This window comes from Bacillus sp. BHET2 (assembly GCF_005938125.1).
GTDB lineage: Bacteria > Bacillota > Bacilli > Bacillales > Bacillaceae_B > Rossellomorea.
Map to the genome: position 1 here is coordinate 57,672 of NZ_VCQN01000006.1, position 43,114 is coordinate 100,785.

Here is a 43,114-nt window from a genome sequence, read left to right on the forward strand (position 1 = left end):
TACCCAGTTTAATTTTCTCTTTACGAAGTGCCGATCTTTCCTCATCTGTCAGTGGTAATTTAGGGCTCTTTCTACTCATTCTCGCATCTCCTCATCCTTTAAAGGTGTGCTGGTGTATTAACTTGAAGTCTTCAACCGCTGGACTGTACGTTTTTTTCTTTATTAATGAATGTTTCTTCTTTATTGGCTTATTGCTAACAAGGACCCCTACTTTCGTTTGTTGTATTTCCTTCACACCTTGAACGATAAGCTGCATGGCAATGATTGAGATCATAAAGGCCACTAAAGGGGCAATGACGATCCAATACTTACCGGTCATAAGGGAATCCTTCGTGGAGCTAATCAACCCCGACCATTCAAATGTACCAGATTTCGGAGGATCGGGTAGTAACCCACCCTTGATAATGGTACCTCCCAAAAAGAGGTGAAATAATCCCAGATGGACAAGGACTAGAAGGGTTTGGATAAATTGCTGTCCCCATATAATGAATAATCTTGGAGCGAGATGAGGGAATAGATGAGTCCAGAGCAGGTGCTTATTACTCCCACCTAGGAGCTTCGCAGAAAGGACGAAATCCTGTTTTCCCAATAGCTTAAGCTCATTTCCGATTAATACTGTCGTTAATGGAAGTACCAGGATTGTTAACACGACTGCTTCAAACACTAAGCGTTCAAACATGGAATGATCCCATCCAAGAACCGGGAATCCCCATAGTACAGGCCTTAATAGAAGATACGCAATCAGACTTAAGGGCAGAAAATGAATAGAATCAACCAAGCGGTCAAGCCAGTTCTTCCTTGTCTCTTTCAGGTGAAAATGGTACACAATACCAAGATAGAATCCACCGATTACCCTCATTGACGCCACGACTAAAGCGAACAAAAGGGTATACTTCGCCCCAACGATAAGTTGGTCGAGGATGCTATAACCAAAGAAATCCGACCCCAAGATCATTTCTCCAAAGGGTTTATGCGGAGGTGCACTAATGATTCGCCCCTCATCATTTTTCATGAAATTGATATGTTTAACCGGCTCTTCCTTCACCCATGAATAGAGGAAACTAGTCACAATCAAGATGAAGATCACGCTAAAGCCGATGGCAAACTTCCCATTGTGCATATGCTGCCACCATAACCGTTTAATAGTAGAGAGCCAACCCCAAATTTTCCACTCATTCCACTTTGTTTTATCTTTCTTGTATTTGGAGTGATCTTCGCTACTTTCGTGATTAATCCAAAGGTATACACCTTGATATACCACGAAAAAAGGCGTGTAGATCATAATTAATGAAATGGCAATCACCATAGGTCGGAAATCATGAACAATATAATAAGTGATCCCTTTCATATTAAAAATCGTTTCAATGATAAATAGACTTGATAACATTCCCCATATGATCAACTTGCCATGAGAAAAAAGGCTCGGAGAAATATTTTTCATGACATGGGAAAAGAGAATTCTGCCTTTAGACATTCCCTTACTTTGGGCAAATTCAATATGAGGCTTCAGCAACTCTTCCTCCATGATGAAAAGCATAATACGGAAGAATGAGATCATGGGGATGATGGATAGAGTGATCATTGGAGCAAGAAATACCTTTTCCTCCCCAAACTCGGTAAAGTTCATGAGTTCTACACCGAAATATTTAAACACATAGACAATCAGAAGCTGGAGCATGAAAGCAACCATTAAATCTGGGACTGTCTCAAAGAGATTTAATACTTTCTTAAGAGCGGATGTCAGCGGGCGTGGTAAAAATACGGTGAAAATGGTAAGGATAAAGGCGATTCCAAGCCCAATGCCCAAAGCTCCACCTATGATCTGAAGTGAATACAAATATGGTCCCCAAAGGATGTCCAGAAAATCGACAGTAACTCCCTTATAAGAGTAACTCCAACTTTCCCCATCCATAAACACAAAGATAAACTTGATAAATCCCTCAATGTACCCTACAAAATTGTATAACCCCTTTTCTCTGAATACTTCCGGCGCGATACTCACGGCTAAGATCCCAATCAGACCAAGAATATAGTAGAAAATAAATTTGATCGGAAACACGAAAAACTTCATTGATTCCTTCCCCCTTTTTTTCCCTTTTCCACAGTTTAATGGAAATGTTAAAATTTTTCAATTTTATTTCAAATCTGACAATTACATGACAAAAAAGAGTGACTCACTATGTTTCTGAGTCACTCTTCCCCATTTACGCCAATAACTGACTTGGCCTGCCTAAATAAAAGCCTTGGCCGATGGTAATGCCGATGTCCTTTGCCACTTGCATATCCTGTTCAGTCTCAATTCCTTCTAAGACAATCACGGTATCACTGCCATAAAATTTACTAAAAAAGGAAAGGAATCGTTGTTTCTTTGTATCTTGGGCTAAATTCATCGCAAAATAGCGGTCAAGTTTAATGATTTCAGGTTCATACTCAATGGATTTCTTGATAGAGGATGTTCCTTGCCCGAAATCATCGATCGCATACCACACACCAAACTGTTTGAGCTCTGAAAGGGAACTTTTCAACAATGGATTCTGCCACAATTCTTCAGCACTTGATTCATTGATTTCCAATACAAGGCGTCCCTCTATGTCAGGATGCTTCTTCATGAGGTTATAGAAATAAGTGTGAAAACTGGGGTGCAGAATTGTCGTAATATAAATGTTCAGGAATAATTTACAGTCCTTGAGACCATTCTTCGAAAAGTTTTCCAGAGCTTTTGATATGGATAAGGTATCAAGCTTATAGAGAATATTTGCTTTCATGGCCGATTGAAATACACTTTCTGGATTTTCGTTATACTTGTTTCGTAACAAACCTTCATAAGCATAGAGGGTTCGATGTTCACCCATCTGATATAAAGGCTGAAAATCATGATAGATTAAGTCATTTTGAAAAATAGTAAAGATGTTCATAGGACCCCTATACTCTCTCTTTATTTTTTGACATTTTCTATAAAAAAACCACACAAAAACGCATTATGTGCGTTCGTATGTGGTCGGTTGCGCTACTAGCTCCCCTAAGTGTAAGCGCCCAACTATCATTTAGGTTCAAAGCTCCCATTCGAATTGTCATTTTCTGAAGATATTTGTCTTATAAGAAAAATATACCACATATATAGTACTTATGGTGTGTATTTTATCCAACTTATTAGAAAATTCTCAAATAATAGCTTTATTTCGATACATATGGGCTGTCTTTTATCCAAAATCTCCATGGATAATCCTTTGCTTCTCCCGTATTATCAATCCCTACCCGTTTTCCAGTTGCAATCTTTTCTGGTTTATAACCCTTGGTGATCATTAAGGGTGGCTCTAAGAAGCTTCCCCCATAATCCTCCATGGTAATCCCTAACGCTTTCGTCAGTTTCCCAGGGCCACTTGTCCAATTTCTCTTTACATGTCCCGATCTTCTGTTTGCCATAAGCTCCAATCCCTCAAGAGGTTCAACCGCTCTAATGAGGATTGCTTCAGGTTTCTCCTGTTCTCCACTCACTACGTTCACCAAACAGTGGGTATGCATGACATATGTATAAATTCGTCCGGCTTCATGAAACATCACTTCCGTCCGTTTTGTTCTTCTATTTCCATAGCTGTGGGCCGCTCTGTCTTCTGGCCCTAAGTAAGCTTCGGTCTCTACAATATAACCAGAAGCAACTCCCTCTTTCGTTTCTTTCACCAACACACAGCCTAACAATTCCTTAGCGAGCTCCAATGTAGGCTGTTCGTAAAAGCCTGGGGGCATAGGGGTATGGTTCATTAAATTCACTCCTTGAATGTTGTTTTTAGTTAATCTCCACCTCTCATGTACGGTATACCCAATCCGAACCAAAATAAATCGATTCCCTTCAGCTTGGAAGGAAGAAAACCTTTATTCCCAAGTCCTCACCCTATTTTTAACAGGATAAAGAACTCTTCATGAGTACATATTAAAGACTGATAAAAGCCTTCTCTCATTATGCAATCAACAATATTGGAGTAGGAACTGCGAAGGATTCAAGCCAAGGGATTTATTGGACTCAAATGTTTATTGGAAAGTAAAGTTTGGACCGGACCCAACACTATTGGGCCGGTCTATTTATATTTCCCTCCTACTGTAAACCCATCGATTTCTTTATTTTTCTTTGTACCAGTCATTCCTATTCCTTCTAAGGCTTACCATACTACGCCTCTGGTCTGACTGTAAAATAATCCTATGGCTCATTGCGGGGACCCTTCGCCTGAATTACAATAATACTATAAAATGGAAAAATCCAAAGTGAGGGATTAAAATGAAAAATGCCTTTGCCGTCATCATTGCTCTCTTGGCATTAGGGACACTCTACTTTATTCTGAATGACAATACGTCTTTATTTGCGGAAGAAAGTCGGTCAGGAGATCGGATCGAAGTGACCAAGAAGATCGACCATATCGATTTAAATATGGAAAGCAGCAACACTGAAGTGATCCCCACGGACCAAAATGAAGTCAAGGTTGAAATGAAAGGAAAGGGAACTCTGACTTTAACGCAACAAGGGGAAACGATTGAAGTAGCGGTCAAGCATAAATGGTATGAATGGGTGGGATTCAATCGTACCTCAAACGTAACCGTGTACATCCCTAAAGAGTATGAACGGAGCATGGGAATCGACATTGGATCTGGCAACCTGGTCATGGCGGGAGAATCGAAAGCAATGAGAATGAAGCTTGATAAATTAGTGGTGGAAATGGGTTCCGGGGACATGGAACTTGCAAACCTTGAGACAAATGTGTTCTCGCATGATGGTTCTTCCGGGAACATGATCGTAAATGCTCTCTCAACAAAAGAAGGGAACGTGGAAATCAGCTCTGGAGATGTGAAATTAACGAATTATGAAGGTCCATTGAAAGGGGACTTATCCTCAGGGGAATTGACGGTCTCTATGACTGCCCTAAAGGGGGATCTGAACTTTGATGTCAGCTCCGGGGGAGTGAACCTGGATTTACCGGAAGATGCAAGCTTCAAACTGAATGGGAATGCAAGCAGCGGAGACATTTCCTGCAATCTTCCTTTACAGAATCAGAAGATAGACAATGGGGACATATGGGGAGTGGCCGGGTCTGGTAAATATACTATCAATGTTTCCGTTTCAAGTGGGAATGTGGATATTTATTAAGTTAGAGGGTGTCAGGCACTGCCTGACACCCTCTTATTTATGATGAAATGGACATTTCCCCTCAATCGGTTCCACATCATCCCCGATAAAGTATTGTTTCCATTCCCGGTGGTCAGGGTCTCCATAATGACTGATATTCGGGTGCTTAGGCAGACCATCCCACTTCTCTACCCGTTCCCTTACTTTTTCCCTGGACATGATGCCACCCTTTGACGTTCCTTCCAATCCTTCAAAAATCCTTCTTGGCTGAAATCCAAGTACCAGGCTATTCCCAAGATCCCTCGTCTTTCTCTGTTTATACGCAGGGGCATTTCCAAATACAAAAAACGGCTCTTCGGCAAAGGAAAATGCCCATAGATGATGATCCGGATCTTCAGGGTAATCGTCTGGCCAAGGCAACTCATCTTCATGATGAAGATACTGCAGTATCCGCCAAAAATATTCTCTGTAGTGAGGGATCGACCTCTCCTCTTCTTCCGGCTCTACAAATAAGAAAAAACCGTGGCGAATCAACCGCTCCCCATCTTTTATATCAAACAAATCGATAAACGCTTGAATCGTTTGAGGCAGATGCTCCCAATTATCATGACTGATATAGGAATAACGGAGTTCCCCTTTTTTCTCTCCGGTCATCCCGAAGTAACATGGAAACGATCGATCTGTTACAACGTTATGAAAATTCTCATATTCATTGATTACCCATTTGGGAACAATCTCAGGGTCTTTCATTTGTTCTTTTGTCAGTAATAGGCTTTCTGCTGCCACTTCTTCCACCTCGCGATTATGTAGATGGTATGTTTTTCCCAAAATGAAAGCCCATAAAACCATTTCAGCCTGAATAGTAAAAATATGTTAGAAAGCAACAATTTTTGTGAAAAGATTCTTTTCACAAGTACCCAGCCTAAAAAAAGGGTAAAGCGAAATCCGCTTTACCCTTTTTTTACCTCACTTCCTAATTCCTCACCAAGTGCCACAATTGATTGATTGATCTTCCACACATAGTAAAAGTGATGGATGAGATCCACCTGTGATTTACGCCAGCTCGGGGCAAGCGTTTCGATTCTTTCCCGCTCCCCGCTCAAGCTCCACATGAACTGTTTGCCTTCATTTCCTTTTACCAGCTTCCGAAGTGTTTCGATGTTATGGGTGATTTTCTCATCCGTTTCACGAAACGCATGACGCAGTTCTTCCGAAGCCTTAACTGGGGCCTTTCGATGAGAAGACGCCAGTAGATGTTTTGCATAATAATTTATGGCAGTTACGACGGTGATCCACCGACCGATCCCCGATCTCGTCAGGGAGCCGGGTCTTTGCAGAAGTGACTGGGCCTCATCCTTCATTGCCTGCATCTTCTGATCTAATTCGAATGCCTGATCAGTCAATGGCTTATCTTTTAATACGATAAAGGTACCAATATAAGAAGAAACGTAGCCTTTAAGGTCAGCAAAGAAGTCATCAAAGCTATCCGCCACCTTGTCTTTCGTTTTCTTAGGAAACACGAATGCCGAGACCGTCAATGCAATCACAGCACCTGCAATTGTATCAATGACACGTGCCCCCATTAACTGCATGCTGATCCCACCCAGCAGGAGGTCATACATGAATGCAATCAACATTGTAATGAACAAACTCATTAGCGTATAGGAGACTGTAAAGAGATAAAAAGCCAAGAACAAAACGACAAATAAAAGGATGACTTCCAGCTGAGAATGGCCGGATACGAGATCGGCTGCACCGAATCCTAGTATCGCACCAATCACAGTCCCAATCGACCGTTGGAAAGCCTTAATATACGTTCTCCCTACAGTTTCTGTTCCAATTTGGATAATAAAGGTCGTTAATAATACCCAGTAAGGTTGTGCGGGAGCAATTAACTCTCCAACAATAATCGCCAATGTCCCTGCTACCAATGCCTGAATCGCTTTACGGGTAGCGGGTTTTAAACTCTTGGTTTCTTCCTGAGTATCCTCTTTTTCCTCATCCTCCGACTCGTTCGGGCTCTCTACTGGTATCTCTTTGTATTCTGAAACCTTCAGTGATTCTTGAATCGTGATGGCTGCCTCCAGCACATGATTCGCAATCGACTCGATTCGTCTTAGAAGATATACCCATCCTTGAGGCTTCTCTTCCTGATTGAGTACTTCTGATAATAGCAAGCGAAGAGCTTGAATTGCTGTTTCAGCTTCTTCAAGGGAACGAGGATCATAATCCTGTGCCAATACTTCGGCATCTCGTAGGGAATGGAGAACCCAAACTAACAAGCGCCGGAGCTCCATTACCTCTAACGCTTCCAAGTCCTTCAGCCTCTTCAAAGAATCCGTCAACGTCTGAATAAGCATTTCTGTGTCAAAGACATATAGTCGCAGCTGGGAAGCCTCGATACCTGGCCATAGCTTCTTTAAATCATTTTCATTGATATCACCAGCTACACTTCTTGCATACTCATTCAACCTTCTTACATTCCGGTCCAACAGCTTCCTTCGCTTATTGCTCGTTTCTGGGTCTTCAATCATTTTCATCAAGATGGTAAACGTCAGGTTAGATTGAATGTGAAACGATCGCATACTTCGTCTTAACATATGGACCGAATCCTTAAAGATAATAAAGTTATAAAGGAACGCATATACAACACCAATGACGATCCCAAGGTAGAACCATTCCAAGTGTGCTACATCAAGCTGTAGAATCGAAGATATATATATGGACATAAACCCTGCCATTCCCATGGAAAAATAGCGGATGGCAAAGCGAGAGAAGTAAAATGCACTAAAAATCATCCCTACAAGTAACCCATTCACTACGAGACTGTATTGAGCAAAGGCAGATCCTAATGTTATCCCGATTGCTACTGTGACACCAATCAACGGTGTCGTAACCTTCTTTTTAGCGGTAGTATCATCCATGACCACGAAAATTCCAAGCATACCCACCATACCCGACACAATGGCAGGTGTAATGGAGGGATGATGAAAATACTTCAAAAAGAAAAGCATTGTAAACACAGCTGATACTAAACTAATCGTTGCCTTACCCGCTTGCTGAAATCTTTTTCTGCCGGGATCAGACGCAAGTAGCCTCCCCAGCCATATATGCTGTCTATGTAAATGCTTCATAACTTATCATACCCTTACTTTTTTCGCCGTATTTCATTCTCTTTTATCGTACCCTTTCCAATAAAAAAGTAACCTGGACTGCCGGAGCAGCAGGTTACTCTTATTCGCTGGTGCACGAAGAGAACTGAATCTATTTGTATGATTATAAGGGTTTTGCTTGATTGGGTAAAGGAAAGTGCTCGGACAAGCTCTCCCTTTATGGGCCATTTCACACATTTCTTCCATTCGGCACCCTGCTTCCTTTTCCAATAATTGAGAAAATAGTATCAAGGGATACCTACCCTCCTCCCCGAATCCTTTAAGTAGCACAGAAGTTCCAGTAAATGTCTATTGGGTTTGTGAAACTTATAGGAGGGATTGGATGAATAGTAAACGTATAACCAAACGAATCATGATGGGGGCAGCTGCAGCAATCATTACCCTGGGGGTTGCTTTCCCCGTTTCTGCAAGTGGTAAAGATCTCTCAAAGCCAGACCATAAAGGAGCTTATATCCCATCTGAAATACCAGATTTGTCAGAGCTCCCATCTCAGCCATTCACGATGAAGGCTCAGAAGAAAAACGAACACGCCCTTGGACCTGCGAAACCGGCCTACACCATTGATGTGGACTATAATGCCACCACCCATAAAGCGGTCGGTACGTTGGAAGTTTCGTTCAAAAATAACATAAAGAATAACCTGAGCGAATTGTACTTCAACCTATGGGGTAATGCCGATGTCTTCAAGGAAAATGGCGGCGGAATGGAAGTATCCGATGTCAGAGTAAATGGAGAAGACTCACCTTTTGAAGTGAATGACACAGCGCTACATATCATGGAGATAGCACTTGCTAAGAATAAAAAAGCAACAGTCAGCATGGATTTTGAAGTGAGCTTACCCGAACAGCAGGATCGATTCGGCTGGTATGGGGATACGGTCTCTATGGGAAACTGGTTTCCTATCCTGGCAGTTTACGATGATGAGGGCTGGAATGTGGACCCTTACTACCCTTACGGTGAATCTTTCTATTCACTATCAGGGAAATATGATGTGACGATTACAACCGATAAAAATCAAGTAATTGCCGCTACCGGTGAAGAAATCGTAAAGCCGAAGATTTCAGGTGAGAAGGCGACCCATCGTTATAAAGCCACGAATGTACGTGATTTTGCCTTGGAAATGAATCCAAACTATCGGACCATTTCCTCTAAAATCAATAACATCAAAATCAACGTCTATTATTCAGAAAAACACTCCAAATATGCTGCGGCCTTACTCGAATCCGGAGAAGAAAGCATCAAGCTCTTCAGCGAGAAATTCGGGAAGTACCCTTGGCCGGAATTGGATATCGTGACAATGGAAGGCTGGTTCGGAGGGATGGAATATCCTCAGCTTGTCATGATCAGTCTTGCAGGAGATCGCCCCCTCGATTGGGCTAAATCAGTCAATGCACATGAAATCGGCCACCAATGGTTCTATGGCATCATAGGGAATAACGAATATGATGAACCATGGCTCGACGAATCCTTTGCAAGCTTCGCTGCTGCTTTATACGACGGGGAATTGGATTCTCTGGAAGTGGATCCAATTGAAGATTCCTATTACCATCTATCAAGCCAGATTGCTGATTTTACATCAAGAGCCGATGATGGTGGAATTGGCGCTTATTATTATATGATTTACAATTATGGCTCCAGTACCTTGAACGATTTGCGGGAGCTGCTTGGAGATGACGCATTTTACTCCGCGATGCAAACTTATTTCAAACAACAGAAATTCGGCATTTCTACCACCCATACGTTTATTTCATCTATGGAGAAATCAACAGGTAGAGATTTGATGCCGTTCTTTAGGGACCATAGAGTTTTGCTTTCTGATCAGGAATAAAAAATGAATAGAGAATTCCGGGTTAGACCATCAATGGTCTAACCCGGTTTAGGGTAAAAACAATAATTGGGATGAACTCATTCTAATTAAAAGAATAATGATAGACGTTTCAATACTAGGAGGACAAAATTGTAAGGAAGTGTAAGGCATAATGTATGCCCAATTACAAAAAAACCTTGATATAGTTGATTTACAACTATATCAAGGAATGTTCACTTACAAAAAAGTCCTTTACTTATTAGTTAGTAAAACAAACAAAACACCGTTCTGTAAAGAACGGTGTTTAAAAAAAAGTTATATACTTATTATCCATATTTTTCAATCCCACGATAAATAAGTGACAAAAATGTTCTATACTCATTTACTACCATGTTTGAATTTTAAGCTTTTCTTTAATAACTCAATTGCACTTTCTACTTTAGCAGAATTGATTGCATCAGATTTTCTATTTGTAAAATTTGATTTACATATTTATATATTTTTTTATCTCTTTCTACAAATGACTCAATTTCATTTTTTTTCATAAATTCTCTTTGTTTGGAAATGGAAGTAGGTGGGGATTTTAGTTTTTCTTGTCCAATACTATTCACTGTTGTCCCTGACTTAGAGTATTTATTAAAAGTTTATTATGGGCAACCACATACCAAAGGAAATATATAGTAAATCCCGGAAATTGTTCTTTAATCTATTTCTTATTTAACATCATTTAGCAAGGAAAGGTTTTCTACTCTGGATTCTGTGGAAACATTCTCGGCGATACTAGAGGTCTCACGATTCCCCTATAAATTTTGATCTTATAAAAAGTTTGATCATTTCAGTTTGTGATTCTTATTTCATTAAAGCTCCCGATCATAGTAAATCGGTTAGAAATGAATTGTTGGATCTACCCTTGCTGCCCTAAATATACCAATCCCCTCAAATTGTAAATTTATCATAGATTTGTTCTTTTCGAGTGTAAAGGAAAATGGTTGTTTTAACCCTAATGAAAATGGTATGTCCTCATAAATTGTTTCATCATCAAATTTGTGTACTTCTTGAATTGTACAGTCAGCCTCTATAATCAATTCACCTGAAACAATAATTTCCTCTGCTATAATTTTTATGTTAAAGTCCTGAATTCCCCTTATATCTATGCTGTCAAGATTTGGTTCACCATTATAGTTCATACCATCTAAGTTAATACGATTCAATGAAGATATGTAGTCAGAACTTAGTGAGTATATTTGGGTAAACAGTCCATTGAAACTGGATTCTTTAAAATATCCAAGAACAAAGTTCTCATCAATATTATTTTCGTCAATCCACTCTTGTATTTTTAGTTCTTTCTCTTGTTTTTCTTTTATATATAGTTGTATTTTCCGGTCTTCTTGTGCAAGTTTCATTAACGTGAAAAAAGGCTTAAACTTGGTTGAATCCTTGAGTAAATCTGTGTGTATATTTTCTTTTTTATCATCGAAAAAATCTGATACATTCTCAGTAATAAAATAACAATCAGACAAATCATTTTGTTCGGTGTAGTTCGCATAAGTTAACCATGTTGCTGCATCTCGGAACTCAGATTTATTCTCCTTAAACGGCATTATTCGATTTACAGCTCTATCTATTAGGTCAGGTAAAATGCTATCAGGACAAGATAAGATATGTAATATGCCTTCTTCTTGTAGTTCTGAATAAAACGATTCGAAGTCCTTCAATAAGCTCTTCACATTTTGTTCTATCTCTGCTCTAGCATCCACACCTGTTTCAAAATATCCCCTTTTATAATTTTGTAATTTGCTTTGTGCTTTATTTAGGTTTTCTAAATTTTCTTTAACATTTTTTGTGAAATGTCTTTTGGTTTCTTTATAGACAATTTCAGACATATAAAAGTTTAACTCTTTATAATCTCTAGCTAACTTTAATAAATTCCGGTTGTAATTCCTTTTGAAAAATGGGTCTGAAAAGGTAACAGTAGTATCTAAAAATATATTCATGGTTATCCTCACTTAATAAAAAGGTTCTTTAATTGATCATAAACTAATCTTTATTTATATAAATAGTATCATAATTAAAAGGAGCAATAATAATATTTCTTATTCAACAATTTGGCTCGATAACGAAAGAAAGAAAATATCCGGAAATGCTACCTGATCTTGAGCACATGCTACGTTATCAGGGATAAGGATTAAGTATTACTCCTCATACAACCAATCTATTGCAAGTAGAAGATTATTTGCTATGTATTCTATTTTTACACCTTATAGTTTATCGGATTTTTCAGAAAGAGCAGATTCGCCAGCTCCAGTTCTAACTAAGATATTTATGCTTCCGACTCTTGCTGCAGCAACCATATCACTTCAAAGATCTCCTATCACTACACAGTTCTCCAGATCTAACTCATTTTCTTTCTGTGCTTCAGTTAGCATACCCGTATTAGGTTTCCTACACGAGCACCCCTCATCATGTTCATGTGGATACAAGTAGACACCATCAAACCCAAATGCCAGTAACTCCTCTTCAAAGTCTTTTTTTAGCTAACCCTCAAGAAATTCCCGGGTGATTTGTAAAAGAAAAGACTCTTATTCCTAACAGGTTCTGTTTTGGAGTACAAACTTCTAATTAACAAACGAAATTGTCGAGCTATTTGCAGCTGAAAAATAATCATATTTGCTTAAAAAAATGGTCAGAGGTGTGCCCCCTGACCCGTTTTTTTATAGTCGTTATTCAATTAACGCCCCCTATAATTGAAGAAAGGCTTGATTAAATATTTACAAATTTAATACTTCATTTACTGCCCAATAATGATGCTCGTGAACAAGGAGGTATTTCACACTTTTTATATCAATCCATTCGATGTAATGTTCATTTTCATATGGTTCTTGCACTTTCTCGGATAAATCTGCTAAATAAAAATATCCATCACTCAGCAATGGTTCGCTTTTAGTTGATTGAAAGTATCTCATTGCATTACCAATGTAAGAAACAATAATTGCCCTGTAACCTGTTTCTTCTAGCATTTCTCTCTCAATGCAATTGAGATGGCTTTCATCATTTTCAATTCCGCCTCCAGGTAAAAAGTGATGACCTTTCCCATTGTGGACAGTCATAACTTTGTCTCTTTTAGTATTGAAAATGACTGCATAAACTCCTTTTCTCATTTCATAGTTAATATTATTTATTTTTTCTCCAAATACTTTATTCAGCTTTTCACCTTCATTCAAAATAAATCCCTTCTTCAATTAGCCTGCCCTTTAATTGAGCAAAGGGTGCCAGTTGTTCAGTGAACACTCCTAAAAAGGAACGCATAAAAAAGCTTATTTTTCATTCAAATCCAGCCATCCTTCAAAATCTTTATTATTCTCTAAGTTGAAATAATGCTTAGTAAACCTTACAAACTCGTTGGTGTTAATTTCTTTGTACCTGTACTCTTCAACGTAGGTTTTAAGGAATTTCTTAGCTGTTCCTTCTCCCCCATACTTCTCAAAAAGCATCCCTAGTCCCAAAGATGCTTTTCCATAAATATAAGAACTTTGAGTTTCGTTAGGGTATCGGTTTAAAGGAAGATTAACGGGGAGACTAAGTTCTTCTCTAAATTGATCCCCAAAATCAAAAGTAACGTCTTCCTCTTTATCATCAACGTAATACAAAAGCGTAGCAATCTCTGCTAGACCCTCATCTAGCCAAGCATCGTTATAGGGGTCATTGCTAACCATCCCATAGAACCACTGATGTGCTACCTCGTGAACAATCATACGTCTTAATGCGGCTGAGTCTAGTGGTTTAGAGTTGTAAATAGAACCCACAGTTACTATATTTGGGTACTCCATCCCAAGCCCACCAAGTATTACATCGAACTCCTTAGCAGTATAAGATCCGAATTCTTTCTGAAAATAGTCCAAAGCTTTTACCGCAGTTTCTAGCACTTCATTTGCTTGATCAGCTCTTTCTTTATCACTGAATACACGCACATTCACGTTATTTATAGTCGTTGTCTTATCAAAAACCAAGTTATCTTTTAGTAAAGCAAGGAAAATCTCTTTTTCATTTTTCACTTTGATTTTTGTGCCTTGGTTATTAAGTAAATCATCTTCTTCACTTGATGAAACTATGGTATAAGAAGGTGGGACTTCTACATCCAATTGAAAATCACTAAAGGGAGTATGATAGGTTTCACCTCTTGATAGATACTCTTGTTTATTCCACCCGTTTCGATATGTTGGTACCATAGGATACCATTGAGCCAGGTGAAGGCTTTCTCCGACTTTTGTAAATCTTAATCCCTCTGATGGCATTGTAAAATCATAGTCTATTTGAACATTGACATTGTGATTCGGAGACAGTTGTGTTTTTAAGGGGAGGGTTAGGGTGTCTTTTTCTAAGGAGTAATTTGAACTTGTTCCATTTACTTTGATATCTTTAATATTTACAGCTGCTGGATGATCTAATGAGGGTGAATTTTCTTCTGTAAATATATTCGGAATGAGATATAAAACAAGACGATCCCATTTTTCTTCAGAAATATTGGTAATAGCAATTTTTGCTTCTACACTAACCTTTTCATCTTTATCCATCTTCAATAAAAGATTATAGGAACTCTTACTACCTGGTGATACCTCTTTAGCAACAAAAGGTTGTTCTTCATTATTGCTCGATATGGTTAAGTCTCTATTGAAAATCAAACAAAATGCAATCACACAAACTAAAATAGAAAATATTACAAGGAAAGATCTATTCTTCAAATCATAACCCCCATATGATCCTCTTTCATCAAATAAATAAATTGAAATACTTTACTTTTATTCTTATTCAGAGAAGATACTATTTATGAAAATGTTCTATTCTATCAAAAGGTCCGTTGAAGTTAAGCTTTCTTCAGTAATATCCAGAAGCAGCACTATGTTTAGTATACTAATTGAAAAAATGTTCCTTTAACGAAGGATATGCACTTTCCTCTAATAAATTGCTAAAACTATGAAAGAGACAGGAGGTGAAAAAAGTGAAAAGGCTTTTAACATTATTATTGTTCTCTCTATGCTTGTTTTCTTTATCAATGCCGACTTCTGCTCGGCAGTTTGAATATCCTGCCGAAAGCAGTTTGAACATCTACGATAATTAAAGCTTTTTGCTTGTCCATCATAAAATTTCTCTTAGCATTTAATTTTCCACGTTATTAATATATTTTAATTTACTTTTGCTCACTTAACTCAATTCCAATTATTTCAAAATTGCACTTCTTACTCAAGCAAAACCTTTCCTAAAAAGAAGTTCATCCTGTTCTGGACAAACCCCTGTTGAATAAGAATATTTATCCTTTCACTTGAACGACCTAATTACTTCAATATATGAGAAAGAACAAAGACCTATTGTTACGCTAACGAATTAGTAACGAAACATCGGTTCTATTTACAAAAGTTAAATTGAAAAAATAGAAGTTATTGTTATTGAAATGACTCATAAATATTTTTCTAAATTCCACACCTTTTTTAAATCAAATTAACAAAATAGCCTACAGACTTCATTTGAATTAACCAAACAATAAAAAAATGACTCCTTCTCCATCAGAACAATAATTACTTTTTCTTTACTTTTTCAACTATTGATTCAAACGTTATCCCTTCTGTGGTTTTCACGATAAGTGGTTCCTTGATTTCATCGATTCCTATCATAATATATGGAGTTTCATTTGGGTTTTCTCCTTCCCCTATATGGACAGTTCTTTCAGTTCGATCATTTTGCCTAACCTTTTCTACATCAATGTCTTTTCCCATATATTTTTCACCAAGAGTTAAGGTTACTTGTTTACTACCTTCAGAAATTGTGGTGACTCGATAGTAATTTTCATACTCATGGTCAGCTGATTGAACAAATTTCGTACTCCCTTCATCAATGATCCAATAATTATCACTACTATATATAAGGATTAAAAGTGATGTGATGAAGATTATAGGCATTGCAATGAGAGTTAGTTTGTCTCTCTTTACCAAAGGTTTTCTTTCATCTTTACCCGCCAGGAATCGTAAACTGATGGTTCCCAATATCGCCGTTATCAAGAAGCCTAATCCTAGGAAGCCATAGGCCATTCCTTCAAACCTCTGAATATAAACAAATCCATAAGCCGTAATTATAAAGGCTGCAAGAAAGTTAATAAGCGGGGGGATAGAATATGCACCAAATTTCTTTGACACTGTATAAGTAAATGTAAATAATAGAAGACCCCAAAAAACACCCACAAAAATTAAAGTAAACATGTAATATTCTCCCTCTCTACATTAATATCCATTTCAAAATAGGAGTCGTAAGGGTGATGAGAAGCACATCCACCCCCAGTGAAATAAAACTCCACTTCTTATTGAAGAAAGTAAAGGTAAAGACAGTTAGAAAGATTGATGTTGGAAAATAAAAAAGGAACATCCCTGCGTCAATTCGATTAATCTCTCTTAACGTGAGGGACGCACCGTGTGTGAAGTCGAGGCTAGAAAAGACTAAATAAAATAAGATGACAGACCTTATTGCAATTAAAATAATCTTAAGACCAGTATTAAATTGTACTAATCTTTTTAGTGGAGGTATTTCCGCTTCTTCTTTTGGTGAGGCAGGTGATAACACCTCATAAAAGTCATGAATGGTTGAAAAAGAATCTGTACAAACTTTGCATTTCTTCATATGATCCAAAAGAATTTCTTTCGTTTCAGGATCTACTTCATCTATTATCGGTATTAGCTCATTACATAAATGATGGATTTTCTCCTTGTCATTCATTTTTCGCACCTCCCATTCACTATCTTCTTTTTTATTCTAAACACCTTAGACTTGAGCGTGGAAACTGGAATACTTAATAGGTCACTAATTTCCTGGTAATTGTAGCCGTGATATTCTTTTGCTAAAATGATGGCCCTTTCTGTAGGAGACAAAGAGTTCAAAGTATGTTCCAATTCATTTCGGATCATAATTTTGATTTCAGGTGATTCATCCTTGATTAACAATGACTCAATAATTTTTTCATCAGTCAATAGTGCTGGTTTTTTCTTCTTGTAATGGTCCAGAAGTGTATTTCTCGCTCCTTTGATAAGCCAACTCTTCATATAACTAACTTCTAAAATCCTCGATGGGTTCAAAAGAATTTTCGCAAATAATTCTTGGATGATATCATCTGCTAACTGACCATCCCTGGTTAGCCCCATCAGAAAATTTCTTAAATATAAGTAATGCTCATTGTAAGCATTCTCAATTGTTTTTAAAGGTTTTCTCAATACCATAATTAAACATCCCATCATTTAGCCGCTAATAAACAGACGATTCAGTTTTGATAAAGTTGCATTGAACACTGAATTTTTATAAAAAGCTGCTATTTTTCATTTTTTCAGAAATACTTATGTTCAATTATATGGACAAAAAAAAGAGCTTCACATCCAAAAAGGATGAAACTCTATACCTTAATAATATTTCCCATAGAAATCCTTGCCCAACTTTCCATTAAGCTGAGCATTGAACTTTGTCGTCTCACTTTTTTTCATATCCCCAAAGGCTTTAGACTACTTCCATATTAGGTGAGTGGCATAGCTAAGTCTTAATTGATGATGGTGTATGCTCTTCTTTACACTACCTCGTTTAGAAACCCTTTTTATGTATCGAATCATATAATACTCATTCAGTGATTGGGTTTTCTTTTAGTTATGAACAGGCACTCCACTTGATCGACGACCAAATACTGTTTCAACAAACGGGAGCAGCAAATGTAAAATACAATTCCCTCGCTTTGTCACCTTTCCCATGAACAATAACAGAGTTAACCGAGAAGTTTATGTCTCCTCGTTTAAGCTTTACAATTCCCCCTACCCGGCAACCTGTGAAATCCGAATTCAAACAATGCATTTTCAAGGAGCTCTCGCAAGCTTTCCTTAAGTGTTCAATTTAAAGATTCGTAAGGAACTTAGGAATTCATTTTCCGTTCTTCAGTTTCTTTAATTTAGCAGAGTGTAACACTTTCAATAGCTTCTTGAGTGAATTTTATAAACTTCACCTTTGCGTGCTTTAGAACGCTTTATAAAGTGAGAAGGTGGGCCATTCACGTACTCCCCTTCTTACTTATTAAACAATATTTCACTTTCACACCAGACTTCTGGTCTACTTACATTTCCACAAATTCTTAGAGAAGCGGCCGCTCACTAATTAAGATTTTAAATTCACTCATTAGTTTCACCTTTTTCCAGTTCATATTCTTCGGAGGAGGTCACTTTAGCTAAATATATAAACAGTAGTTATAAATGCGAATGTATTACCTTTTAGTAAGTAAATTAATCCAACCAAGGGTAGAAGCCTCGTCTGCTTTTCTATAAGTAGCTATTTGTAACTCTTGCATTACTTTGATTTCATTCATTTGCTCATCGTATCTTTTTTCTTCTTCAAATAGATTTAATGCCTCTTTCAAGTCATCCGCTCTACCGTTAATGAAGTACCTTTCAAGCTTATCCAGTGTATAAATATTTCTGTAATCCTCAGGAACCACCGATTCGTTTTCTATTTCGAAAAGGAGTTTTTTGTTCTCAATAGGTATTTCTAAAATTCTATCTGCATATTGAGTTAACTTTTTTTTCATTTTCTTCCTGTTGATTCTAACATATGTATTAATATAAGTAACAGTATATAAACAAACAATAACCCAAAAGGCAAAATCGCTTAGTTCTCCACGCCCAAAAATATATGCTAAAGGTAAGGTTATAAAGTCTATTGCATATGAAACCACAAACAACATGATTAACCAAACAATAATATGTTGAAGCCAATTAAAATTTAAGGGTTTTTTATGAATCAAGTAATAATCATCATAGTTATTTTTTAGTTTCTTTATCCTTTCCTTTGTTAATCTTATGTTTGATAAAATACTTTCTTTGTCTGTTAAGTATGAGTTCTCCAACTGTTGTCTCCTCCAATCTTTACTCTATAAACAGCACCACAATTTTATGCTATTATAAGCTTACAAAAACCACTTGAAATCCAGTTCCTATTAATATCCCTTGAGTTCCAGAAGTACAAAGTGAAAAATCTACCTAAAGGAAGGATTCAGGACTAAAACTTTCTCTAAAGTTCTATTTCCTCAACTGATTTATCATTGGCACCTACTTTAAAAAAGCTTTCCTTGTTTGCTTCCTTATCAATTGCCTTGATGATAAAGTAATCACCTTCATCGCCAACTTCATATATTTCTAAAGATGCACTACGTAGACCCTGACCTACAAGGGCTAAAGCTTGGCTTTCTGTTAGTTTCTCCTCCTGAACAGGTTGGTCAACTACTTCTTCTTCATGCACAATTGATTGGCTTGTTAAATCACTAAATAACCATTCATTGTTTTGAAGGGAGAAAGTAAATTCCAAATCTACAGTTCCCGCAATATCCGAGGTAATCCGTTGCATCAGTGTATGTGTGTTTTTATCAATCTTAAACCCAGAGTCTATATTAAAGAGAAGAGGCGCATCAATTTCTCGAGGGTAAAGACCTCCATCCTTTTCTATGAAATACATGTCCAAAAACACCTTGTTTAAATCTTGGGTAGCAATCCCCTCAAACTCCTTAAACAAATCCTCTTTAGTATGAAACTCCTTTATTGGTCCTCCGCTATATCCGTCGAGCAACGAATAAAACACATTATTAAATTCAATTAATATGTTTGCGGCCACACCTTCAGTAAATTCTGGTACTTCTTCAGTCTTCTTCTCAACTGCTACCTTCTTGATGTCATTTTGTTTCATTTCATTGTTTAATTCTTCTGGTGCTTTTTCTGAAAGTTTCTCTTTAGATAAGGTTTCTTTAGAAGAACACCCCATCAATAAAACAATACTCATAACTAAGAATACAGGAATTATAAGAACTTTTTTCATATGTCCTCCAATTGTATTAATATCTCTGGTATTTTATATATACCTTTTATTTCGGCTGTTTGGATAATATTTTAAGTTTTATTGCTAATCACCTAGTAGAATTATACTATTCAACGGAAGAAAGTGACTTATCTGATTTTGGTAGAATGTGTCTTTACTATAAGAAATCATTCTTTATTGACATACCTGTGTGATGTTTTCGCCCTATTAGGTGAATTATATTTATTATACAAGTCTCAATTAGTAAGGGGTTCAGTTACGGGAGGGAAAAGCAAATAACAATTTTCCAAACAGAAAAACCAGGCCTAAAGCTCTGGTTTCTTTAGATCTATGTCCTCTTCTTGTTCCGCAATAATCCCCGCTACTTGAATATCACTTTATTCTTAACCGGACCATAAAGGGGGTTTTACTCAATATCGGTTAAAATCGGGTAATTCGCTAATTTGTCGGCAAAGATTAACTTTACTTGTTTTACAATTTTTTCATCTTCCCTTTTTTCGTTTATAATTTTCATCAATCAACTCATTTATTGTTTCTATTAGTTCTGAATTAAGCGCATGATATAGGTTTAACATATTAATTACTTTAGAAAGTGATACTTCTTCATAGGCTTTTTCAAGTTGTTTTATCGCCCATTTAGCTTTTCTTATTTGAAAATCCTGGGTTGGTTCAATAACAATTTCCAGGTACTTCTTAATTTGAGGTAGATTTTCTAAATTCCTGCTAATAAAGTATAAGCCTGACTCGGTTTCTATTCTATTTATAGTGACTCTTATTGGTTTTCCAGGTGAGTTTTTAATATTCCTAACAGTTGTCTTCACTAAGTCAAAATATTGTTGGTCTCTTTCTACCCATTTTACACGTTTATTCCCAATGCTAAACGGGACAAATTTTGGTGAATTCTCCTTTAGCCACTCTTTATCGTATTGAAATAACAGTGAATATAATCCTTTATCCTGATTTCTTATTTGATCTTGGGAATAGCCAGGATTTTCATTCACTAACGTTAACCATCTCTCCTTTAAAGTATCAATTTTACTAAGTGTAGGAGGTTGTTTTTTAGGTTGTTTTTTAAAGTTATTAATATACCTTCTTACGGTTTCATGGCTTACTTGCAGTTCTGCAGCAGCGGCCTTATAGGTTAATTTTTGATTTAATACTAAGTAAAAAAGTCTTTCCTTCCATACTGAACCATACTCATATACTCTATTGTATCTATAGATATCATCTAAACCTTTATCAGGGCCAATACGTACATATTCATAACCGCACTCACAAGTGAATAGACCTCTAGGGTTTCCAGTATTATGATCTCTTTTTATTTGCACATCGTTTATTAGTAATTCTTTATAGTGGTTAGCCGCCGGATTCAAACATGGAAATGGTCCGGTTCCAAAATGAGAGTATTTTTTGTTTTCAACCTTGTTCAAATCACTAACAGATATATTTAGGAAACATTGGAGTAACAAATGGTAAACTGGGTGAAAAACACTTCTATGTTTACTTGTAATGAGTCTAACCCAGCTAAAATTTTCACCGGGGTTAAAACTACAATTAAAAATACTTAACAAGTCTTCCCCATAGAAATTTAGTAAGTCTTCAGCTAGTTCTATTTGGTTTACTGTGCCATTAACTGATAAATAGCCTTTTAGGCCTAAGAAATACCTATAAGCTATATGAAGGTGTTCGGATTTTACACTGATTTTTTCCTTTAATAATTCAATTCCTGCTTTTGTTAAAGCTTTGATGATAGGATAGTGGTTTATTATTACTCGAAGAGTAGACTCGTCTATATTATCACCACAGCTCTTATAACTTATAGATATAAATTCTGTTTTATTACTCCTAACTGGCACGTTACTCTCGAGTAATACTTCGTCATGTTCTAAACAAATAAAAGAGCTTGGCAATTGATGGTTCACATGCCAATACCCTTCTCCAAGTCGCCTTTTATCACTTTCTAAGCACCTCTTGCAATACATTAGAAAAGAAGGTTTCCTTACACTTGAACCTTGCAAACCAAGTTTCAGATAAAGTTTCTGGATATCTTCTCCCTTCAATAATTTTTGTTTTAACTCTTCTCTTAAACAAGGGTCAATAGAGAAGGTGAAATAAGGAAAAAAAGTGTGACTCTCTATAATCTCATCTGATGAAATGTAATTAAACAAATCAAGTTTAGGTTTTAACTCATTCAGTCTTGACACAAATTCAACATTTGTTTTCACTCCTGATACATTATAGATATCCATCTTTGTTTGTGAGAAGCTATTATTACTTGAGTGACAGTGGTATCTAGCGATAGCACTATAAAACAATTCATTTTCATATAATGGTGGAAAATAACCTAACATGTATAATACTTTCCCCCTTTTTAATTTATTAACTGGGATATAGCTTCTTCGACCGAACCGCCTAAGTTATTTTTTAAACCAGCCAACCTTCTTATTTTCCAGTCAGCCAAACTTTCTTCATTATTTTTTAGTTCATTACTGATATATTGAACTCTTCGTATTTGAAATTCTTCAATTGTCTCTGTCCTTTGAAGTATTAATTCCTGTGTTCTGGGTAGCTTGCTTAGATTTTTTTGCAGCAAACTTCTGATACCTAAATTTGCTCCTATTCTTGAAATAGTAACTCTTACTGGAGGCTCTAATCTCAGTAATTCTTTAATCTTCTCTTTTACTAATTGCAAATAAAATATATCTCTCTCTTCCCAATCCACACGAGGTTTAGCCTCCTTCCGCGCATGAGCATTCTTTGGATAATTTGCTTTAAGCCAATCTTTATCATTTCGGTAAAGATACATATAAACAGACTGATTAAGCCCTCTCAATTCCGTAATACTACTAGAATTATTTTTTAGCAATTCCAACCAAACTTGTTTCCTCTCATTTAACAAATCATTTTTTTTAACACTTATTGCTTCAAATACTATTTCATTCTTCACCAGATTTGTGTACTTAATTACTGTTTTTGTATCGACACCGAGTATTCTTGCAATTTCCCTATAGCTATGTTTACGGGTACTTATTAGTTCACCTAATTTACCCTTCCAAACTGGTCCAAAATCTTTTATCTTACTTATTATAGGTAAGGAGTCAATACCTTGTTTAACCTCTTTAGAATAATATTCAAAACCACACCCACATTTAAATAAACCTATTTGTTTATTGGTCCGGGCACATATTATAAATTCCACCTTATTTATTACAGGCTGTTTATAATGTGAAGAAGCCTTGTTCAGGCAAGGATAAGGTCCAGAACCAAAGGGATCCTTATCCTTGTAACCATTCATATTACTTGTTTCTTCCAAGAAAGTTGATATTAGTACATGCCTAATTGGATGAAACGTTTTTCTATGTTTTCTAGTGATTGCCTTTAACCAACAGGATTCATCATAATAATCTACGTTGGATTGTAATTTTTGTAGGATACCTTCGCTGTAAAACGCCCTAAACCTTTCAAAGAGTAACCTCTGGTCAACTCTCCCACTATCCTTCAAAAAACCTTTTTCAGCTAACTGGCTCTTATAATTAGTTAGGTGAACAGAATTTTCTGATAATAGAAGTTCTAATTTTTTTGCGATCTTCAATAAAACAGAACGTTCTGCTGGGATGAAATTTTCCTTAAAGGCTTTATCTATACAATTATCATTTCTAGCCGCAACAAATTCATGGCGGTTTATCGGTCTAAAGGACACATTACTTTTTTGAAGTTCACATTCATGTATTGTACAAACTAAAACTCCAGGTAGCTGATGTTGGATCTTCCAGTATGGTTCTCCCAGTGTCTTAGAATAATCACATAGACACTGAGGACAGAAATAAAAGAAATCTTTTTCTTTTATCTCACTAGACATTCCCCCAATCAGATGTATGGCCCCAAGTTCTTCGCTAGTTTTCATTAATTCAAGAACTCTTACTTGAAACTCCATACTAGTAAACCTAGTATAATAATAGTAAAAGGTATGTTTCTCAATTAACTCGTCTAATTTAATTGTAATAAAGGGTGAGACCTTCTGGTAAAAGGCAGCCAAGTTAGAAGGTAAATCTGGAACAGCCAATTGGCTTTCCTTATCAAATAAGTCCCTCATGGTTTCTTTTATACTCTCATTAGGTGAATGAACATGGTACCTTGCAAACCAACTATAAAGTAGTTCGTCATTATAAAGTCTTGGTATAAACCCGAGTTGGGGAATCACATGGAAAACTCCTTCATTGGATCTTTTATATATCCAGCATTATGCAAGGAATCATATGCTCTCAGTTTTTCCTTCTTCCCCTTTTCCACAATCACTTGTAGAACATTTGTCTTGGCAGCTTGTTTCTGTACATCTCGTCTTTGTTGCATTTTATCTTCTTTCTCGTTGATATATTCCATTGACTTCTGTAGTATTATCTGGGGATTATCCTCTTTTGTTTCTTTAATTATCTTTTTAACGGTTTTTTCTGCTTCTTTCGCTGGGATATCTAACGATATTAAAGCGCTTATTACTTTCTCCATTACTGATCCTTCAAATTTTTGTTTTTCTTCCTCCTGAAGCTCCTTTCGCTTTTGCATTGAGGCTCTAAGATCGATCTTTGATTTTCTCTCTTCTAAAAACCTTGATAAATTCATTGGGGCTATATCTTCATATTGCTGAATTTCTGACCATATTCCTCTTTTTAGAGCATTTAGCATAGGTTGAATCAATTTTAAATCTTCTTTAGCGACTACCTTTATTAATTTTGAAGTTATTACCTCGGTACCTGTTTCAATAGCTCTGCTTTGCGCTAAAGAGTATAACTTCACAGCTACGTCCACTATTCCTTGGCTCTCTTCATAAAGCGTTTCTTTTAGCTCAGTAGATAACTCGACCTTCTTCTTCGTCCACTGATATTTCCACATTCCTTCAATTAACATATCCCAATCATCATCTTGTTTCATTTGTTCCCAGACAATGTCACCTTGCCCGCTTCCTCTTCTAGCTTGTCTAAAGTCTTGTTGAAGAATGGATTTGGCTTTCATAGTCCCTATTAACACAATTGGGATCCCTATTTCATTAATCAAAGTAACGAAGAAGTTCATCATTTTTTCTGATCCATTGTCCCTTGTAGCAGAAATAAGATGCTGAATTTCGTCTATAATAAGAGCCCCTACACAATGTAACCTTGCAACCCTCCCCATTTGAATAACTAATTGACTTATTGAATTACTTCTTTTAGCAAACTTACTAAAGTAGTTCGTTCCTATCAATTCATCCACTTTAAAGAAGAAATCAAAACAGAGAGTTTTCAAAGAGCCATCGTGTGGACAATTTAACTTTAACGACACGATCTGTATTCTGTTAATTGGGTAGGTGTGTAAAATAACTTTTGGGTATAAGGATAGAACTTGCTCAATCGCAGTTGTCTTCCCTATCCCGGAGTACCCCATAAATGTAAAACTAGAAGCGGCCGGTACTGAACTAACCTTAAAACCCCTTAAATGTTTCACTTCATCAGCGTTAAGTGGGTTTCTTGTAATGTAGCCTGTTCTAATTAACCTAGAAAAACGCCTCTCTAAATCAAGGTGTTGACTGACTGGCTGAAAGAACTGTTGCAATCTAAATAACATTTGATATCTAATCTCACTTGATAATTCTCGTTCTTTCTCTGAATAAAGTGGCTTAATACGCATGTTTTTATATGCTTCATTTGTTGAATAAATCTCAGGTAGCGCCTCAATTAATGGGTTTCCCTTATATTCTTCAATCACTTGCTCTATATATTCAGCATTTAGATAAGAAAATTCACTAGTCGATTCTTCCATTGATCATTCTCCTTTAATCGTTTTCAGCCAAGTCTTGTTCTTCCAATAGCTCTTTGATTGATGGACGCTTATATTCTTCCTCTCCAGGCTGTTCTTCTATTACATCTGTATTTATATTATTTTCATCCTCTGGACTTAAATCAAATGCCTCTCTTTCCCTGTTTGCATCTTTTTCTTTTTTTCTGTCTGGATTAATAGAGCTTACTTTTGCTGAATTACTTTGGTCAACTATTTTATCCTCACTATTTTTAATTGCATTTTCTATAATAAATTCCGTTTCGCTTATAGAATCTATATCCTTCTGAAGCTGCTCATGCTCATTTTGTTTAGCAATCCACTTCTCATGTTCATGTAAGTAAATTACTTCATGGAGATCTTTGTTTTCATACTTATGTTGATGTTCAAGAAGATAACAAGTGTCAATTGAATCCTCAAATTCATTAACCAGATATATTTTAGAAGTGTTCCTTGGATCATATGCTACATCGACTTTCCATGTACCTTTATTACGTGCAATGGTATGCCAATTCTCACTAGTCGCCTTCTCAGACGTGTACAACATGCTATTCATCTTAATCCCAGTGGCTGTCACAGTAGCTTTACTTCTTGGAAGTAAATTTAATTTTACAATTTCGGGAGAATGATAAGTCAGGCTTCCTGATCGATTCTTTACCCCCCAGTTCCATAATTCAATAGGACATGGTTTCACGTCTTGTTCTATCATCTCTAGATCCCGAGGATAGTTTTGTAAATATTTCTTGGTATTATGACTAATCACTTGGCGAATAATAATTTCAGAAAAATCTTCTATGGTTAGCTTTGCATCCAAACGATAATCTTTCGCTCCCCTTTGTCTAAAGTCAGTATCGATATATCCTGGCAAGAGTGGTTTAACTTTTTGATGTAAAATATCAAAGTGTTTCTCAACAATCCCCTTCCAATCAGCACGATAAGGTGCAGCGTTTTCAACGTATAAATCGAACGCATCAATTAACCTTTCAATATTATATCCTTCTAATTCACCTCTATCAGCCAAAAATAGTTCAGGTAAATGTTCACACGGCCATTGTTCTTTGGTAATAGTAATCCCGTACTCTTTGCAGAACTCCACTTTGTCTGTCACAGTATTAGCAATTGCCATCATTGCACCTAACCATGAGGGTCCTTCTAAACCGATGTATAAGCCTGCTACCATACGGCTGAATACATCAATAACCAAGTACACAACCGGACGACCTATTATCCAATTGGGATTATACCTAGAAACTAAATAGACATCTGCGATTGTTGCGTCAATTTGAAAACGTGAACCCGGGCCAAAGGTTTCATAAGTTGAAGAACCAAGTATAGCTCTGTGATCTTTTTCAAATTTTTTCTTCCCCAATTTTGCTTTTAAGGTCTCCTCAATTTCGTGCTCCTTTTTATACCAATAACGATACTGTCTCATTGTAGGAACAACAGAGCTATCTTTAATAATTACTTTTTCTATCCCGTCTTCACCAATGTATATATCTTCCGCAAAAAAATCTCTTATCATAAAATTATAAGCATCTTGTAAAGTGGTTTTTTTCGCGTTTTTCAAGTAATGTTTGACGAACGAGACCCTTAGAATTTTCTTGGTAGCTTCGTCAATATTTATTAAAGAAGCACCTTCTTTAAACTTCGGTTTCCTTCCTATTCGTCCATTTTTAGCTGTTTTCTCTTTCCCTCTACCTCCTGAATTCTTATAATCCGGTATTAAAGCATTGGGATTCTTACCTCGCTGCCAATACCTCCTCAGATATTTATAAACGGTCATCTTTGTAATACCATGTTCAGTCATTACTTCTTCTATGAGCTTACCTCTCTTTTCTCTTACAAATATGTCAGGCTCATTTCTTGCAATGTCTTTTATAACTTCCCATGCCCTCTCTTTATTCTCTCTCTCAACACTAGAAAGGTTCCCACTATTTATAAGATATGGATCTTTACGATGCTTTACAATTTCTCCGTTAATTATATCCTCGACAATATCGCTAACTCTCCTTACTAGAGGCAATCCCTTTTTACAGTCTACGTCTATGACATAGGCCACAATATTTCCGGGGTCAACCCATAGAACCCTTAAAATACTCTTTGACCGTTTTTCTTCTAATAATTCATTTACATATATATTCATTTTATACCCTCATCTGATCAGTATTTTCTTCCCTAATTTTCAGTTGAGCTATATCAATTTTACTAGGAGTAAACCTAGTGTTCATATCTAATAAAATATCCTTCCTTGCTACAAGATGTTTAAATACGGAAAGTGCTTCCCCTGGTTCACTTAGGTATTCCTCCTCAAATTTATTTAGGAAGTTAATCAACCTGCCGTTTTCCTTCCTAAGCAATTGAGTCATTAATTTTAGAAATGTATTTTCATGGTTAGAAAAATAACTCTTATGAAATTTTTTTAGGTTTTCTACAAATATTACTGGAATGTCTTTATCAGTTACTATTCCAAAATCCACCTGGTTTTCTTCCCAGTATTGTCTTTCAATCTCAAATAAATCAATTTTCCTCTTTTCATCTAAATCCTTTGAATACTTCGTAGTCCTAGCCAGGTATTTTATTTCCCCTCCTTCGCTCTTTGAAATAAGGAAGTCAGTTGTCATAACAATAGGTACTCCATTTTCATTATTAACTGGATGGTTTATACCCTTTTCCTCAGCAATTTTCATAGTATACTCTCTGTCCAGTGGAAACTGCTCCCTGATATCAATCACATCCTCTGCCCAATCCATTAGAAGCAAATAATTCTTTTCCAAGTCAGAGAGCAATTGATGTTGCCTACCTGACTTCCAACCTTTAAAACGATGTGACCTGCCAATAGAAGGTACATCTTGAATGGTTAACCATGGTTTGTAATTGTGAAATTCACCTTTTCCTCGACCTTCCTTATAATATTTAGCGATTTTCTCCTCCGTCCAACCCGTTTTACGCTTAGCCATAACTTCACTTCCTTCGATTTTACTTGTAAGATTTTAAGAGTAGTTCATAATACAATTAAGGTGTATATGCTTATCTGTATAGCCAAGATGAAATATAGGTATACCTATATTTTTTATAAGTATACCATATATATTTTAACAAGGGGGTAAATATGTGGTAAATTTAGGAGAGAGAGTTAAATTTTTAAGAAGGTGTTTTTCAATGAATCAAAACACCTTCTCAGAGCATATAAAAATTTCTCAAGCAGCCTTAAGCGATATAGAGAAAGGTAAAACTAATCCATCTGTAATCACAATTCAAAAGATAAGTGAAGAATTTGGTGTTTCAACTGATTGGATAATTAAAGGGGATAAAATGATAAGTGAAGAGTACATGGAGAATGATAAACCAAAAGTGATGTTTAGATATTTTACAAAACAATTGGCAGAAGTCCATAGATATATCCATGAAAACTTTAATATACCAAAACCACAAGTAGATAACTTAATACATAGTTATCTTACAGATCTCTATTTAACGAATTTGTCCGATGAAGAAAGAGTACTGAAAGAAAATATTGACCTGCTAAACCCAAAGGAGAAATCTGAAATCCTCTTTATACTGAACGGCCTTGTGACGAATAAACTATACTCAAGGAACTCTAAAGATTGGGAAGAACCCTCCTCTTAAAAACAGCCAACCATAGATTTATGGTTGGCTGTTCAAATTTAAAACTCTTTATACTTAAGGATTATTTTAGGTGCTTGCTCACTATAGTTACACATATTTTACTATTACTTATAAAGTTTTTAACAGTATACCAGCGCCATAACTAACTAATAAAAAAGGTTCAACGATAAATGGTCATATCAGATGGACTGATAAATTAAAAAATGATCTATGTATACATCCATAGATCATTACTGTCTTAATTATATTTGTAATTTTGAAGTTGATTAAAAAACTTTACCTTGTTTTAGAAGATACTGATACGATCTAGGCAGTATACTATTTTCTAAATAATTCACATGTTTCTTATAAAATTCTAAGACTTTAATTTTTAACTTTACATCTACGTTTAATGGTTTAAAGGAAGTATAATCAAAAGTGTTACCATTAAATTCAGCCTCTAAAAACCTATTTGAAGAAACACCGTTAGAGAGAAGCAAATCAAATAATACCTTGCCTTGAAATTGCGCATTTAATTCACCCTCAATGTCCTCCAGTTCTTCTATAGGACTAATAAAAGATGTAGAAAATACTACGCAAGGATACCCTTCAACTTCATAATCTTTATGAATTTCATAATTTTTCATAATCATCACCTAATATAAAAAGGATTTTTATCTCCTTGAAGCAACACCATTGAGTTCTTTATGTGCAATTTCAATTAATGATAAAACATCCGAAACAATCGTTTCTGCCTCTTGCTTTGTTTCAATAATTCGGGTTGCTGCATCAATTGCTTCAACATGGAATAATTTATGCCTGTGTTTGTTATAGTAATTATATAAATCTTCAATGACTTTTTTAACAACCACACTACCATCAATGTCTAATTTATCGACTAATAATTCCTGTTTTCTTAATACACCATTATACCCAAAATAATCTCCAAACCCGTCCTTTTTTATTCTTACCCCTTTTGAAAGGAATATACTCTTTAAAACGCCCTCCAAGGTCTTTAATGCAGGAAAGGCAAACGGCGAGTAATCTTCTAATGGAATATCAATTTTATTTAATGCCAAGGATCCTGACAATATCTTCTTTTGATTCTCTCCTAAAAAATTATATGCAGAAGGCATTAGTTCCTGCATTTCTTCTCTTATTTCCTCAGGACTAATTTCAACACTAAAGAATTCTGATTGGTTCTTTATAACCTCATCAAATGGAAAATAACCTGATAATAAACAAGTTATTTCCTGATACAAAAACATTGGTTTACCCTGTATCTGAAGCCTTTTATTACCGAAATACTTTAATGTTAATTTATCACCAATGTTACTCTTATATTGGTAGAGGGTATAATTATTTGATTCGTTATAGCTTTGGTTTATTTTTTTTACACCTTCAAGTTCTTCATCAAAGAATTGAAGGATCATTTTAAGTTCCTCTTCGTCTATGGGGTGTACAGAATAGGACCTACTTATAACATCTGTATGCTTATAAGTTAACTTACCTAAGATATGCGTGGCAATTTCAACGCTAACATCTTGGTTTTGACCTACAGTTGGCCTTATTGTGGTTTTATCATCATTATTAAAGTAAAAGTCCAAAAGCATAATTTTACTATCTGCCTGAATTATACATCTATGTTGGACACCGCCCACTAAAGTAATCGGTGAAATTTCAAAAGATTCAAACTTTTCTTCTGCATATTCTTGAATCCAATCTAACAGGCGATCCCTATCCAATAATAAACCCTTAAAAGGATTGGTTTTTTTACTCATCTTAGAGTCACTCCAAATTCGTTACATTTTATCATATTTTTACATTTATAACAAGACAAAAAAATAACTTCAAATAATTTGTTCCGTAGTTTTAAAGTGGAGTTTAGCGATTTTTGCTAATTCTCCCTTCCCGTGTAACAATATAAATTGGTTTGCAATCTCAATAGTCTTTTTTGAAGCTCCCTTAGGGAAATTCAGATTATATTTAAAAGATAATTGCTTTAACCGCTTAACAAATTCATCTCTTGCTATAATACTGGCTGCTGCAACAGCAATAATCTCTTCAGCTTTTGTTCTTTGATATAATCTTATCTGCTTTCCTCTACTTAATAATGCCTCTTCGATTAGAGTACTGTCACCAAATTGATCTGAGAGTGCAGATTGACAATCGACTTTTTCCAGCATGTTTTCAATAGTTCTTGCATGCCCCCAAGCTAAGAGCTTGTTTAAATTTTTAATTTTTGTATATAGGTCATTATATTTTTCATTTCCTATTGCCACAATAGTATAAGGACATGTACTTTTTATCTTTAATGCCAGCTCCGATATTTGCTTATCTGATAACTTCTTACTATCCATTACACCTATAGCTCTAAGTATTTCTGATGTTTTTTCATCTACAAATACACCAGCTATAACCAGGGGACCAAAGTAGTCACCTTTACCAGATTCATCAACACCTATTAATGAACTAGGAATGTCTTTTATTTTTCCTACGGCTTTATTTCTTGAGTTTTTTGACTGAACACTTTTATTTCCAGAGATTAAAGTTTCTATCTGATTTAGGAATTCTAAGTCTTTAATTTGGGAAAAATCTATTCTTACACCTTTTTTACTTTCATATATGCGTACTAGTCCACTTACTTTATCTTTTTTCACAATGAATTGAAGACCATAATTAATTTCTTTAGAATCCTCTACTACAAACCCTAATGGCCCTACTAATTTTTTAAATTCTTCAAATAGATCATACTTATTTTTTCCAGATAACAAGTAGTTCACCTAAATTCATTTATTTTTGAAAATAAAGTAGTATATGTAATAATTTGTTACTATATTATACCATAAATATTACCAAAACGGCTTTAATACCTGTAAATTTCATACATTAATAAGATACCTTATGGGGAAGCCACAAATGACCTATACCTAGTAGGCTCATCTTCATCTCATACACTTTTCCAAATTGAATAAAAAGAAGCTCTTAGATAAAATCTAAGAGCTTTCAAAAGTACACATCTTTTTTGTAAAGTATACACCTTTTTTGTAAAGTATACGTCTTTTTTGTCAGTAAACAAGGAAATGTTTTAACTATTTAACCCTTACTCAACCGTAACCGACTTTGCAAGGTTACGCGGTTTATCTACATCACAATCGCGGTGCAGAGCAGCATAGTAAGAAATTAATTGTAACGGGATGACAGAGATAAGAGGTGTTAACAATGGGTTAACCTCTGGGATGACGAAGCGATCATCTTCGTCTTCTAAGCCTTTCATGGAAATGATACAAGGGTTTGCTCCACGAGCGACAACCTCTTTCACATTTCCTCTGATGCCTAGGTTTACTTCTTCCTGTGTTGCAAGTGCAACGATCGGTGTACCATCTTCGATAAGGGCAATTGTACCGTGTTTAAGCTCTCCTCCGGCAAAACCTTCTGCTTGGATGTAAGAGATTTCTTTCAGCTTCAATGCGCCTTCCAGACCTACAAAGAAGTCCAGTGAACGACCGATGAAGAAACAGTTGCGCGTCGTTGATAGATATTCGCGGGCGATATCTTCAAACTCTTCTTTCGTATCACAAAGTGCTTCCATCGCCGTTGCGACGATACCCAGTTCTTGAATAAGATCGAAGCTCTCGGTGGTTCCACATGCTTGACCTGCAACATGAGCCAAAATCGAAAGTACAGCCAGCTGAGCAGTGTACGCTTTCGTTGAAGCAACAGCGATCTCAGGTCCGGCATGAAGAAGCAATGTGTAATCCGCTTCACGGGATAGAGTAGATCCTGCTACGTTTGTGATCGTTAATGATTTGTGTCCAAGTTCTTTAATTTGAACAAGTACGGCACGACTGTCTGCCGTTTCACCACTTTGAGAAATGAAGATGAACAATGGTTTCTTAGAAAGTAAAGGCATATTGTAGCTAAATTCGCTTGCTACATGAACTTCAACAGGGATCCCTGCACTCTTCTCGATGAATTGCTTACCAACAAGACCAGCGTGGTAGCTCGTTCCACATGCAATGATGTAGACACGATCCGCTTCCTTCATGGCACCGACGATTGGCTCATCGATGTGAAGCTGGTTGCTTTCGTTTTGATAAGCTTGAATGATTTTACGAACCACTAGTGGCTGCTCGTCGATTTCTTTCAGCATGTAGTGTGGGTATGTTCCTTTTTCGATATCACTGGCATCGATTTCAGCCGTGTAAGGAGCACGTTCCATTACTTCACCGATCAAATTTTGGATTTCTACTTTTTCTTTCGTTACGATAACCATTTCTTTATCCATAAGCTCAACATATTGGTCCGTTACTTGAATCATTGCCATCGCATCACTTGCTACGACATTGAAGTCTTCGCCAAGGCCAACAAGCAGTGGACTTTTGTTTTTCGCTACATAGATCGTTTCATCGTTTTCAGAATCTAAAAGGGCAATGGCATAAGAACCTTTAAGAAGCATTAACGTTTGACGGAAAGCTTCTTCTACCGAGTTTCCTTCTTCTACAATCTTTTCAATAAGCTGAACGATGACTTCCGTATCCGTATCACTTTTGAACGTTACGTCTGTTAAATATTCACGCTTAAGCTGAGAGTAATTTTCGATTACTCCATTATGAACGATTGTGAAGCGGCCTGAGTTGCTTTGATGAGGGTGAGCATTCACTTGGCTCGGTACACCGTGGGTAGCCCAGCGAGTGTGACCAATTCCTGTGTTGCTTGATACGCTCACATCCACGATTCCACGAAGATCGGCAATACGACCCTTTTCTTTGAACACATGGATGCCTTCATCATTTTGAACGGCAATACCGGCAGAGTCATAGCCTCTATATTCAAGTTTTTCAAGACCTTTTAACAAAATTTCCTTTGTATCTGAACTTCCAATATATCCAACAATTCCACACATAATTAATATATCCTCCCTGAACATGCAAGGGGGCAAGACTCATTTTGGGGCAGCTTGCCCCCTTACCTCTGTTTATCATTAGTATTTACGTTAGTCACTCTTTTCTTCCCTTTGTGCATTAAGTTGCCTTAACGTTTTAAGGATGAAACTTTCGGTTCGGTGACAGTACGAACCGGGAGGCATCCGCCGAATACTCGATAAACCTCCACCTCGTCAACTAGATGATCCTTTTCGTATCTATCATCTAGTCCTGGCGCTTTATAGGTTAATTCCTCACAATCCACCTTTCCTTCTTGAATCATTTCCATTAAATTTCAAAAACGAAAACAAAATCATCATACACCAGCACGTTTCCCTGAGTCAATAAAAATCTGACTTCATCAATAAGTTGTTATCACATTGTCATGTTCCCGACACAGAATGGTGATAAACCATGGATTCATTTTTGTTTCTAAAAAAACTGTTATTTTTCGACTCCATTTGGTGAATGGCAAGGGTACATACTCACCCAATCGAGCTGAAAGAGTTCTTTTAGGTCTAATGCCCCTACGATCGATCACAATCTTGATTTATGAGCCTCATTTCGATTTTATGAGCCTTTTGTCGAAAAACAATAGTTCATGCCAATCGAACCCTAGCTGTAATCAGAGTCATTCCCGCTCTCTAACCATGACAACAATCAAGTGAAAAGAGCCTCTTCAAAAAAAACCCTCCTAATTAAATATGCACAAGGGGTACGTATTGACCCCTTATGCACTAAAAATCAACTATTCGTTCAGACCCATTTCCTGATCAACGACTTGTACAATTTCATTTACATATCGCTCACAAAGCTCTTCTGTAGGCGCTTCTGCCATAACACGAACTAATGGCTCCGTACCTGAAGGACGAACAAGTATGCGACCATTTCCGTTCATTTCTTCTTCAACCTTTTGAATTACATGTTTAACAGTTTCGTTATCCGTTACGTGGTGTTTGTCAGTCACTCGTACGTTCACAAGCTTCTGTGGGAATTTCTGCATTTCTCCCGCCAGTTCAGATAAAGATTTACCTGTCACCTTCATAATGTTAGCAAGTTGGATACCCGTTAACAATCCGTCACCGGTTGTATTGTACTCTAGGAAGATAATGTGGCCGGATTGCTCTCCTCCGAGAGTGTAGCCGTGTTTCTTCATTTCTTCTACTACGTAACGATCTCCGACAGCCGTCTGGATACTTTGGATACCGTTCTCTTCTAGTCCTTTATGGAAGCCAAGGTTACTCATGACAGTAGACACGACTGTCGACTGTTTTAATTGACCCTGTGACTTTAGGTACTTACCACAGATGTACATGATCTGGTCACCATCGACGATTTCTCCGTGCTCATCAATAGCAATGATCCGATCTCCGTCTCCATCAAAGGCAAGTCCCAGGTCTGCTCCCTTTTCCTTCACCATTTCAGCAAGCGCTTCTGGGTGGGTAGATCCAACGTCTTCATTGATGTTTAATCCGTTTGGTGACGCCCCCATTGTGGAAATGTCTGCATCGAGATCAGCAAACAGATGAGTCGCAAGAGCTGATGTAGCACCGTGTGCACAATCTAACGCAATATGTAAACCATCGAAATCTTCGTCAACTGATTGTTTTAAATACTGCAGATACTTTTGACCGCCTTCGAAATAGTCACTTACTTGACCTAAATCGGCACCTATTGGACGAGGTAATCCGTCAACAGATTGGTCCAATAGATCTTCAATTTCATGTTCCTGGGCATCTGATAATTTAAAGCCATCCGGTCCGAAGAATTTAATACCATTATCTCCAACCGGATTATGGGAAGCGGAGATCATGACCCCTGCCTGGGCTCCCAACGCCTTTGTTAAATAAGCCACACCTGGAGTTGAAATAACCCCTAAGCGCATCACTTCAGCACCAATTGATAGAAGCCCCGCTACTAGCGCGCCTTCAAGCATATGGCCGGAAATTCGAGTATCTCGTCCAATCAATATTTTGGGACGCGTAGCATCCTTTGTCAGAACATAACCACCGAATCGTCCAAGCTTAAATGCTAATTCCGGTGTTAATTCTGTATTCGCTACACCTCTTACTCCATCAGTTCCAAAATACTTACCCATCGTCATTCTCTCCTTTTTCAGCTCTTATGCTGATGTGTTCTTTTCTTTAATTTCTATTTTTACGGTTTTGTGAGACAAGGTCCATTCTATATTGTCAGGACCATCTGCATCTATTTCCACCTCATGTTCACCAGGCTCAAGCCCTGAAAGGTCGAGTGCCAACGAGAAGTCTTCTTTCGTCACTTTATTCACTTCTTCGTTCTGACCTTTCATTGCTACATCGACTACACCGCCTTCAGGTGTCACGATGGTATATTCATAATCGTCAGCGAGTCCCTCAGGGGTAACTTCAAGTCCTGATAAGTTCTTCTCTTCGGTTGTACTCACATCAACCTTGACCTTCACTGCCTCAGGAGCCACTTTATTTAAACCTTCTTGAAGGGAAAGGGGTACAGTAATAGTCGAATCCTTCTTTATTTTAGAGAGATCGACTTCTGCCAGCAATTCCTCCACTTTGTCCAATACATCCTGTCTGCCAAATATCGTTGCCTCTTTTGGTTCTACTGAAATCGACTCCAAGGTCGTTCCTTTTGGCAGGCTGCCCTTTTGTTTAATCGTGACAGGTACACTTTTACTCGGGTTTACAACCGAAACAGTCACATCCACCATTTCAGGGTCGATTTTCACATCCAACTTATTGTATTCCCGGTCGAGCACCTGTACGCGGGCTTCCCTAGTCACATTCTCATTGATTTCTTCTTCTAGATCCAACGTAGCTATTACATATGCAACCCGGTCAACTTCATCTTTTGAGCCAGTGACTTTCACTGTTTGCGGATCAACCGCAAGACCTTCGGCTTCATATCCATTCGAAAGAATACTATCATTAAATTTTGGTTCAATCGTAAATTCTTCTGTGACTTTTTCCCGGACCGATATATTGACGAAATCGGGATCAAGTTTCACTTCCAATTTATCAGAAATATTTTGAGTCAGAATTTCAACCTGATGTTCACCTATCCCGATATCATTTAAATCCACATACACTTGAAAATCCTTCAATGTCTTGGCTTGTTGCACGATGGCTTTCGACCCTTCTACGGTCACATTCACCGTATCTGGCAAGCCTGACACTTCCAAATTCTCACTATCATAGAACACTTCAAGCGGAACATCCTGGATCGTTTCAATCGCATTTTGCGAGTTACCGTTACTATTGTTGGCCGTTTTCTGTATGTCATCAAAGTTAACCGAGAGATAAAGAATAAACGCTAACAAAAGTCCAACAATACGCATGAACCATCGACTTTCCATGAATTTATCCATTTTCTTTCTTCCCCCTAAAGCTCCATTTCGTTGAGGAAGCATTCGTCTTATCGCCAATGAGCTCTAAGGTCATAATTTCTCTGAAGCGCTCCAGAGAGAGGTCGCGATGTAACTCTCCATTTTTCGTAATGGAGATAGCTCCCGTTTCTTCAGATACAACGATCGTGATACTATCTGTTACTTCACTCACACCAAGCGCCGCTCTATGCCTTGTTCCCAGTTCCTTTGAAATAAAAGGGCTTTCTGACAAAGGAAGGTAGCAGGCTGCAGCAGCAATTTGGTTCTTCTGGATAATCACCGCTCCATCATGAAGAGGTGTATTTGGGATGAATATATTAATGAGCAATTGAGACGTGATTTTCGCATTGAGTGGGATACCTGTTTCGATATAATCACTCATACCCGTTTCTCTCTCAAGTGTAAGAAGAGCCCCGATCCGACGTTTTGCCATATAGCTAACGGCTTTTGTCATGGATTCAATCATTTGTTCCTGCTCTTCTTCTTCCTGTAGGCCGGTCCTTGAGAACAGACGCCCCCTGCCGAGCTGTTCAAGGGCTCTGCGGAGTTCTGGTTGGAAGATGATGATAATTGCAAGGAATCCCCAAGTCAGGGCTTGTTCCATCATCCAGCCCAACGTATCGAGTCCAAAGATGCTACTAAGGCCCCTCACAATGATGATGACAAAAATACCTTTTAATAATTGTACTGCTTTCGTTCCTTTTATCAGCATGATCAGTTTATAGATTACAAACCATACCACGAGTATATCTACTATATCTGAGACATAATCCAGCGCGGAGTAATCCGAAAAAATATCGATAAACGGCATATTACATCCTCCAATAGCTTAATCGAAAGCGTAAGCCGCCATGTGTGGCTTCTCCATTTTCGTAACGATCTAATTATAGCACATTTTATCACGTTCAAATGAAAGACACCCACGGCCACATGATTTTTTCTTTTCTATTCATGAACTCACGTTTTTGCATAAAAAAACTGACACGAAAATCAAAAGTGTCAGCCCTTTAGGGACGGACCTTCTGTTCCATCCCCTCTATTTTATCTTACTTTTCTTCAAGTTGCGAATTTCCCCAGTCCAACGTGTCTTTAGCCCCTTTTTTTATCTGGTACCAAAGCCACTCAAACGCTTCATCGATTTCATGGATTTCTCCTGTCACACTACCTGCAGAAGCCAAATACTGCTTTCCGTTTATGATCGTGACATTCCCAGTCACTTTTCCTTCTATTTTCACATCGCCGTTCCGGACTACCAGATCCCCATTCACGACTTCACCTTCCGGAACGAACACCGTATGATCCTTTACGACTAATTTCGCATTTTTCGTAAAGGAGAAATCCTGATCATCATTCCAGGAAGTAAGAAAGCTTCCAGTCATAAAGAATAAAAATAATGCAGCTGCCGTCAGTAACGGGTGATGGCGGAACCATCTTTGGACTCCAACTTTCTTCTTCTCTTTTGGTAATCTCGACATGACTTTATCCGTAAAGTCTGTTGAAGCGCTAATATGAGAAGTGCTCTGTACAAAAGCTATCGCTTTTTTCAGCTCATGGAAGTGATGCTGACATTCGCTGCACTCCTGCAGATGATGTTTCAGCACTTCTTCGGTTTCTCTATTTAAATCTCCATCTAAATAATCGTGCATAAACTCGATGATTTCTTCAGGACAAGGCTTAATGTTCACTCACCCTCTCTACAGTGATCGTAATTGTTTTCTGAGAGCTTCCCGCCCTCTATGTACTCGAGTTTTGACCGTTCCCAAAGGTAAGTCCAATATTTCGCTGATTTCTTGAAGAGGGAGCTCTTCAATGTATTTTAAAACAATGACCGATCGATATTTCTCCGGTAGCTTTGAAATTTCTATTTGAATGGTTTCCTGCAGCTCCATATTCTCAACTTCATCTTCCGGGAGTTGAACATCAGCAGCCACTTGTGAATACATGGTTAAGCCTTCTGTCCCGGCAACCTCTGCATCTAGAAAATAATCCGGCTTCTTCTTCCGAATTCTGTCGATACAAAGATTCGTTGCTATTCGAAATAGCCACGTCGAAAACTTCCGCTTCTGGTTAAATGTTTCAATATTCACAAATGCCCTGATGAATGCCTCTTGGGCAATATCCTCTGCCTCATGGCGATTCCCGAGCATCCTATAGCAAATCTGAAACACTTTATCCTTATAAAGCTCGACTAATTCTGCAAAGGCATTCTGATCACCTTTCAACACTTGTTTTATCCGTTTGTTCACTAATGCTTCCATTTCACAACCTCCGCTCTATGCGGCTATATTTATATACGCAGAACCCTATCAAAAGGTTTCAATTTTTTTTATATTATTATCCTAACAAATTTTCAAGGGTGTGTGTTTACATTTATTAGAAAAGGGGTATTAATGGACTAATTATTTCTTTTTGCGGGAGGATCTCGAAATGAGGGGAAGAACGAATGATTTATTATTTCAAATTGAAGACTGCCGTCGCCAAATGGTCGAACTCGCATTAAAGTCTTCCTTTGCCGATGAGCAAGTAGTTGATTTGAGTACTCGTCTTGACGATCTGTTAAATCAATACCAAGTGTTCAAGCACCATTGAATAGATATAGATGAAGGCTGGAAACCTTGAAAGGTTTCCAGCCTTTTTTTAAACTGATTATAGCAATTTTTCTCCAAACAGTGATCCCATCAATGCGACAGCAACCGTAGCCGTCTTATTCTTCTCATCAAGAATTGGGTTAACCTCTACAAACTCTGCAGACGTAATCATCCCCGACTCCTCGAGCATCTCCATCGCCAGGTGGCTCTCACGGTAGCTGATTCCCCCAAGTACGGGAGTTCCGACTCCTGGTGCATCACTTGGATCTAGTCCATCTAAATCAAGTGATAAATGGACGCCATCTGTTCTGTCCTTCAAATAGTCAATGGATTCTTCCATTACCTTCGTCATACCAAGGCGATCGATTTCATGCATCGTATATACTTTAATGCCTTTTTCTTTAATTAACTCCCTCTCACCTTCATCCAATGAACGTGCACCGATGATGACAATGTTTTCCGGTTTAATCTTAGGTGTATCTTGTCCAATATTCGTCAATTCCTCATGACCGATGCCTAGGCTTACGGCAAGCGGCATCCCATGGATGTTTCCTGAAGGGGAGGTATCCCCCGTATTCAAATCACCATGGGCATCATACCAGATCACCCCTAAGTTCTCATAATGAGGTGAAACGCCAGCAAGCGTCCCAATCGCAATACTGTGATCCCCACCAAAAATCAATGGGAAATCCCCGCTTCCAATCACATCATTCACCTTACCTGCCAGTCGCTCACTCGCTTCAGCAACCGCTTTCAAATTTCGCAAATTGGTATCAGGATTATTATGTATACGCTCAGCCTGGCCGATTTCGATATCTCCCAAGTCCTTGATGTCATATCCCAGGTCCTCAAGACGCTCTACGATACCAGCGTAACGGATCGCGCTCGGTCCCATATCTACACCTCTTCGCATTTGCCCTAAATCCATTGGCACACCGATAATTGAAATATTTTTTTTCATCAAAAATTCCCCCTATTCAAAATATATATCTACCTCTATTGTATCCATATAATGACCGATGACTCAACTGGACAAGATTGTGTATATATATGCGTTAGCAGAAGGGTTTTATGGGTGTATGTGTGTAAGATTATGTAGATGGTCCCTACTGGAGGTGTAGGAGGATGACTTTTCATGGTGATGGATGATTGTTTTAAAAATAAAATCTATTTTTTGAAAATAAGTGAGACTGAATTGAAAATAAAACCGAATTATTGAAAATAAAGGTGACAAAATTGAAAATACCTGTTTAAAGGTTATTAAAATTGAGGCTTTCAGGCAGCTTCTATAGGAGTGAAGGCATAAAATGATGGAATATCAATTGATTCTTGTATTTTCTTTATCAACCTCAAATAAAAAAACCTCAAATCTCCAAAAAGATTCAAGGTTTAATCATGTCGTATGTATGGTTATTTCACTTCGCTTGCGCTTCGTAAAAAAAACTTGGTGGAGCCTAGCGGGATCGAACCGCTGACCTCCTGCGTGCAAAGCAGGCGCTCTCCCAGCTGAGCTAAGGCCCCAAAGATAAGTGAGTATAAAGAAATTCTCACACCCTGCGATGTGAGAATTTCTTTGATGAGCCATGAAGGATTCGAACCTTCGACCCTCTGATTAAAAGTCAGATGCTCTACCAACTGAGCTAATGGCTCGTAAAATGGCTGGGCTAGCTGGATTCGAACCAACGCATGTCGCAGTCAAAGTGCGATGCCTTACCGCTTGGCTATAGCCCAATACTATCTTTAATGGCATAAAAAAGGGACATTTATAGGATGTCCATTTTACACTTGAATATACAAAATGGTGGAGGGGGGCAGATTCGAACTGCCGAACCCGAAGGAGCGGATTTACAGTCCGCCGCGTTTAGCCACTTCGCTACCCCTCCAGCTAAAAAAATGGTGCCGGCAAGAGGACTTGAACCCCCAACCTACTGATTACAAGTCAGTTGCTCTACCAGTTGAGCTACACCGGCATATTTAATTAATTATTTTTAGATGAAGACGACTTAATAAAAAGTTGTCTCACTGAAGTAATTTAAGGATAGATATTTTTCTTGCGCAATTTCAATGAAGTTTATTTTACTTCCGTAAAAAAAACTTGGTGGAGGATGACGGGATCGAACCGCCGACCCTCTGCTTGTAAGGCAGATGCTCTCCCAGCTGAGCTAATCCTCCAATATGTAAATGATTTGTTAATTGCTTTTCGCAAAAAACGTTGGTGACCCATACGGGATTCGAACCCGTGTTACCGCCGTGAAAGGGCGGTGTCTTAACCGCTTGACCAATGGGCCAGTCTACTATTTAAAAATATAAAAGCTTCCAACCGGGCTCGAACCGGTGACCTCTTCCTTACCATGGAAGCACTCTACCTGCTGAGCTATGGAAGCAATGGCTCCGCAGGCAAGATTCGAACTTGCGACCGATCGGTTAACAGCCGATAGCTCTACCACTGAGCTACTGCGGAATGATATTGCCTGGCGACGTCCTACTCTCACAGGGGGAGATCCCCCAACTACCATCGGCGCTGAAGAGCTTAACTTCCGTGTTCGGCATGGGAACGGGTGTGACCTCTTCGCGATTATCACCAGACATTTTGCTTACAATGACAAATATTATTATATAATATTTTCAACGAATTTCAAGGGGTAAATGAAAATTTATTCCCTGAAAACTAGATAAAGAATTGATGTCAAGAAAGCCGAATATCGACCAGTCGTTGTTCATTTGTGGTTAAGTCCTCGATCGATTAGTATCAGTCAACTCCACATGTCGCCATGCTTCCATCTCTGACCTATCTACCTAGTCATCTTCTAGGGATCTTACTCACTTACGTGATGGGAAA

The 43,114-nt window shown here is 37.5% G+C and carries 35 protein-coding genes, 9 tRNA genes, 2 rRNA genes and 1 riboswitch (1 of these 47 running past the window's edge); of the genes, 4 read left to right on the top strand and 42 right to left on the bottom strand.

All coding sequences use genetic code 11. The features are described 5' to 3' along the window. From FGG79_RS18880 to FGG79_RS18895, 4 genes are all read right to left on the bottom strand, one after another. On the bottom strand, positions 1-79 hold the 5' end (the start) of the coding sequence (locus FGG79_RS18880) for a helix-hairpin-helix domain-containing protein (protein WP_138781217.1). The gene continues 383 nt to the left of window position 1, outside the view; only the first 79 of its 462 coding nucleotides appear in the window; its start codon is at positions 77-79; its stop codon lies beyond the left edge, outside the window. A gap of 12 nt (positions 80-91) precedes the next feature. Then, positions 92-2,071, bottom strand: coding sequence for an ABC transporter permease subunit (locus FGG79_RS18885; protein WP_138781219.1), 1,980 nt, complete (start codon positions 2,069-2,071; stop codon positions 92-94). A 133-nt stretch (positions 2,072-2,204) separates the two neighbouring features. Beyond that, the gene (locus FGG79_RS18890; protein WP_138781221.1) at positions 2,205-2,915 is read right to left on the bottom strand and encodes an EAL domain-containing protein; all 711 of its coding nucleotides are present in this window, start codon (positions 2,913-2,915) and stop codon (positions 2,205-2,207) included. A gap of 72 nt (positions 2,916-2,987) precedes the next feature. Next, positions 2,988-3,068, bottom strand: a riboswitch (cyclic di-GMP riboswitch). A gap of 106 nt (positions 3,069-3,174) precedes the next feature. Then, positions 3,175-3,759: a DNA-3-methyladenine glycosylase gene (locus FGG79_RS18895; protein WP_138781277.1), complete on the bottom strand. Its 585-nt coding sequence runs from the start codon at positions 3,757-3,759 to the stop codon at positions 3,175-3,177. Between the two features lie 511 nt (positions 3,760-4,270). On the opposite strand from FGG79_RS18895, the gene liaG reads away from it, so the two are divergent. Then, complete coding sequence (gene liaG / locus FGG79_RS18900; protein WP_138781223.1) at positions 4,271-5,134, top strand: LiaG family protein; 864 nt, start codon at positions 4,271-4,273, stop codon at positions 5,132-5,134. A gap of 33 nt (positions 5,135-5,167) precedes the next feature. On the opposite strand, the gene FGG79_RS18905 is transcribed toward liaG, so the two are convergent. The 3 genes from FGG79_RS18905 to FGG79_RS18915 form a co-directional block, all read right to left on the bottom strand. Further along, on the bottom strand, positions 5,168-5,863 hold the full coding sequence (locus FGG79_RS18905) for a YqcI/YcgG family protein (protein WP_240794333.1): 696 nt from the start codon (positions 5,861-5,863) through the stop codon (positions 5,168-5,170). Between the two features lie 200 nt (positions 5,864-6,063). Next, positions 6,064-8,247, bottom strand: a complete 2,184-nt coding sequence (locus FGG79_RS18910; RefSeq protein WP_138781227.1) for an FUSC family protein — start codon at positions 8,245-8,247, stop codon at positions 6,064-6,066. A gap of 33 nt (positions 8,248-8,280) precedes the next feature. Then, the gene (locus FGG79_RS18915) at positions 8,281-8,517 is read right to left on the bottom strand and encodes a hypothetical protein (protein WP_138781229.1); all 237 of its coding nucleotides are present in this window, start codon (positions 8,515-8,517) and stop codon (positions 8,281-8,283) included. A 91-nt stretch (positions 8,518-8,608) separates the two neighbouring features. Here FGG79_RS18915 and FGG79_RS18920 point away from each other — a divergent pair, with 91 nt between their 5' ends. Further along, positions 8,609-10,114, top strand: a complete 1,506-nt coding sequence (locus tag FGG79_RS18920) for a M1 family metallopeptidase (protein ID WP_138781230.1) — start codon at positions 8,609-8,611, stop codon at positions 10,112-10,114. Between the two features lie 863 nt (positions 10,115-10,977). On the opposite strand, the gene FGG79_RS18925 is transcribed toward FGG79_RS18920, so the two are convergent. From FGG79_RS18925 to FGG79_RS18995, 14 genes are all read right to left on the bottom strand, one after another. Then, a complete protein-coding gene (locus tag FGG79_RS18925; protein WP_138781232.1) occupies positions 10,978-12,087 on the bottom strand; it encodes a PIN domain-containing protein in 1,110 nt (369 codons plus the stop codon). A gap of 363 nt (positions 12,088-12,450) precedes the next feature. Further along, positions 12,451-12,519: a hypothetical protein gene (locus tag FGG79_RS22215; RefSeq protein ID WP_240794334.1), complete on the bottom strand. Its 69-nt coding sequence runs from the start codon at positions 12,517-12,519 to the stop codon at positions 12,451-12,453. Between the two features lie 342 nt (positions 12,520-12,861). Continuing rightward, positions 12,862-13,314, bottom strand: coding sequence for an NUDIX hydrolase (locus FGG79_RS18935; protein ID WP_240794332.1), 453 nt, complete (start codon positions 13,312-13,314; stop codon positions 12,862-12,864). A 93-nt stretch (positions 13,315-13,407) separates the two neighbouring features. Next, entirely contained in the window at positions 13,408-14,832 is a 1,425-nt protein-coding gene (locus FGG79_RS18940) for a M1 family metallopeptidase (RefSeq protein WP_138781234.1), read from the bottom strand. A gap of 831 nt (positions 14,833-15,663) precedes the next feature. Further along, on the bottom strand, positions 15,664-16,341 hold the full coding sequence (locus FGG79_RS18945; protein WP_138781236.1) for a hypothetical protein: 678 nt from the start codon (positions 16,339-16,341) through the stop codon (positions 15,664-15,666). 16 nt (positions 16,342-16,357) lie between these two features. After that, positions 16,358-16,852 carry a hypothetical protein gene (locus FGG79_RS18950; RefSeq protein WP_138781238.1) on the bottom strand — a complete coding sequence of 165 codons (495 nt, stop codon included), beginning with the start codon at positions 16,850-16,852 and terminating at the stop codon, positions 16,358-16,360. Next, positions 16,849-17,349, bottom strand: coding sequence for an RNA polymerase sigma factor (locus FGG79_RS18955; RefSeq protein ID WP_138781281.1), 501 nt, complete (start codon positions 17,347-17,349; stop codon positions 16,849-16,851). The genes FGG79_RS18950 and FGG79_RS18955 overlap by 4 nt, the downstream gene beginning before the upstream one ends. 1,019 nt (positions 17,350-18,368) lie before the next feature. Further along, positions 18,369-19,007, bottom strand: coding sequence for a hypothetical protein (locus tag FGG79_RS18965; protein ID WP_138781240.1), 639 nt, complete (start codon positions 19,005-19,007; stop codon positions 18,369-18,371). 164 nt (positions 19,008-19,171) lie between these two features. Continuing rightward, positions 19,172-19,969, bottom strand: coding sequence for a hypothetical protein (locus tag FGG79_RS18970; protein ID WP_138781242.1), 798 nt, complete (start codon positions 19,967-19,969; stop codon positions 19,172-19,174). Between the two features lie 482 nt (positions 19,970-20,451). Further along, on the bottom strand, positions 20,452-22,320 hold the full coding sequence (locus tag FGG79_RS18975) for a TnsD family Tn7-like transposition protein (RefSeq protein WP_138781244.1): 1,869 nt from the start codon (positions 22,318-22,320) through the stop codon (positions 20,452-20,454). Between the two features lie 20 nt (positions 22,321-22,340). After that, positions 22,341-24,170 (bottom strand): TnsD family Tn7-like transposition protein, encoded by a 1,830-nt coding sequence (locus tag FGG79_RS18980; RefSeq protein ID WP_138781246.1) that lies wholly within the window; start codon positions 24,168-24,170, stop codon positions 22,341-22,343. Then, complete coding sequence (locus FGG79_RS18985) at positions 24,167-25,759, bottom strand: ATP-binding protein (protein WP_138781248.1); 1,593 nt, start codon at positions 25,757-25,759, stop codon at positions 24,167-24,169. Before FGG79_RS18985 ends, FGG79_RS18980 begins: the two co-directional genes overlap by 4 nt. Positions 25,760-25,772: 13 nt before the next feature. Then, positions 25,773-27,917: a Mu transposase C-terminal domain-containing protein gene (locus FGG79_RS18990; protein ID WP_138781250.1), complete on the bottom strand. Its 2,145-nt coding sequence runs from the start codon at positions 27,915-27,917 to the stop codon at positions 25,773-25,775. Between the two features lies 1 nt (position 27,918). Next, positions 27,919-28,731: a TnsA endonuclease N-terminal domain-containing protein gene (locus tag FGG79_RS18995; RefSeq protein WP_138781251.1), complete on the bottom strand. Its 813-nt coding sequence runs from the start codon at positions 28,729-28,731 to the stop codon at positions 27,919-27,921. A gap of 154 nt (positions 28,732-28,885) precedes the next feature. Between FGG79_RS18995 and FGG79_RS19000 the strand changes: the two genes are divergently transcribed. After that, a complete protein-coding gene (locus FGG79_RS19000; RefSeq protein ID WP_138781253.1) occupies positions 28,886-29,401 on the top strand; it encodes a helix-turn-helix domain-containing protein in 516 nt (171 codons plus the stop codon). Between the two features lie 266 nt (positions 29,402-29,667). On the opposite strand, the gene FGG79_RS19005 is transcribed toward FGG79_RS19000, so the two are convergent. The 9 genes from FGG79_RS19005 to sigW form a co-directional block, all read right to left on the bottom strand. Continuing rightward, positions 29,668-30,027, bottom strand: a complete 360-nt coding sequence (locus FGG79_RS19005) for a type II toxin-antitoxin system RnlB family antitoxin (protein WP_171051004.1) — start codon at positions 30,025-30,027, stop codon at positions 29,668-29,670. Between the two features lie 27 nt (positions 30,028-30,054). Further along, entirely contained in the window at positions 30,055-31,161 is a 1,107-nt protein-coding gene (locus tag FGG79_RS19010; protein WP_138781257.1) for a type II toxin-antitoxin system RnlA family toxin, read from the bottom strand. Between the two features lie 69 nt (positions 31,162-31,230). After that, positions 31,231-32,154 carry a ribonuclease HIII gene (gene rnhC / locus FGG79_RS19015; protein WP_205688844.1) on the bottom strand — a complete coding sequence of 308 codons (924 nt, stop codon included), beginning with the start codon at positions 32,152-32,154 and terminating at the stop codon, positions 31,231-31,233. 329 nt (positions 32,155-32,483) lie between these two features. Next, positions 32,484-34,286, bottom strand: a complete 1,803-nt coding sequence (gene glmS, locus FGG79_RS19020) for a glutamine--fructose-6-phosphate transaminase (isomerizing) (RefSeq protein ID WP_138781259.1) — start codon at positions 34,284-34,286, stop codon at positions 32,484-32,486. A gap of 767 nt (positions 34,287-35,053) precedes the next feature. Further along, positions 35,054-36,403 carry a phosphoglucosamine mutase gene (gene glmM / locus FGG79_RS19025; RefSeq protein WP_138781260.1) on the bottom strand — a complete coding sequence of 450 codons (1,350 nt, stop codon included), beginning with the start codon at positions 36,401-36,403 and terminating at the stop codon, positions 35,054-35,056. Positions 36,404-36,427: 24 nt separating this feature from the next. Then, entirely contained in the window at positions 36,428-37,669 is a 1,242-nt protein-coding gene (locus tag FGG79_RS19030; RefSeq protein WP_171051005.1) for a CdaR family protein, read from the bottom strand. After that, positions 37,662-38,498, bottom strand: a complete 837-nt coding sequence (gene cdaA / locus FGG79_RS19035) for a diadenylate cyclase CdaA (protein ID WP_138781265.1) — start codon at positions 38,496-38,498, stop codon at positions 37,662-37,664. Before cdaA ends, FGG79_RS19030 begins: the two co-directional genes overlap by 8 nt. A 235-nt stretch (positions 38,499-38,733) precedes the next feature. After that, a complete protein-coding gene (locus FGG79_RS19040) occupies positions 38,734-39,366 on the bottom strand; it encodes an anti-sigma factor family protein (RefSeq protein ID WP_138781285.1) in 633 nt (210 codons plus the stop codon). 15 nt (positions 39,367-39,381) lie between these two features. Further along, positions 39,382-39,945, bottom strand: a complete 564-nt coding sequence (sigW, locus tag FGG79_RS19045; protein WP_138781267.1) for an RNA polymerase sigma factor SigW — start codon at positions 39,943-39,945, stop codon at positions 39,382-39,384. Between the two features lie 169 nt (positions 39,946-40,114). On the opposite strand from sigW, the gene FGG79_RS19050 reads away from it, so the two are divergent. Beyond that, a complete protein-coding gene (locus FGG79_RS19050) occupies positions 40,115-40,276 on the top strand; it encodes an aspartyl-phosphate phosphatase Spo0E family protein (protein WP_138781269.1) in 162 nt (53 codons plus the stop codon). 57 nt (positions 40,277-40,333) lie between these two features. Here FGG79_RS19050 and rocF read toward each other — a convergent pair whose 3' ends face one another. The 12 genes from rocF to FGG79_RS19110 form a co-directional block, all read right to left on the bottom strand. Next, positions 40,334-41,236, bottom strand: coding sequence for an arginase (gene rocF, locus FGG79_RS19055; protein WP_138781271.1), 903 nt, complete (start codon positions 41,234-41,236; stop codon positions 40,334-40,336). A gap of 484 nt (positions 41,237-41,720) precedes the next feature. Then, positions 41,721-41,796, bottom strand: a tRNA-Ala gene (locus FGG79_RS19060). Positions 41,797-41,852: 56 nt separating this feature from the next. Next, a tRNA-Lys gene (locus tag FGG79_RS19065) sits at positions 41,853-41,925 on the bottom strand. Between the two features lie 6 nt (positions 41,926-41,931). After that, positions 41,932-42,006: transfer RNA gene (locus FGG79_RS19070), tRNA-Gln, on the bottom strand. Between the two features lie 68 nt (positions 42,007-42,074). After that, a tRNA-Tyr gene (locus FGG79_RS19075) sits at positions 42,075-42,158 on the bottom strand. Positions 42,159-42,169: 11 nt separating this feature from the next. Further along, positions 42,170-42,245 (bottom strand) — tRNA-Thr (locus tag FGG79_RS19080). Positions 42,246-42,371: 126 nt separating this feature from the next. Next, positions 42,372-42,447: transfer RNA gene (locus FGG79_RS19085), tRNA-Val, on the bottom strand. A 41-nt stretch (positions 42,448-42,488) separates the two neighbouring features. Continuing rightward, positions 42,489-42,563: transfer RNA gene (locus tag FGG79_RS19090), tRNA-Glu, on the bottom strand. 23 nt (positions 42,564-42,586) lie between these two features. Then, a tRNA-Thr gene (locus tag FGG79_RS19095) sits at positions 42,587-42,659 on the bottom strand. A 2-nt stretch (positions 42,660-42,661) separates the two neighbouring features. Then, a tRNA-Asn gene (locus tag FGG79_RS19100) sits at positions 42,662-42,736 on the bottom strand. Between the two features lie 8 nt (positions 42,737-42,744). Then, positions 42,745-42,861 (bottom strand): 5S ribosomal RNA (gene rrf, locus FGG79_RS19105). Positions 42,862-42,998: 137 nt separating this feature from the next. Beyond that, positions 42,999-43,114 (bottom strand): 23S ribosomal RNA (locus tag FGG79_RS19110); the annotation flags it as partial.

Excerpts from the sequence above, each read along its gene's own strand:
- FGG79_RS18885 (WP_138781219.1), bottom strand. The coding sequence starts at position 2,071 with ATGAAGTTTTTCGTGTTTCCGATCAAATTTATTTTCTACTATATTCTT.
- FGG79_RS18890 (WP_138781221.1), bottom strand. The coding sequence starts at position 2,915 with ATGAACATCTTTACTATTTTTCAAAATGACTTAATCTATCATGATTTT.
- FGG79_RS18895 (WP_138781277.1), bottom strand. The coding sequence starts at position 3,759 with ATGAACCATACCCCTATGCCCCCAGGCTTTTACGAACAGCCTACATTG.
- liaG (WP_138781223.1), top strand. The coding sequence starts at position 4,271 with ATGAAAAATGCCTTTGCCGTCATCATTGCTCTCTTGGCATTAGGGACA.
- FGG79_RS18905 (WP_240794333.1), bottom strand. The coding sequence starts at position 5,863 with ATGAAAGACCCTGAGATTGTTCCCAAATGGGTAATCAATGAATATGAG.
- FGG79_RS18910 (WP_138781227.1), bottom strand. The coding sequence starts at position 8,247 with ATGAAGCATTTACATAGACAGCATATATGGCTGGGGAGGCTACTTGCG.
- FGG79_RS18920 (WP_138781230.1), top strand. The coding sequence starts at position 8,609 with ATGAATAGTAAACGTATAACCAAACGAATCATGATGGGGGCAGCTGCA.
- FGG79_RS18925 (WP_138781232.1), bottom strand. The coding sequence starts at position 12,087 with ATGAATATATTTTTAGATACTACTGTTACCTTTTCAGACCCATTTTTC.
- FGG79_RS18945 (WP_138781236.1), bottom strand. The coding sequence starts at position 16,341 with ATGTTTACTTTAATTTTTGTGGGTGTTTTTTGGGGTCTTCTATTATTT.
- FGG79_RS18950 (WP_138781238.1), bottom strand. The coding sequence starts at position 16,852 with ATGAATGACAAGGAGAAAATCCATCATTTATGTAATGAGCTAATACCG.
- FGG79_RS18955 (WP_138781281.1), bottom strand. The coding sequence starts at position 17,349 with ATGGTATTGAGAAAACCTTTAAAAACAATTGAGAATGCTTACAATGAG.
- FGG79_RS18970 (WP_138781242.1), bottom strand. The coding sequence starts at position 19,969 with ATGAAAAAAGTTCTTATAATTCCTGTATTCTTAGTTATGAGTATTGTT.
- FGG79_RS18975 (WP_138781244.1), bottom strand. The coding sequence starts at position 22,320 with ATGTTAGGTTATTTTCCACCATTATATGAAAATGAATTGTTTTATAGT.
- FGG79_RS18985 (WP_138781248.1), bottom strand. The coding sequence starts at position 25,759 with ATGGAAGAATCGACTAGTGAATTTTCTTATCTAAATGCTGAATATATA.
- FGG79_RS18990 (WP_138781250.1), bottom strand. The coding sequence starts at position 27,917 with ATGAATATATATGTAAATGAATTATTAGAAGAAAAACGGTCAAAGAGT.
- FGG79_RS18995 (WP_138781251.1), bottom strand. The coding sequence starts at position 28,731 with ATGGCTAAGCGTAAAACGGGTTGGACGGAGGAGAAAATCGCTAAATAT.
- FGG79_RS19005 (WP_171051004.1), bottom strand. The coding sequence starts at position 30,027 with ATGAAAAATTATGAAATTCATAAAGATTATGAAGTTGAAGGGTATCCT.
- FGG79_RS19010 (WP_138781257.1), bottom strand. The coding sequence starts at position 31,161 with ATGAGTAAAAAAACCAATCCTTTTAAGGGTTTATTATTGGATAGGGAT.
- glmS (WP_138781259.1), bottom strand. The coding sequence starts at position 34,286 with ATGTGTGGAATTGTTGGATATATTGGAAGTTCAGATACAAAGGAAATT.
- glmM (WP_138781260.1), bottom strand. The coding sequence starts at position 36,403 with ATGGGTAAGTATTTTGGAACTGATGGAGTAAGAGGTGTAGCGAATACA.
- FGG79_RS19030 (WP_171051005.1), bottom strand. The coding sequence starts at position 37,669 with ATGGATAAATTCATGGAAAGTCGATGGTTCATGCGTATTGTTGGACTT.
- cdaA (WP_138781265.1), bottom strand. The coding sequence starts at position 38,498 with ATGCCGTTTATCGATATTTTTTCGGATTACTCCGCGCTGGATTATGTC.
- sigW (WP_138781267.1), bottom strand. The coding sequence starts at position 39,945 with ATGGAAGCATTAGTGAACAAACGGATAAAACAAGTGTTGAAAGGTGAT.
- FGG79_RS19050 (WP_138781269.1), top strand. The coding sequence starts at position 40,115 with ATGAGGGGAAGAACGAATGATTTATTATTTCAAATTGAAGACTGCCGT.
- rocF (WP_138781271.1), bottom strand. The coding sequence starts at position 41,236 with ATGAAAAAAAATATTTCAATTATCGGTGTGCCAATGGATTTAGGGCAA.